At 63.7% G+C, this 57219-nt stretch carries 49 protein-coding genes and 3 pseudogenes (1 of these 52 only partly in view); 18 read left to right on the top strand and 34 right to left on the bottom strand.

Features of this window, described 5'->3' with window-relative positions:
* The first annotated feature begins 147 nt into the window (after window positions 1-147).
* Window positions 148-1152, top strand: coding sequence for a DUF481 domain-containing protein (locus RT582_RS10565; protein ID WP_090522249.1), 1005 nt, complete (start codon window positions 148-150; stop codon window positions 1150-1152).
* A gap of 76 nt (window positions 1153-1228) precedes the next feature.
* Here RT582_RS10565 and RT582_RS10570 read toward each other — a convergent pair whose 3' ends face one another.
* A complete protein-coding gene (locus RT582_RS10570; RefSeq protein ID WP_090522248.1) occupies window positions 1229-1987 on the bottom strand; it encodes an SDR family oxidoreductase in 759 nt (252 codons plus the stop codon).
* 100 nt (window positions 1988-2087) lie between these two features.
* Between RT582_RS10570 and RT582_RS10575 the strand changes: the two genes are divergently transcribed.
* The 5 genes from RT582_RS10575 to RT582_RS10595 all read left to right on the top strand — a co-directional run bounded on the left by RT582_RS10575 (window position 2088) and on the right by RT582_RS10595 (window position 6013).
* Window positions 2088-2795: a HugZ family pyridoxamine 5'-phosphate oxidase gene (locus RT582_RS10575; RefSeq protein ID WP_125862882.1), complete on the top strand. Its 708-nt coding sequence runs from the start codon at window positions 2088-2090 to the stop codon at window positions 2793-2795.
* 130 nt (window positions 2796-2925) lie between these two features.
* Window positions 2926-3384, top strand: coding sequence for an FxsA family protein (locus RT582_RS10580; RefSeq protein WP_014819374.1), 459 nt, complete (start codon window positions 2926-2928; stop codon window positions 3382-3384).
* 247 nt (window positions 3385-3631) lie between these two features.
* Window positions 3632-3925 carry a co-chaperone GroES gene (locus RT582_RS10585; RefSeq protein WP_003294630.1) on the top strand — a complete coding sequence of 98 codons (294 nt, stop codon included), beginning with the start codon at window positions 3632-3634 and terminating at the stop codon, window positions 3923-3925.
* A gap of 49 nt (window positions 3926-3974) precedes the next feature.
* Window positions 3975-5624: a chaperonin GroEL gene (gene groL, locus RT582_RS10590; RefSeq protein WP_125862881.1), complete on the top strand. Its 1650-nt coding sequence runs from the start codon at window positions 3975-3977 to the stop codon at window positions 5622-5624.
* Window positions 5625-5791: 167 nt separating this feature from the next.
* Window positions 5792-6013 carry a hypothetical protein gene (locus tag RT582_RS10595; RefSeq protein WP_313477326.1) on the top strand — a complete coding sequence of 74 codons (222 nt, stop codon included), beginning with the start codon at window positions 5792-5794 and terminating at the stop codon, window positions 6011-6013.
* A gap of 32 nt (window positions 6014-6045) precedes the next feature.
* On the opposite strand, the pseudogene RT582_RS10600 reads toward RT582_RS10595, so the two are convergent.
* The 7 genes and pseudogenes from RT582_RS10600 to RT582_RS10630 all read right to left on the bottom strand — a co-directional run bounded on the left by RT582_RS10600 (window position 6046) and on the right by RT582_RS10630 (window position 17400).
* Window positions 6046-9101 (bottom strand): annotated as a pseudogene (locus RT582_RS10600) (multidrug efflux RND transporter permease subunit).
* Window positions 9102-9169: 68 nt separating this feature from the next.
* Window positions 9170-10305: pseudogene (locus tag RT582_RS10605) on the bottom strand (efflux RND transporter periplasmic adaptor subunit).
* Between the two features lie 222 nt (window positions 10306-10527).
* Window positions 10528-12150: a methyl-accepting chemotaxis protein gene (locus tag RT582_RS10610; protein WP_313477328.1), complete on the bottom strand. Its 1623-nt coding sequence runs from the start codon at window positions 12148-12150 to the stop codon at window positions 10528-10530.
* 85 nt (window positions 12151-12235) lie between these two features.
* On the bottom strand, window positions 12236-13330 hold the full coding sequence (locus RT582_RS10615; protein ID WP_313477330.1) for a DUF1513 domain-containing protein: 1095 nt from the start codon (window positions 13328-13330) through the stop codon (window positions 12236-12238).
* A 2-nt stretch (window positions 13331-13332) separates the two neighbouring features.
* Window positions 13333-14409 carry an imelysin family protein gene (locus tag RT582_RS10620; protein ID WP_313477331.1) on the bottom strand — a complete coding sequence of 359 codons (1077 nt, stop codon included), beginning with the start codon at window positions 14407-14409 and terminating at the stop codon, window positions 13333-13335.
* Between the two features lie 69 nt (window positions 14410-14478).
* The gene (locus tag RT582_RS10625) at window positions 14479-15897 is read right to left on the bottom strand and encodes a di-heme oxidoreductase family protein (RefSeq protein ID WP_313477333.1); all 1419 of its coding nucleotides are present in this window, start codon (window positions 15895-15897) and stop codon (window positions 14479-14481) included.
* Window positions 15898-16065: 168 nt separating this feature from the next.
* Complete coding sequence (locus RT582_RS10630; protein WP_104096967.1) at window positions 16066-17400, bottom strand: imelysin family protein; 1335 nt, start codon at window positions 17398-17400, stop codon at window positions 16066-16068.
* Window positions 17401-17572: 172 nt separating this feature from the next.
* Between RT582_RS10630 and RT582_RS10635 the strand changes: the two genes are divergently transcribed.
* Window positions 17573-18145 carry a LemA family protein gene (locus tag RT582_RS10635; RefSeq protein WP_014819382.1) on the top strand — a complete coding sequence of 191 codons (573 nt, stop codon included), beginning with the start codon at window positions 17573-17575 and terminating at the stop codon, window positions 18143-18145.
* A 1-nt stretch (window position 18146) separates the two neighbouring features.
* A complete protein-coding gene (locus RT582_RS10640; RefSeq protein ID WP_104096968.1) occupies window positions 18147-19040 on the top strand; it encodes a GIDE domain-containing protein in 894 nt (297 codons plus the stop codon).
* A gap of 10 nt (window positions 19041-19050) precedes the next feature.
* Here the strand turns inward: RT582_RS10640 and RT582_RS10645 are convergent, their stop codons facing one another.
* From RT582_RS10645 to RT582_RS10660, 4 genes are all read right to left on the bottom strand, one after another.
* Window positions 19051-19734, bottom strand: coding sequence for a spermidine synthase (locus RT582_RS10645; RefSeq protein ID WP_104096969.1), 684 nt, complete (start codon window positions 19732-19734; stop codon window positions 19051-19053).
* A 132-nt stretch (window positions 19735-19866) separates the two neighbouring features.
* On the bottom strand, window positions 19867-21927 hold the full coding sequence (locus tag RT582_RS10650; protein ID WP_104096970.1) for a putative bifunctional diguanylate cyclase/phosphodiesterase: 2061 nt from the start codon (window positions 21925-21927) through the stop codon (window positions 19867-19869).
* 284 nt (window positions 21928-22211) lie between these two features.
* A complete protein-coding gene (locus RT582_RS10655; protein ID WP_003294652.1) occupies window positions 22212-22793 on the bottom strand; it encodes a superoxide dismutase in 582 nt (193 codons plus the stop codon).
* A 400-nt stretch (window positions 22794-23193) separates the two neighbouring features.
* Window positions 23194-23802: a LysE/ArgO family amino acid transporter gene (locus tag RT582_RS10660; protein WP_014819387.1), complete on the bottom strand. Its 609-nt coding sequence runs from the start codon at window positions 23800-23802 to the stop codon at window positions 23194-23196.
* 90 nt (window positions 23803-23892) lie between these two features.
* Here RT582_RS10660 and RT582_RS10665 point away from each other — a divergent pair, with 90 nt between their 5' ends.
* Window positions 23893-24783, top strand: coding sequence for a LysR family transcriptional regulator ArgP (locus tag RT582_RS10665; RefSeq protein ID WP_014819388.1), 891 nt, complete (start codon window positions 23893-23895; stop codon window positions 24781-24783).
* Window positions 24784-24787: 4 nt separating this feature from the next.
* Here RT582_RS10665 and RT582_RS10670 read toward each other — a convergent pair whose 3' ends face one another.
* Window positions 24788-25054, bottom strand: coding sequence for a hypothetical protein (locus RT582_RS10670; protein WP_023444113.1), 267 nt, complete (start codon window positions 25052-25054; stop codon window positions 24788-24790).
* Window positions 25055-25413: 359 nt separating this feature from the next.
* Here RT582_RS10670 and RT582_RS10675 point away from each other — a divergent pair, with 359 nt between their 5' ends.
* Window positions 25414-26319, top strand: coding sequence for an ATPase (locus RT582_RS10675; RefSeq protein ID WP_125862660.1), 906 nt, complete (start codon window positions 25414-25416; stop codon window positions 26317-26319).
* Window positions 26320-26374: 55 nt separating this feature from the next.
* Here the strand turns inward: RT582_RS10675 and RT582_RS10680 are convergent, their stop codons facing one another.
* Window positions 26375-28297 (bottom strand): autotransporter domain-containing protein, encoded by a 1923-nt coding sequence (locus RT582_RS10680; protein ID WP_313477339.1) that lies wholly within the window; start codon window positions 28295-28297, stop codon window positions 26375-26377.
* A gap of 340 nt (window positions 28298-28637) precedes the next feature.
* On the opposite strand from RT582_RS10680, the gene RT582_RS10685 reads away from it, so the two are divergent.
* Window positions 28638-29834, top strand: a complete 1197-nt coding sequence (locus tag RT582_RS10685) for a GGDEF domain-containing protein (protein ID WP_046621008.1) — start codon at window positions 28638-28640, stop codon at window positions 29832-29834.
* Window positions 29835-29837: 3 nt separating this feature from the next.
* Here the strand turns inward: RT582_RS10685 and pncB are convergent, their stop codons facing one another.
* The 4 genes from pncB to hmpA form a co-directional block, all read right to left on the bottom strand.
* Window positions 29838-31040: a nicotinate phosphoribosyltransferase gene (gene pncB, locus RT582_RS10690; protein ID WP_014819393.1), complete on the bottom strand. Its 1203-nt coding sequence runs from the start codon at window positions 31038-31040 to the stop codon at window positions 29838-29840.
* A gap of 289 nt (window positions 31041-31329) precedes the next feature.
* Window positions 31330-31500 (bottom strand): general stress protein, encoded by a 171-nt coding sequence (locus tag RT582_RS10695; RefSeq protein WP_003299895.1) that lies wholly within the window; start codon window positions 31498-31500, stop codon window positions 31330-31332.
* A gap of 234 nt (window positions 31501-31734) precedes the next feature.
* On the bottom strand, window positions 31735-31968 hold the full coding sequence (locus RT582_RS10700; protein ID WP_014819394.1) for a hypothetical protein: 234 nt from the start codon (window positions 31966-31968) through the stop codon (window positions 31735-31737).
* A gap of 51 nt (window positions 31969-32019) precedes the next feature.
* Window positions 32020-33198, bottom strand: a complete 1179-nt coding sequence (hmpA, locus tag RT582_RS10705) for an NO-inducible flavohemoprotein (RefSeq protein ID WP_125862662.1) — start codon at window positions 33196-33198, stop codon at window positions 32020-32022.
* A 273-nt stretch (window positions 33199-33471) separates the two neighbouring features.
* Between hmpA and RT582_RS10710 the strand changes: the two genes are divergently transcribed.
* Window positions 33472-33696 carry a DUF2188 domain-containing protein gene (locus RT582_RS10710; RefSeq protein ID WP_125862663.1) on the top strand — a complete coding sequence of 75 codons (225 nt, stop codon included), beginning with the start codon at window positions 33472-33474 and terminating at the stop codon, window positions 33694-33696.
* A gap of 35 nt (window positions 33697-33731) precedes the next feature.
* Here RT582_RS10710 and pyk read toward each other — a convergent pair.
* From pyk to gcl, 5 genes and pseudogenes are all read right to left on the bottom strand, one after another.
* Window positions 33732-35148: pseudogene (pyk, locus tag RT582_RS10715) on the bottom strand (pyruvate kinase).
* Between the two features lie 32 nt (window positions 35149-35180).
* Window positions 35181-36446 (bottom strand): glycerate kinase type-2 family protein, encoded by a 1266-nt coding sequence (locus RT582_RS10720; protein ID WP_125862664.1) that lies wholly within the window; start codon window positions 36444-36446, stop codon window positions 35181-35183.
* A 326-nt stretch (window positions 36447-36772) separates the two neighbouring features.
* A complete protein-coding gene (locus tag RT582_RS10725; protein ID WP_125862665.1) occupies window positions 36773-37663 on the bottom strand; it encodes a 2-hydroxy-3-oxopropionate reductase in 891 nt (296 codons plus the stop codon).
* A gap of 28 nt (window positions 37664-37691) precedes the next feature.
* The gene (gene hyi, locus RT582_RS10730) at window positions 37692-38474 is read right to left on the bottom strand and encodes a hydroxypyruvate isomerase (RefSeq protein WP_125862666.1); all 783 of its coding nucleotides are present in this window, start codon (window positions 38472-38474) and stop codon (window positions 37692-37694) included.
* 169 nt (window positions 38475-38643) lie between these two features.
* Entirely contained in the window at window positions 38644-40425 is a 1782-nt protein-coding gene (gene gcl, locus RT582_RS10735; RefSeq protein WP_125862667.1) for a glyoxylate carboligase, read from the bottom strand.
* Window positions 40426-40534: 109 nt separating this feature from the next.
* On the opposite strand from gcl, the gene RT582_RS10740 reads away from it, so the two are divergent.
* Window positions 40535-41443 (top strand): LysR family transcriptional regulator, encoded by a 909-nt coding sequence (locus RT582_RS10740; protein WP_102856830.1) that lies wholly within the window; start codon window positions 40535-40537, stop codon window positions 41441-41443.
* 5 nt (window positions 41444-41448) lie between these two features.
* Here RT582_RS10740 and uraH read toward each other — a convergent pair whose 3' ends face one another.
* A complete protein-coding gene (gene uraH / locus RT582_RS10745) occupies window positions 41449-41859 on the bottom strand; it encodes a hydroxyisourate hydrolase (RefSeq protein ID WP_125862668.1) in 411 nt (136 codons plus the stop codon).
* 16 nt (window positions 41860-41875) lie between these two features.
* Window positions 41876-42379 (bottom strand): GlcG/HbpS family heme-binding protein, encoded by a 504-nt coding sequence (locus RT582_RS10750; RefSeq protein ID WP_125862669.1) that lies wholly within the window; start codon window positions 42377-42379, stop codon window positions 41876-41878.
* Between the two features lie 142 nt (window positions 42380-42521).
* On the opposite strand from RT582_RS10750, the gene RT582_RS10755 reads away from it, so the two are divergent.
* The 5 genes from RT582_RS10755 to RT582_RS10775 all read left to right on the top strand — a co-directional run bounded on the left by RT582_RS10755 (window position 42522) and on the right by RT582_RS10775 (window position 47558).
* Window positions 42522-43196 (top strand): heavy metal response regulator transcription factor, encoded by a 675-nt coding sequence (locus RT582_RS10755; protein WP_125862670.1) that lies wholly within the window; start codon window positions 42522-42524, stop codon window positions 43194-43196.
* Window positions 43193-44551 (top strand): heavy metal sensor histidine kinase, encoded by a 1359-nt coding sequence (locus tag RT582_RS10760; protein WP_125862671.1) that lies wholly within the window; start codon window positions 43193-43195, stop codon window positions 44549-44551. Before RT582_RS10755 ends, RT582_RS10760 begins: the two co-directional genes overlap by 4 nt.
* A gap of 83 nt (window positions 44552-44634) precedes the next feature.
* Window positions 44635-45480: an exodeoxyribonuclease III gene (gene xth / locus RT582_RS10765; RefSeq protein WP_125862672.1), complete on the top strand. Its 846-nt coding sequence runs from the start codon at window positions 44635-44637 to the stop codon at window positions 45478-45480.
* A 218-nt stretch (window positions 45481-45698) separates the two neighbouring features.
* Entirely contained in the window at window positions 45699-46967 is a 1269-nt protein-coding gene (locus RT582_RS10770; protein WP_125862673.1) for a sensor domain-containing phosphodiesterase, read from the top strand.
* Window positions 46968-47105: 138 nt separating this feature from the next.
* Complete coding sequence (locus tag RT582_RS10775) at window positions 47106-47558, top strand: PA2169 family four-helix-bundle protein (RefSeq protein ID WP_014819409.1); 453 nt, start codon at window positions 47106-47108, stop codon at window positions 47556-47558.
* Between the two features lie 65 nt (window positions 47559-47623).
* Here the strand turns inward: RT582_RS10775 and RT582_RS10780 are convergent, their stop codons facing one another.
* The 9 genes from RT582_RS10780 to puuE all read right to left on the bottom strand — a co-directional run.
* Window positions 47624-48247 carry a TetR/AcrR family transcriptional regulator gene (locus tag RT582_RS10780; protein WP_014819410.1) on the bottom strand — a complete coding sequence of 208 codons (624 nt, stop codon included), beginning with the start codon at window positions 48245-48247 and terminating at the stop codon, window positions 47624-47626.
* 125 nt (window positions 48248-48372) lie between these two features.
* On the bottom strand, window positions 48373-49170 hold the full coding sequence (locus RT582_RS10785) for an outer membrane protein OmpK (protein ID WP_125862674.1): 798 nt from the start codon (window positions 49168-49170) through the stop codon (window positions 48373-48375).
* A gap of 95 nt (window positions 49171-49265) precedes the next feature.
* On the bottom strand, window positions 49266-50759 hold the full coding sequence (locus RT582_RS10790) for a uracil-xanthine permease family protein (RefSeq protein WP_185743999.1): 1494 nt from the start codon (window positions 50757-50759) through the stop codon (window positions 49266-49268).
* 209 nt (window positions 50760-50968) lie between these two features.
* Entirely contained in the window at window positions 50969-52519 is a 1551-nt protein-coding gene (locus RT582_RS10795) for a cation:proton antiporter family protein (protein ID WP_103457727.1), read from the bottom strand.
* A 249-nt stretch (window positions 52520-52768) separates the two neighbouring features.
* The gene (locus RT582_RS10800) at window positions 52769-53998 is read right to left on the bottom strand and encodes a urate hydroxylase PuuD (RefSeq protein ID WP_125862676.1); all 1230 of its coding nucleotides are present in this window, start codon (window positions 53996-53998) and stop codon (window positions 52769-52771) included.
* Window positions 53999-54111: 113 nt separating this feature from the next.
* Entirely contained in the window at window positions 54112-54624 is a 513-nt protein-coding gene (locus tag RT582_RS10805) for an ureidoglycolate lyase (RefSeq protein ID WP_125862677.1), read from the bottom strand.
* 162 nt (window positions 54625-54786) lie between these two features.
* Window positions 54787-55782 carry an allantoicase gene (alc, locus tag RT582_RS10810; RefSeq protein WP_003284733.1) on the bottom strand — a complete coding sequence of 332 codons (996 nt, stop codon included), beginning with the start codon at window positions 55780-55782 and terminating at the stop codon, window positions 54787-54789.
* Window positions 55783-55847: 65 nt separating this feature from the next.
* Window positions 55848-56363: a 2-oxo-4-hydroxy-4-carboxy-5-ureidoimidazoline decarboxylase gene (gene uraD, locus RT582_RS10815; RefSeq protein ID WP_014819417.1), complete on the bottom strand. Its 516-nt coding sequence runs from the start codon at window positions 56361-56363 to the stop codon at window positions 55848-55850.
* Window positions 56363-57219 carry the 3' portion of an allantoinase PuuE gene (puuE, locus tag RT582_RS10820; RefSeq protein WP_125862678.1) on the bottom strand. It continues 73 nt past the right edge of the window, so only the last 857 of its 930 coding nucleotides appear in the window; the start codon falls outside the window, past its right edge; its stop codon occupies window positions 56363-56365. Before puuE ends, uraD begins: the two co-directional genes overlap by 1 nt.

A 57219-nucleotide genomic window follows, 5' to 3' on the forward strand; every position in this document is an offset into this window, starting at 1 on the left:
GCGCCAGTATATCGATATGTTGTTAAATAAACGAACTACCCGCTCGGGACACTAGCGCTCCATTCGGCGGTCTTTGCTTGCTGTAGTTAAACGCATAGGGATAATGCCAGCCTTTCAACCGCCTTCGACCAGATTTTCAGCACATATATGTTTTCCAGAACCCTGCTTTGCGTGACCCTTTCCGCCATTGCCCTGCCTTCGTTCGCCGACACCGTGTGGTTGAAGAATGGTGATCGTCTGACCGGCAAGATCAGTGTGCTCGACGGCGGCAAGCTGCTCATCGAAACCGAATACGGCGGCTCGATTCCGCTGAAGTGGAGCAAGATCGCCACGCTGGAAAGCGACCAGAAGCTGCTGATCAAGCAGAACGACGTGACCGGCGAGGTCGCGCAGTCGCTGCAGGCAGCCGACGAGGGCAAGGTTGTCATCGCCAATGGTGCCGCGCCGCGCACGGTGGAATTGGCGAGCATCACGCAGATCATCCATCCCAAGCCGTTGATCCAGGATTTCACCTGGAGTGGCAACGTGGACGTGGCGATGGATTACAAGCGTGCCGAAACCGACACCGATGACTACAACGTTTCCTTCGACACCAAGGCGCGCCATGGGCTCTGGCGCCACAACGGCACCGGTAACTACAACCGTGAGTATCGTGACGGTGTGACGGTCACCGACAACTGGGATGCCGAATATGCGCTGGACCGCTTCCTCGACGAACACTGGTTCTGGCAAGGGCGTCTGAGCTTCAAGCGCGACCAGATCGAAGATGTCCGTCGTCAGCGCACCATCGGTACCGGTCCGGGTTATCAGTTCTGGGACAACGAGCTTGGCGCGTTCTCGTTGGCGGCGCTGATCAACCGCAGCGACTACGAGTTCGCCGACGGCGACAAGGAGGACTTCTACCTGGCGGCGATGAAGTGGGACTACAACCGCTACCTGGTGGGCAAGACCTTCGAACTGTTCAGTACTGGCGAGCTCGGCAAGCCGCTGGAAAATGTCGCCGACTATGCCCTGGATGCCGAGGTTGGCCTGCGTTACAAGGTCACCGACTGGGCGTCGCTGAACATGAAGGCAGAGAAGGACATCATCAGCGGTGCCGACAACGACCTCGACGAGACCCGCTACAGCATCGGGTTCGGTGTGGGCTGGTAAGCGAATTCCGTCCGTTGCGCATATAAAAGAAAGGCAGCCAGATGGCTGCCTTTTCTTTTTGGCGCTGACGACACGCTCAGAGGCGCAGGCCGCCGTCGAGTTCGAGAATGCGTCCGGTGTAATAGTCATTCTCGAAGATGTAGGCCACCGAGTGGGCGATCTCGGCCGGCTTGCCCATGCGCCTGAGCGGGATGCCGGAGGTCATCTTTTCCAGCGCTTCGGGTTTCATGCTGGCAACCATCTCCGTCTCGATGAAGCCCGGCGCCACGCCCGCAACGCGGATGCCGTAACGCGCCAGCTCCTTGGCCCAGACCACGGTGGCCGAGGCCACGCCGGCCTTGGCGGCGGAGTAGTTGGTCTGACCCATGTTGCCGGCGCGGGAGATCGAGGAGATGTTGATGATCGCGCCCTCGCTCTTCAGTTCGACCATCTTCGCCGCGACTTCGCGGGTGCAGAGGAACACCCCGGTCAGGTTGACGTCGATCACCGCCTGCCACTGCGCCAGGCTCATCTTGCTGATCTCGCCGTCCTTGACCTTGAGCAGCAGACCGTCGCGCAGGATGCCGGCATTGTTCACCAGGCCATGCAGGTCGCCGAAGTCCTCGGCCACGCGCGCAACCATATCGCTGACCTGCTCTTCATTGGCGACGTTGCACAGGTAGGCGCGGGCGTCACCGCCAGCGGCCTTGCAGGCCGCGACTGCCTCATCCAGACGCTCCTGATTCAGGTCCACCAGTGCCAGCCGCGCACCCTTGCTCGCCAGGTACTCGCCCATGGCGCGGCCGAGGCCCTGGCCGCCGCCGGTGACGATGATGACTTTGTCTTGAAGCTGCATGCCTATCTCCATGTGGTCGTTCTGCTGGGGGAACGACGCCCGCCGGGGAAACCGTTATGCTGAGCGCCCGTCGATCCGGACCCGTCTCGAGGAGCCTCAGGTGAGCGCCGAAGCCAGCAAGCATGCCCGACAACTCCTGCTCAAGGAATACCGTGGCGTGCTCTCCACCCATTCCCAGGCCATGCCCGGCTTTCCGTTCGGCTCGGTAGTGCCTTACTGCCTGGACGCCAATGGCTGGCCGCTGATCCTGATCAGCCGCATCGCCCAGCACACGCGCAATCTGAAAGCCGATGGGCGGTGCTCGCTGCTGGTCGGCGAACGCGCCGCCGAGGATGTGCAGGCGGCCAGTCGACTCACGCTGCTTGCCGAAGCCCGTCAGCTCGCCGAGCCCGCGGCAATCGAGTCGGCGGCACAGCGCTACTACCGCTACTTTCCCGAGTCGCGCGACTACCATCGTGTGCATGACTTCGATTTCTGGGTGCTGGAGCCGGTGCGCTGGCGCTACATCGGCGGCTTCGGCGTCATTCACTGGCTGGACCACCTCGCGCTGGCCAATCCCTTCGCGGTCGAGAGCGGCGAGGTGGAGCAGAGCATGGTCGAGCACATGAACGATGACCACGCCGCTGCCATCGCCCGCTATGTCGAACAGGCGGGGCTGCCGCAGAGCGCGCCAGCGCAAATGGTCGGGATCGATAGCGAGGGCTTCCATCTGCGTATCGGCCAGGCACTGCATTGGCTGGCGTTTCCGGAGCCATGCGAAACGCCAATGGCCGTGCGCCAGGCGCTGGTTGCCATGGCGCGAGGCTGAGGGATTCAGTTTCGCTTCAGCCGTGTCGCGCATAATCCGGTTACAGGCCGATTGTCACCCGGGTTGAATTAGACCCCTCCTGCCGCCATCTACAGAGGACTGGAAGCTGATCTTCCGTCAAGGACCATCGATGCGAATCTTCTTTGTACTGTTTCTGTTGTTTCCGCTGGCCGAGCTGTATGTGCTGATCAAGGTCGGCGGCTCCATTGGCGCGCTGGCGACCATCCTGCTGCTGGTGCTCAGTGGCATCGCCGGCATTCTGCTGCTGCGCCTGGCGGGTTTCGCTACCGCCTGGCGCGCCCGCGAACGTCTGGCCCGCGGTGAACTGCCCGAGCGCGAGATGCTGCAGGGGCTGATGATGGCCATTGGCGGTGGCTTGCTGTTCCTGCCCGGTTTCATCAGCGATGTGCTGGCGCTGGTTGTGCTTTTCCCACCGACACGCAACTTCCTGTTCCGCCAGATCAATCGGCGGATCGAGGCGCAGGTGCGCCGCCAGCGTGCTTTTGCCGACGATCTGCAGGCGCGCTCCAACCCGCAACGGCCGAATGTGATCGAAGGCGAGTGGGAGCGCAATGACCGCGACCGCTAAGCTGCTCAGCCGACAATCCGGCATGCCATCAGGCATGCCGGTTTCGTTTGTGGCCATGAAAATTTCATCTGCGCCCCTTGAAATGCACTTGAACGCCCGCATGTAGCGGACACCGCAAGGTCGCTGTCGTGTTCGACAGTCCGTCTTCTGCGGCTCGCATTGCGGGCCGCAACCGGCACAGCCGGATTTGCCCAACCCGCCGATGAAGGTCATCGGCATGGAACAACTCTACTAGGAGAGATCGACAATGAAGCTTCGTCCTCTGCATGACCGCGTCGTGATTCGTCGCAGCGAAGAAGAAACCAAGACCGCAGGCGGCATCGTCCTGCCGGGCTCCGCTGCCGAGAAGCCGAACCGTGGCGAAGTCGTTGCTGTGGGTACCGGCCGCGTGCTGGACAACGGCGAAGTACGCGCCCTGGCCGTGAAGGTCGGCGACAAGGTGGTGTTCGGCCCTTATTCGGGTAGCAACACCGTCAAGGTTGACGGCGAAGACCTGCTGGTGATGAGCGAGAACGAAATTCTCGCTGTCGTCGAAGCCTGATCGCCCCGCGAATCTCCGTAAATAATTCACGAATTGAGGATCAATCAACATGGCTGCTAAAGAAGTCAAATTCGGCGACTCCGCACGCAAGAAGATGCTGGTCGGTGTAAACGTCCTGGCTGACGCCGTTAAAGCGACCCTCGGCCCGAAAGGCCGCAACGTGGTGCTGGAGAAGAGCTTCGGTGCTCCGACCATCACCAAGGACGGCGTTTCCGTCGCCAAGGAAATCGAGCTGAAGGACCGCTTCGAGAACATGGGCGCCCAGCTGGTCAAGGACGTAGCGTCCAAGGCCAACGACGAAGCCGGTGACGGCACCACCACCGCTACCGTTCTGGCCCAGGCCATCGTCAACGAAGGCCTGAAGGCCGTTGCCGCTGGCATGAATCCGATGGATCTGAAGCGCGGCATCGACAAGGCCACCATCGCCATCGTCGCCGAGCTGAAGAACCTGGCCAAGCCGTGCACCGACTCCAAGGCCATCGCCCAGGTCGGCACCATCTCCGCCAACTCCGACTCCTCCATCGGTGACATCATTGCCGAAGCTATGGAGCGCGTAGGCAAGGAAGGCGTCATCACCGTCGAGGAAGGCTCGGGTCTGGAGAACGAGCTGTCCGTCGTCGAAGGCATGCAGTTCGACCGTGGCTACCTGTCGCCGTACTTCATCAACAAGCCGGACACCATGGTTGCCGAGCTGGACAGCCCGCTGCTGCTGCTGGTCGACAAGAAGATCTCCAACATCCGCGAACTGCTGCCGGTGCTGGAAGCCGTTGCCAAGGCCGGTCGTCCGCTGCTGATCGTTGCCGAAGACGTTGAAGGCGAAGCCCTGGCGACTCTGGTGGTCAACAACATGCGCGGCATCGTCAAGGTCGCTGCGGTCAAGGCCCCGGGCTTTGGCGATCGCCGCAAGGCCATGCTGCAGGACATCGCCATCCTGACTGGCGGCACCGTGATTTCCGAAGAAGTCGGCCTGAGCCTGGAAACCGCTACCCTGGAGCACCTGGGTAACGCCAAGCGCGTCGTGCTGAACAAGGAAAACACCACCATCATCGACGGCGCTGGCGCCCAGGCTGATATCGAAGCCCGCGTTGCCCAGATCCGCAAGCAGGTCGAAGACACCACTTCCGACTACGACAAAGAGAAGCTGCAAGAGCGTCTGGCCAAGCTGGCTGGCGGTGTTGCCGTGATCAAGGTCGGTGCCGGTACCGAAGTCGAGATGAAAGAGAAGAAGGCCCGCGTTGAAGACGCCCTGCACGCGACCCGTGCTGCCGTCGAAGAAGGCGTGGTTCCTGGCGGTGGTGTTGCCCTGGTGCGTGCTCTGCAGGCCATTTCCGAGCTGAAGGGCGAGAACGAAGACCAGAACGTCGGTATCGCATTGCTGCGTCGCGCTGTCGAAGCGCCGCTGCGCCAGATCGTCTCCAACGCCGGCGGCGAGCCGAGCGTGGTGGTCGACAAGGTCAAGCAGGGTGAAGGCAACTACGGCTTCAACGCTGCTTCCGACACCTACGGCGACATGATCGAGATGGGTATTCTCGACCCGGCCAAGGTGACCCGTTCGGCTCTGCAAGCTGCAGCGTCCATCGGCAGCCTGATGATCACCACCGAAGCGATGATCGCCGAAGTGGCTGAAGACAAGGCCGCAGGCGGCATGCCGGACATGGGTGGCATGGGCGGTATGGGTGGCATGGGCGGCATGATGTAAGCCGACCGGCCCTTAGCTACAAAAAGAACCCCGCCTTGTGCGGGGTTTTTTTATGCCTGCTGAACAGTGACGTCACAGGCTGTACATACCGTTCGTCCAAAATTGCACAGGAATTAAACAACTGAACTACGGTCAGTTAACTACTCGCTTAATCAAGGGGTTACGCCATGAAGCTGGAAATAGCTCGAGGATTGTTCCTGGTTGGCGCTATGGGAGTGACCACGCTGTGCGTGGCGGCCTGGAATGAGCCCGGAGCGACGCTGGTGCAAAGCAGCGAAAGCCGCAGCTATTGCCCAGTGCCGCCTGGTGGGCGCCCGCAGCTCGAGGCGATGCGGCCTGATCAGGATTTGCTGTTGTTGCTGTATGGCCTGTCCCAGGGCATGCGCTGAGCTGGAGGCTATCCTCGCAGCCCACACCGCACTCAGCCGGCGCTCGGTACGGCCGCTGCGGACGGGCTTTGGTCGGGCTTGGCCAGCAGGTCATAGACCGCCGGTAGCACGAACAGGGTGAACAGCGTACCCACCGACATGCCGGTGGCAATCACCAAGCCGATGTCGAACCGGCTGACCGCGCCGGCCCCACTGGCGATGATCAGCGGCACCATGCCGAACACCGTCGCCGCTGTGGTCATCAGCACCGGCCGCAGGCGAATCGCCGCCGCTTCTTCCACCGCTTCGCGTCGACTCAGGCCCTGTTCGCGGCGCAGCTGATTGGCGAACTCGACGATCATGATGCCGTGCTTGCTGATCAGTCCGATCAGCGTCACCAGGCCCACCTGGGTATAGATGTTCATGCTCGACAGGCCAAGGAACAGCGGCACCAGCGCGCCGCAGACCGACAGCGGCACGGTGACCAGGATCACCATAGGATCGCGGAAGCTCTCGAACTGCGCGGCCAGGACCAGGAAGATCACCGCCAATGCCAACGCGAAGGTCAGGTACAGCGCGTTGCCTTCCTGGATGTACTGGCGCGAGGCGCCGGCGTAATCGAAGCTGAAACCTTCGGGCGCTTCTTCGCGGGCGATGGTCTGCAGCGTTTCGATCGCCTCGCCCATGCTGACGATCGGAAAGCCCTGGATCATCGCGGCGTTGAGTTGCTGGAACTGCTTGAGCTGAGTCGGTCGGGCGCGATCGTGCACCTGGATCAGCGTCGACAGCGGCAGCATCTGGCCTTGCCCATTGCGCACGTAGTAGTTGCTCAGCCAGTCCGGGTTGTCGCGGTAGGCGCGCTCGACCTGGGCGATGACCTTGTAGCTGCGGCCTTCGATGGTGAACCGGTTGATCTCGCCTTCGCCGAGCAGGGTGCTCAGGGTCAGGCCGAGGTCTTCCATGGAGACGCCCATCTGCGCGGCCTTCTCGCGGTCGATCTCGACCACGATCTCCGGCTTGTCGAAGGCCAGGTCCACGTCGAGGAAGGCGAACTTGCCGGACTCCTCGGCGCGCTTGCGGATGCGCTCGGTCACCTGCAGCAGCGTCTCGTAGTCGTTGGCGGTGTTGATCACGAACTGGAAGGGCAGGCCTTCGCCAGTGCCCGGCAGCGAAGGCAGGTTGAAACCGAAGATCTGCAGGCCCGGCAGGCGATCGAGCTTGGCCTGTACCTCGGGAAGGATCTCCATCTGCGAGCGCTCGCGCTCGTCCCAGGGCTTGAGCAGGAAGCCGCCGATGCCGCTCTGCACGCCGTCGAAGCCGTTGATCTGGAACCAGGAGTAGTACTCCGGAAAGCTCTTGAAGATCTCCAGGAACTGGTCGGTGTAGGCGTTCAGGTAGTCCAGGTTGGCGGTCTTCGGTGCGCTGGCCATCATGAAGACGATGCCCTGATCCTCCTCCGGTGCCAGTTCGCTCTCGGTGAACATCAGCAGCACCGGATCAGCGCCAGCACGAGCACGGCGAACACCAGTACCACCGGCCGGGTATTCAGCGTGCCGTGCAATGACCGTTGATAGCGCTGCTTGAGCCGCTCGAACAGCTCGTCCAGGCGATGGGCGAAGCCACTCGGATTTTCTTCGTGACGCAAGAGTTTCGAACACATCATCGGCGATAGCGTCAGCGCCACCACGCCTGAGATCAGTACCGCCCCGGCCAGGGTCAGGGCGAACTCCTGAAACAGTGCCCCGGTCAGCCCTTGCAGGAATCCGATGGGCGCATAGACAGCTGCGAGCGTGATGGTCATCGTTACCACCGGCATGGCGATTTCCCGTGCGCCGTCGATGGCCGCCTGAAACGGTGACTTGCCTTGCTCGATATGCCGGTGGATGTTCTCCACCACGACGATGGCGTCGTCCACCACCAGGCCGATCGCCAGCACCATGGCCAGTAGCGTCAGCAGATTGATCGAGTAGCCCATCGCCTGCATGAAGAACAGCACGCCAATCATCGACAGCGGAATGGTCACCACCGGGATCAGCACGGTACGCAACGAGCCGAGGAAGAGGAACACCACGACGATGACGATCACTGCGGCTTCGGCCAGGGTCTTCACCACCTCGTCGATGGAGGCCTGGATGAACTCGGTGGCGTCGTAGGCGATGGTCGCCTTCAGGCCCGGCGGCAACTGTGCCTCGATCTGCGGCATGATCGCGCGCACTTCCTTGATCACGTCCAGCGGGTTGGCGCTGGGTGTGCCCTTGATGCCGATATAGACCGAGGGGATACCGTCGAACGAGCTGATCGAGTTGTAGCTTTCGGCACCCATCTCCACCCGCGCCACATCACCCAGCAGCACGCGACTGTCGCCCTGCGTGCGCAGCGGGATGGCGGCGAACGCTTCCGGCGTCTTCAGCTCGGTGTCGGCGTTGATGCTGGTGACCACGTACTGGCCCTTCACTTCGCCGGCCGCCGAGAGGAAGTTGTACTTGCGCACCGCCTCGTTCACGTCGCTGGCGGAAACCCCATAGGCCGCGAGCTTCACCGGGTCCAGCCAGAGGCGCATGGCGAACACCTGGTTGCCGAGAATTTCCGCTTCGGCCATGCCCGGCAGCGTTGCCAGCTTGGGCTGGATGACCCGCGACAAGTAGTCGGTGATCTGCGGATTGCTCAGCTGGTCGCTGTAGAAGCTGATGTACATCAGCGCGGTGGAGTCGGCCGCCTGCTTGTTCAGCACCGGGTCCTCGGCATCCTGCGGCAGCTGGTTCTTCACCGAGTTGGCCTGGCTCAGCAGCTCGGTGTAGAGGCGATCGGTGTCGGCACCGATGCGCGCATAGACCGAGATCACCGAGGCGTTCTGCTGGCTGACCGAGGTCATGTAGTCGACGCCTTCGGCGCTGGCCAGACTCTGCTGCAACGGCTGGGTGATGTAGCCCTGGATGGGCTCGGCGTTGGCGCCGGGGTAGGCGGTGGTCACCGTGATCAGCGCACTTTCCATCTGCGGGTACTGACGGATGGTCAGGCTGTTGAAGGCCTGGATGCCGAGCAGCACGATCAGCAGGCTGATGACGCTCGCCAGCACGGGGCGGCGGATGAAGGGGTCGGTGAACGCCATGGGAAGTCCCTGGAACCTTGTCTGAGTCTGCTGTGCGTCGGGCCTGCCGCGTGAGGAACAGGCTTTTTCTATTCGGTCGCCGGCTGCTGAGAGCCTTCCAGCTTGAGCGTGCGGCTTTCGGCGATGGCGACATGGGTGCCGCTGTCCAGCTTGAGCTGGCCGGCGGTGATCACCTGTTCGCCGCCCTCCAGGCCGTCGAGGACGACCGTCAGTCCGTCGCGCCGCTCGCCGGTGGTGACGAAGCGGCGCTCAACCACCAGGTAGGGCTCGTCGCTGCTGACGCCTTCCGGCGGCGTGCCCTCGGTCACCAGCAGCACCGAGTTGCCATACAGGGTGTAGGTGATGGCGGTTTCCGGGACCACCACCTGGGCGGTCTCGGTCGGCAGCAGCACCTGCAGGTCGGCAAACATGCCGGGCAGCAGACGTCCGTCCGGATTGCCCAGTTCGGCGCGCACCTGAACGTTGCGGGTAGTGGTTTCCACCTTCGGGTTCAGCGCGCTGATCACGCCTTCGAAGCGTTCGCCGGGATAAGCGGCGACCTTTAGCTGCACTCGCTGGCCGAGCTTCAGCAGCGGCACATGCTGCTCGGCCAGGAAGAAGTCGACGTACAGCGTGGACAGGTCCTGAAGGGTCGCGATCGGCGTGCCGGCGGCGATGTAGTCGCCGACATCCACCTGACGGATGCCGATGGTGCCGGAGAAAGGCGCCAGGATGCGCTTCTTCGACAGACTGGCGCGCAGCTGCGCGACGCTGGCCGCAGCCTTCTGCGATTCGGCATTGAGCCGGTCGTACTCGCTGCGCGAAATGGCCTGGCGATCCAACAGGCTACGCGCGCGCTGGAACTCCAGGCGCGACAGGTTGAGGTCGGCTTCGGCGCTGGCCAGGCTGGCCTGCTCCATCTCGCTGTCGAGCAGCACGATGGCCTGGCCCTTGCTGACCTTCTCGCCGGACTGGAACTGCACGTCGGTGATGGTGCCGGCGATCTCTACGCTGAGATCGATGCCCTGCGACGCCTTGAGCGTGCCGATGGCTGGCAGGCGGCTTTGCCAGTCCATGCGCCGGGCTAGCTCGGTTTCGACGTCGATCGCAGGCTTGGGGGCCTGGAACTGTTGAATCTGCTGATAGATCGAGTTGAATTTGAGCGCGGCAAGATCGCAACGACGACGACCACCGCGCCCAGCATGAACAGCATGCGGCGCAACATTTTCCGATTTCCTTGGAGATGTGAGCCGGCTGTCTACTGCCGTGATCGAGGCAGCCGTTCGAACGGTCCGGCCGCCAGCTTCGGCGACCTGCTGGCACCTGACTCAGCAGGACCGGAGAGCGAGGAACTTAGCCCCGAAACGAGGCCAAGTAAAGGGGGAGGGGGGCGGAAAGCAGCGCAGGTGCGGGGCGGGCGACAGACTGTCGGCCCGCCCGCAGATCATCAGCCGGCGAGGCGCTGGGTGACTTCGGTAAGTTGCGCCGACAGCCCATGCAGGTTCTGGCTGGCGGTTTCGGTGCGCTCGACGTTCTGCTGGTTGATGGTGGCGATCGAGGTGATCTCGGTGATGTTGCGCGAAATGTCTTCGGCCACCGCGGTCTGCTCCTCTGCGGCCGTGGCGATCTGGCGGTTCATGTCGCGGATCGCCTCGACCGCTTCGGTGATGCGCTGCAGCATCTGACCGGCCTCGGTCACCTGGCCGACGCCCTGTTCGCTGCGCGCCTGACCGCTCTCGATGGCGCGTACGGCATTGCTCGCGCCGGTCTGCACGGTGTCGATGATCTGGTGAATCTCGGCGGTGGACTCAGCGGTGCGCTGGGCCAGGGTGCGCACCTCGTCGGCGACCACGGCAAAGCCGCGGCCGGCGTCACCTGCTCGAGCTGCCTCGATGGCGGCATTGAGCGCGAGCAGGTTGGTCTGGTCGGCGATCCCACGGATCACCTCCAAGACCTTGCCGATGCGCCCGCTATCACCCTCCAGGCGGCGGATGACGTCTGCCGTGCTGGCGATCTCGTTGCTCATGTCGGTGATGGTGGCAATGGTGCCGCGCATCACCGCTTCGCCCTGCTGGGCGGAATGGTCGGCTGCGTCGGCGGCCTGCGCGGCTTCGGCGGCATGCCGCGAGACTTCCTGGGCGGTCGCGGACATCTCGTGCATCGCCGTGGCGACCTGATCGGTACGCGAGAACTGCTCGCGGGCGCCGTTGGCCATCAGCCTGGCGATGGCGTTCAGCTCGCCGCTGGCACTGTCCAGATTCGAGGTGCTCTGCTGCAGGCGGGTGAAGGTGTCGGCGAGGAAGTCGCGCAGCACGTTGGCGGCAGCGGCAAGGCGGCCCAGTTCGTCGCTGCGGCTGGCATCCACGCGGTCGGCGAACTTGCCCTGGCTGAGGCGGGCGATGTGCTCGACCAGGTTGCGAATCGGTTCGATGATCCGACGATTGACCAGCCACAGGCTGAACAGCGCCACTACCACACTGGCAAGGATCATGATGATCGGGCCGAAGGACGCGGTGCTCTGAGCGTCGGCACGGATGGTCTCCGAGCGCTGCGCGGCGGCGTCGCCCAGCTGTTTGACCAGCTCGCTCAGCTGAGCGCTGGTCGCCCGGTCGATACCGGCTACCGCGGCGTCCCCGGCGAGCGGGTCGCTGTCGGCGGCAATGTAGGCATCCAGGCCCTTGCGATAGGCAACGCCGAGAGTGCGGTGCTCGCTACGCAGGCTCTCGATCTGCTTGGCCAGCTCCGGTTCGTCGGCGGTCAGTACCAGTAGATCGCCCAGAATCTTCTGCACCTTCGCTTCCTGGGCCTCGAACTGGCTCCAGTAGCGGTTGCGAGAGTCCGGCTGTTTGCCACGCAGCAGCACGTTCTTCCATTCCTGGACCTGCACCTTGAACTCGAGGTTGGCCTCGTCGATCAGTTGCACTTCGGCCAGCGGGCCGTCGAGCAGCGCCTGGAAGTGGTCGATGTTGTTGCTGAGCAGGCGAATGCAGGCGAGGGCGATGAGCAGCGTCAGCAGCAGGCTGCCGCCGATCAGCGCGAGGATCTGCGCGCGCAAGGATTTCTGGAGCATGGGCAAAGTCTCGGCATTTGAGAAAACGTAAATGAGCATCCCTGCCGTTGCCCAGCATCATCGGCCGGGGGACGTTTTTCTTGAGCTAGACGATACGCAGATGGTTGTCCCAGAGCCCCGCCGGCAGGTCCAGCGGTGTGCTGGCGATACGTTCGCCACGGCAGTCGAACAGGCGGCAGCGGCCCTGCCCGGAGCTGACCACGAAGCCCTCGGCGACTGCCGCGACGCCCGCGCAATCGGGCACATGGGCTGCCTGCCGCAGCTCGGCACTGTCCAGGTCCCAGATGAACACCTTGTTGCCGCGCGGCGCGGTGACGGCCAACAACCGCAGCTCGTCGTGGATGGCGAGGCTGGCGGTGTACTGGTTCATGATCTGCCGCTGTGCCTCGCCCAGCGGAAAGTGCTGGAAGGCCTGCCCGGGCCGCTTGATCGCCAGCAACGGGATACGGTCCATGGCATCCCCTTCGTACTGCTGGCCGCTGACCACGGTACCGTCGGCGGCCACGGCGAGGTGACGCACGCTGTTCATCTGCTCCGGCAGCTGTTCCTTGCTGACCAGCGTACCGTCGCGGCGTAGCAGCACCAGGCTCGGCTCCATCGCATCGAGATTCATCATCTCGCGGCTGTCGGCTTCGGTGCGGATCCCACCATTGGCGATGACCAGGGTTTCGTTGTCCGGCATCCACAGCAGCTGGTGCGGGCCGATGCCATGGGTCGCGTGCTCGCCGACGCGCACCAGCTGTCGGCCTTCCAGTCGATAGACGCCGAGCACGCCACGGCCGGCATCGGCGGTGTCGTTTTCGGTGGTGTAGAACCACTCGCCGTCCTTGTGAAACACCCCGTGCCCGTAAAAGTGGCGGTCGGCCGGCGAGGCCATGACCTGCAGCAGACGCCCGTCACGCGCATCGACCAGGTAGCTCTCGCGGCTCGGGCGACGGCCGACGAACACCGCCAACGGCAGGTACGGGTGCGGGTAGACGTCATGGCAGCGCTCGGCGACCGGTGTGGCAAATACCTGGCTGCCATCGAGGCGGTAGCCGACGGCGTAGTGTTGCCCGTCGGCGCCATCACGTGCGGAGAGCAAAACCTGTTGCCCGTCGTGACGCGTCAGTGACCAGCCAGCGATGCCGCTGGCGGCAAGCATGGCGCCGGTCAGGCCAAGCAGGGTGCGGCGCTTCATGATCAGTCCCCGTCGTGCGCGTTGAAGCCGATCTGTACGCCGAGGGCGCGCGCCAGCTCGAGCTGGTGCAGGCGATGCAGTTGGTCGATCCGCTGGTACAGCGCATCGAGCTGGGCCCGACTCTCCTCGTTGGCGAGCATTTCGCCGAACGGCTCGGGCATGGCTTTCAATTGTTGCAGCAGATCGGCGTAACCGGCGTCGATGCGCTTGGCCAGATCGGCCTGCTCAGCGCCGAGCAGCGCGCGCAGACCGTCCTGGTCGGAACCCAGCCAGAGGCTTTCGGCGCCTTTGACAGTGGCAGCGATATTGCTCAGGGTCGTGTCGCTGCGCCAGCCGTCGGCCTGGAACGGCTGCGGATGGCCCTTGGTCTGGCGGCCGAGCGGCGCGCCGAGCTTCTTCTTCAGGCCGTCGAGGGCCGTGACCTGAACCCGCAGCAGTTCGGCGATGGCTTCGCTCGGTTCGGCATAACGCTCGTTGGGAAAGCTGCGCAGCTGATCGGCCATGCCGTCCTTGTCCTGCCATTGCTGCAGGACGCTGGCTGCAAGCTGCTGCTGGTGCTCGCCTATGGCCGTCAGCAAGGGGCAGTAGCGCGTCCTGGTGGCGGGGTCGGCGAGGTCGATGCTGCTGTCGAAAAGGACGTACTCGTAGGCGCTCAGGCCCTGCACCACGACGCTGGCGTTATCCAGATCGGCCTGGGTCAGCTCGGGCTTGGTCTTGAGCAGTGCCGTGACCTGGCGTGCAACGAGGTTCTTCTTGTCCGGCCAGAACTGGACCTGCCAGGCCAGATTGCCTTCGCCCATTGGGCCGATCAGCAGCGGCTGCAGGCCGGCCCAGGCGGTTTGCGCATGCACGAAGGCAGCATGCGCTTCGTCCAGGGTCTGGTTGTCGGCACAGAAGGCGATCGCACTGGCCGCCAGGCGGCGGTCGGCTTCCGACCACTGAGTGTAGGTCGGCAGCAATACACCATCGGCCAAGGCTTTGCTGGTCTCGGCCTGCGGGTCGGCGGGCGTGCAGGCGCTCAGCAACAAGGCGGTGAGCAGAGCGCCGCTGGCGATGCGCAGGGTGTTCGAACGGATCATGGTGTCCTCATCGGCAAGGCCGGTTGCAGCGCTTTCGCGCCGGGAAAGCATGGTGAATAGCATGGGTATTCAGAGCGACTCGAGGAAGCTCAGCAGCGCGGTACGTTCGTTCTGGTCGTAGCCGAGCACGATCTGGCGCGCCTTCTCGGCCTCGCCGCCGTGCCAGAGTATGGCTTCGAGCAGGTTGCGGGCGCGGCCGTCGTGCAGGAACTGGGTATGCCCGCTGACTGCCTGGGTCAGGCCAATGCCCCACAGCGGTGGCGTGCGCCATTCCCGGCCGCTGGCCTCGAACTCGGCGCGGTCATCCGCGAGGCCTTCGCCCATGTCATGCAGCAGCAGATCGGTGTAGGGGCGAATCAGCTGATTGGCCAACTCCGGTTCCGCGGCGTCGGCAGCGGTGGTGAACTGTGGCACGTGGCAGCTCTGGCAGCCGGCGCGGTGAAATAGCGTCTTGCCGGCGAGTACCTGTGGGGCGTCGACGTTCCGTCGCGCGGGTACGCCGAGATTGCGGGTGTAGAACAGCACCTGGGCGAGGATGTCGTCGCTGACTTCCGGCTCGCCACCGTCCGGCATCGCGCGACACTCGGTCTGCCGGTCGGTGCAGCTGCTGCCACTGAGCAGACTGGTGGACAGGCCCATATCGTTGAAGAAGGCGTCGGCGTTCTGCTGGTTGAGGCCCGGCTGTCCGGCCTTCCAGCCGAAGCGGCCAATCACGGTCTGCCGGCTGGTCTGGTCGAAGACCCGGTTCGGGCGGCCGGAGATGCCGTCGCCGTTGCGGTCATCGGGGTCGGCATTGGCCAGCAGCGCTTCTTCGGGAATGGCTTCGAGCAGGCCCAGGCCGATCATCGGTGGCGCGATGCGCAGCGACATCCGGGTATCCGGATGCATGTCACCATAGGCCAGGTCGTTCAGTTCGATTTCCGGCCTGCGCAGCTCGACTTCGGTGCCATCGGCGAAGCGCACCTGCTCGGTCGAATAGCGCAGCCGTACCTTGCCTTCCGGGGCGACGCCGGGAATCGCCATGTCCTGCAGCTGGCCGCCGTAGCTTGGCTCCGGTGCGATGCCACGTTCTCGGACGACTTCGGCATGCTCGGGCCCGGCTGGAATGGACAGCCGTACCAGCATCGACACGGCGCTGGTCGCATCGGGTGCCGGCGGATGGCCGCGGCCGTCCTTGATATGGCAGTTCTGGCAGGCGTTGGTATTCAGCAGCGGGCCAAGACCATCGCGAGCGGTGGTGGATGCCGGGGCGATGACCCAGGGATTTCGGAAGAAGCTGTTGCCGACGCTGAAGTCGAGTCGACGCATCGGTGCCAGATTGGCCGAAGGCATGGAGTAGGCGTTCTGGTCGAACTTCATCACCGTGGTGCTGCCGCCGGAGAGCGCCTCACCAGGTTCGGGCTGGGAGAAAGTCGGTGTTTCAACGTTATCGCAGGCGACCAGGGCCAGAGCCAGCAGCGGGAAGAGGCGGCGAAACAGCGGGCGCATCGGAAGTACCTGCGGGGCGGTGAATTAAGCCGCGCAATCTTAGCAGGCTAATCGTAATGGAATAAGAGGGATTTGCATTTGCGTGCGAGGAGCGCGCGCTCTGGGCCAGGCAGGGGAACAGCGAAAAGCCCGACACGGGCGCAACAGCTGCGCCCGTGTCGGCGCTGATCAGAACTCGTGATCGGCGGTGTCAGGGTTGAGGTCGCTGATGCCGAGGGCACCGGCCGCCTGCTCGATCGCGGCGGTCTGCTTGACCAGTGCGCCGATGGCATCGCGTACTTTCTGCTGGCCTTCGGTGTTGTCCGAGGCGATCAGCTGATCGAACGCTTCGCCGTTCTCAGCACTTTCCACCAGAACCTGCAGCTTGGCTTCGGTAGTTTCCAGGTCGGTCTTCAGCGTGCTGTCCACCTCCGGGCTGACGCCCTGAACCAGCGATGCCAGGCTTGGACCGGTCAACGTAGTGCCGTCGACGCGCTTGTACTCGCCGAGATAGACGTTGCGAACGCCACGGGCATTGAAGAAGTGCGAGTTGTGGGTGTTGTCGCTGAAGCAGTCGTGCTCGTCTTCGGTGGAGTTGGCTTCCAGAGCGACTTTCATGCGCTCGCCAGCCAGTTCGCCGAGGGACAGGCTGCCCATGCCGAAGAACATCTTGCGCAGGCCGTTTTCCGCGGTATCGGCTTCGAGGCTGGCGCGGTAGTTCTCGGCATTCGGCTGCCACTGCTCGACCATTTCCTGCAGGTCGCTGACCAGCAGTTCGGTCGCGACTTTCAGGTAGGTACGGCGGCGGTCGCAGTTGTCGCCGGTGCAGCCTTCGCCTTCCACGTAGTCGGTGTAGGGCCGCTCGCCGGCACCTGGGCCTGTGCCATTGAGGTCCTGGCCCCAGAGCAGGAACTCGATCGCGTGGTAGCCAGTGGCGACGTTCGCTTCGGAGCCGGCCAGTTCGTTGAGGCTGGCCAGCAGCTCGGCGTTGATTTCGCTGGTGTCGACCTTGTCTTCGCCAATCTGCAGTTCGCTGTTGGCGATGATATTGGCTGTGGCGCCCGGGTTGCCGAGGGCGTGCTGGTAGTCGCCCTCGATGTAATCGATCAGGCCCTCATCGAGCGGCCAGGCATTGAGCTGACCTTCCCAGTCATCCACCACGGCGTTGCCGAAGCGGAAGACCTCGGTCTGCATGTAGGGAACGCGGGCCGCCAGCCAGGCCTGACGCGCGGCCTGCAGGGTCTCTTCGCTGGGGTTGGCGAGGAGGGCGTCGACCGCTTCCTGCAGTTTCACGCCGGTGGCGTGGGCATCGCTGAATACCGCCAGCGCCAGATCGGCATAGTGGCTGACGACTGCCTTGGCCGCTTTCTCATCGGGCGCCTGCGCCTTTTCGGCTGGCACGCTTTCGGTAGTGCTTTGCGGGGCGGCAGTCTGGTTCGCGGGGGTCTTGTCCTCACCGCAACCGGCGAGTGAGATGGCCACAGCGAGGAGGCTGGCGGTTGCCCAGATGGGGGTGCGTAGCATGTGCGGGTTCCTTTGCGTGCGAGTGAACGAAGCCGAGGGCTGCTCGGAAGCCGTCAATAATGCGAAAGATTTTCATTTTGTGCAAAGCCAATGCGTGCACAGGCTCTCTCTTCCGTTTAGGTGCAGCCGGTAGAATGGCGGCGTTCTGACGGCCTTTGTCCCTGGAGATGCTATGAGCCTGAGCGCTGTGGTTGTGCTGGTTGTGCTGTTTCTCGTCGCCGCTTACGCGGTGATTCTCTACAACGGGCTGGTGCGTCTGAAGCATGGCGTCGGCAAGGCCTGGGCCAATATCGACGTGCTGCTGCGTCAGCGCCATGAAGAGTTGCCCAAGCTAGTGGAGACCTGCCGGCAGTACATGCAGCATGAACGCAATACGCTGGAGCAGGTGATCAGTGCGCGCAATGCCGTGTCCAGCGCGCGGGAGCAGGGCGATGTGAGTGCGCTGGGGCAAGCCGAAACCGGTCTGCGTGCCGGCCTCGGGCGGCTGTTCGCGCTGGCCGAGAACTACCCCGAGCTCAAGGCCAACGAGAGTTTCCGCCATCTGCAGCAGCGCATCAGCGGACTGGAAAGCGGAATCGCCGATCGCCGTGAGCTGTACAACGAGGCGGTCAACCTGAACAACGTGCGCATCGAGCAATTCCCCGATGTACTGCTGGCGCGGACGTTCGGTTTCAAGGAGGCTGCCCTGCTGCAGTTCAGCGAGGCGGAGAAGGCCGACGTCGATCTCAAGGCGCTGTTCGGCTGAAATGCATCCGGGCCAGGTTTTCACACTCATTCTCGCCGCCGCGCTTAGCGTCGGCGGGGCGTGGATCTGCATCGGTCGCTGGTCGCGTGCCCGTCATTTGCTCGATACCCCGACTTCTCGCATTCGCTCGGCAGCCCAGGGGTATGTCGAGCTGGTTGGTGTGCTACGCGAGCTGATGGTGCCGCAACCGATGGCGCCGCTGACCGGCGAGCGCTGCCTGTGGTGGCGCTACCGTATCGAGGAGTACCGTTCCAACGGCAAGCGCAGCAGCTGGAGTGTGGTCGAACGCGGCGTCAGTGAAGCCTGGCTGCGCCTGGCCGATGCCACCGGCGAATGCCTGATCGACCCGCGTGGCGCGGAGGTCCACCCCGCCTTCCGCAAGGTATGGACCGGCGATCTGCGCCACCCGCGTGGTGTCGCTCCGAGTGGCTGGCTCGGCGTGTTCAGCATCGGCAAGCGTTATCGCTACACCGAGGAACGTCTGCACGAGGGTGAACCGCTTTACGCACTCGGTGATTTCCGCACGAGCGGCGGCGGGCGACAGGGCCTCGACCTGCAATCCGCCAAGCGCGACGTGATCCGTCAGTGGAAGGGGGATTTCGCCGGCCTGCTGCAGCGTTTCGACAGCAACGCCGACGGTCAGCTCGACGAGCAGGAGTGGAGTCGCGTACGCCTGGCGGCGCGCCTCGAGGCGGAAGATCGGCATCGCGAGAGCAGCGCCGCGCCGGCATTGCACCAGCTGGGGCAGCCAAGCGAGGCGCTGCCTTTCGTACTGTCCAGCCACGGTGAGGAAGTGCTCACGCAGCGCTTCTACTGGCAGGCCGCCGGTGGTGCACTGATGTGCCTGGCTGGCGCCGTCTGGCTGGCGTCGCAGCTGGGTGTGACGGCCTGGTAAACCAGCCGGCTCAGCGCTTGCGTTTTTCGGCGATCCAGATGGTATGCCGGGTGCCGCGATTGCCGTGGGCGAACACCTGCACTTCTTCGGCCTTGAAGCCGGCCTTGGCGAGCTTGTCGGAAAAGGCGCGGTCGGCGCTGGCCGACCAGACCGCGAGGATGCCGGACGGGCGCAACGCGCGGGCGCAGGCGTTGAGGCCGTCAGCCGAGTACAGCCAATTGTTGCTCTTCTGCGTGAGTCCCTCGGGACCGTTGTCGACGTCCAGCATGATCGCATCGAAGCCCTGGGCTTGATCCCGCAGTAACTCGGCGACGTCCTGGTTCAGCACCCGGGCGCGGGCATCGCGCACCGGATTGCCGGACTTCTCGCCGAGTGCACCGCGGTTCCACTCGATCACCCCTGGCACCAGTTCGGCGACCAGCACCTCGGCGTCCGGCCCGAGATGGCGCAACGCAGAAGCGAGGGTAAAGCCCATCCCCAACCCACCGATCAGCACGCGGGCCTGCGACCGTGCGGCGATCCGTTTGCAGGGAATCTCCGCCAGCGCGTCCTCTGAGCCATGGGTGCGGGTGTTCATCAGCTGATTGCCGTTTCCGCCCTGGATCTTGATGACGAAGTCATCGCCATATTCGAACAGGCACAAGGCGCCGCCAGTGGGAATGGCGGCGGTATCCAGGAGTACGAAGCGTTTCATCGGGGACTCGTTGTAGGCGCGGGCGATAAAAGGCTGGAAGTGTGGCCCATGTGCTCATGACTGGCCAGCGCCAGGGGGCAAGTGCGGGTGGCGATTCGAGGCGGCGATGCGCGCCAGCGGCGCGCTGTCGGGCTAGCGCAGCTCGGAATTGACTGCCCGATCGAATGGTGTCGACTGGCGCAGCAGCAGGTCGAGATCGCGGGCGGGCAGCGGCTTGCTGTAATAGTAGCCCTGGCCTTCCTGGCAACCTTCGGCGATCAGATAGGCTTCCTGCTCCGGTGTTTCGACGCCCTCGGCGATCACCGTCATGCCGAGGCTTTTGCCCAGCTGGATGACCGCGCGCACGATGGTCGCGCCCTCGTCCTGGCCGATGTCCTGGACGAAGCTCTTGTCGATCTTGATCTTGTCCAGCGGCAGGCTCTTGAGATAACTCAGCGAGGAGTAACCGGTACCGAAATCGTCGATCGCGATCAGCGCGCCGGAGCGCCGCAGGCTGTGCAGGTTGTGCGCTGCCGCGTCGATGTCTTCCATCAGCCCCGTCTCGGTCACCTCCAGTTCGAGGGTTTCGGCTGGCAACTGGTGCTTCTGCAGCAGCTCGCCGATCATCTGCGGTAGCTGCGGGTGGCGCAGTTGTACGGTGGAAAGATTCACCGCAACGCGCAGTCCGGTGTAGCCCTCGGCATGCCACTGCCGCAGCTGGCTGCAGGCCTGATCAAGCACCCATTTGCCGATCTCGATGATGCTGCCGTTCTGCTCCGCCAGCGGGATGAACAGATCCGGTGGGACCAGCTTGCCCTGGGGGTGTTTCCAGCGGATCAGTGCCTCGACGCCGGTGATGCGGTTCTGGCGGTAGTCGACCTGGGGCTGGTAGACCAGATGGAACTCGTTGCGCTTGAGCGCTTCGCTGAGATCCTTTTCCAGCTCCCGACGGGCGCGCATCTCGCTATCGATGCTGGCGACATAGAACTGGTAGCGGTTGCGCGAGCGGCTCTTTGCCAGCGTCATGGTCTGCTCGGCCTTTTGCAGCAGCTTTTCGGTATTGTCGCCATCTTCTGGGTACAGCGTGATGCCGATGGTGGCGCGCAACCGAATCGGGTCGCCGTCGAGCTCGATCGGGGTTTCCAGATCGTCCAGCAGCGCCTGGGCCAACTCGGCGGCATCGTAGGGCTGCTCGATGCCGCTGAGTACGAGGACGAACTGATCGCCGCCCAGTCGTGCCAGCGCACCGAGACGGCCAGCGGAGCCGCGCAGGCGGTCTGCCAGGGCCTTGAGCAGGCAGTCGCCGGCCTGATAGCTGTACTGCTCGTTTACACCCTTGAAGTCGTCAAGCCCCAGACAAAGCACTGCGACGCGCCGCTGCATGCGTCGAGCCTCGTCGAGAATGTGGTCGAGCTGACTTTGCAGCTGCTGCCGGTTCGGCAGACCGGTCAGGGAGTCGTACTGGGTCATGCGATACAGGCTGCTTTCAGCCTCCTGACGCAGGTGCATGTTGTGCTCGATAGAGGCGAGCAAGCCGTTGGCCGTTTCCACCCACAGGCCTAGCTCGTTGCGCTCATGCCCACGGATCATCGGCAACTTGTGCTCGCCGGGCCGGTCGGGGTTGATCCGCGCCAGATGCTCGATGAGCTTGGTCAACGGACGGGTCAGCAGCCACTGGTAGATCAGGAAGAGCACGAAGCCCAGCGTCAGCGCACGCAGGATGCCGACGATGAAGATCACGATGGAGTCGTTGATGAATTCCTGGCCGTATTTGGCGGTGTCCAGGGTTATGCGCAGCTCGCCGTAATATTCGTTGTAAGGCGGTTTGCCGATCAGCGGAATCGAGAACTGTCGGTCGCGGTGGAGAATCGGATCGGTCAGCCAGCGTGTCGGCAGGTCGATAGGTGGTCTGATCTTCAGCGCCAGCATGCCTTCGTCCGGATGGCCGATGGATGCCATGCGAATCGATTCGTGCTGGAAGAGCCCCTCCATAACCTGGGCGCCCATCTCGCGGTCGAGGCTGTAGATCGCCTGAGTGGATGGGTCGCGGGTCATGCGCAGGATGCGTTGGGCATCGGCTTCGATCAACTGGCGTGTCTTGTAGGCACCGAAGATGATCTGTGCGCAGCTGAGCACCAGCCCTACCGCAAGCGCCGATAGCAGGACTACACGCAGGAGCTTACGCGACAGGCTATTGCGCATTTCCAGCTTCAAATGAAGGTCCTTTTCCGTGCCGACGCTCGGTTGCGGAAGTATTGTTAGTCATTCGGCAATCGTCAAAGGCAATTAAACCAGTAAGTCAGCAAGCTCCGACTGTGCCGGCAGTACGTCTTAGGATGCAAGCCCAAAGGCGTAATCCTAAGGAAACATTGCGCGTCGATTACCGATACCGTAAGGCGACTTTTTTCCGGGCTGCAAATGTATAGCGGCAGGCGACACCGAACCCTTAAATGAAAATGCCCGCAACAAGTGCGGGCATTTCGTTAGCGCTGGGTGGCTCAGCCGGCGAAGTTCTTCGCGACGAAGTCCCAGTTGACCAGGTTCCAGAATGCTTCGACGAACTTCGGACGAGCGTTGCGGTAGTCGATGTAGTAGGCGTGTTCCCAGACGTCACAGGTCAGCAGTGGCTTGTCACCTGCAGTCATCGGGTTGCCGGCACCGATGGTGCTTGCCAGGCCGAGGCTGCCGTCGGACTTCTTCACCAGCCAGGCCCAGCCGGAGCCGAAGGTGCCGATGGCGGTCTTGGTGAACTCTTCCTTGAACTTGTCGAACGAGCCGAAGGATGCGTTGATGGCATCGGCCAGCGCGCCAGTCGGCTGACCACCGGCGTTCGGCGCCAGGCAGTTCCAGAAGAAGGTGTGGTTCCAGACCTGAGCGGCATTGTTGAAGATGCCACCGGAAGAGGTCTTGATGATGCTTTCCAGATCCTTGCCTTCGAACTCGGTGCCCGGGATCAGGTTGTTCAGATTGGTCACGTAAGCAGCGTGGTGCTTGTCGTGGTGAAACTCGAGCGTCTCGGCGGACATGTGCGGCTCGAGAGCGTTCTTTTCGTACGGCAGCGGCGGCAATTCGAAAGCCATGATGTATCTCCTACTCAGGTGTCGAGGGTTGATGCGGCCAGCTGGAAGGAGCGTGCGAGGCGTGCCGGCGATACCGGTGAGCAGGAGCGAATGTGCGTCCCACCCTGACCTCTGTCGTTCCCTTCGCTCGCTACATGCTTGCGCAATCTCTGGCCGTTCACGGTCGGCCGAACAGACAGACTGAAGCCTTCCGCTCCATGTCTGCGAGCCAGCGATCATAGCACCCGACCTGCGGCAAAACCACGCGGCAACTGTATGGAATATAGGTTCCAGAGGGGTTGGCGAGGCGAAGCAGCGGATGCAAACAACTGGCTGCGCCTTGCGTGGACCGCGCCGTCGGGCCGGGCGTTCCTTGCGACCTGCAAAAATGGCGCGCGGCCGGTTGTCGTGCGCCAGGGCGTCAGCTGGCGAATGCGAGCTGTGCGGCAATCGCGAACATCATGGCGGCGACGCCGAGGTCGATCAGACGCCAAGTCAGCGGGCGGGCCAGCCAGGGTGCAAGCCAGGCGCCACCGAGCGCAAGGGTCATGAACCACAGTGTCGATGCACTGGCAGCGCCCAGTGTGTAGGCGCCTGGCTCGGGCTGCTGTGCGCCGAGTGAGCCGATCAGTACCACTGTATCGAGATAGACGTGCGGATTGAGCAACGTCACCGCCAGCGCGGCCAACAGCACCGCCCGCAGCGGTCGCGGCTGCGCATCAGCGCTGCGCAGGCTCTGTGGCTTGAACGCGCGACGCAGCGCCAGGGTGCCGTACCAGAGCAGGAACGCAACGCCGCCCCAGCGCGTGATCTCCAGCAGTAGCGGGTTGTCCGCCAGCACCGCTGCCAGTCCGAATACACCGACGCTGACCAACAGTACGTCACAGAGGATGCATAGCGCCGCTACTGGCAGATGGTGCTCCCGGCGCAGGCTTTGCGCGAGCACGAACGCATTCTGCGCGCCGATCGCCATGATCAGCCCCGCCGCGACCAGAAGGCCGTTGATATAGCTTTGCCAGATTGCATTCATGCCGCACGCCTCGTCCGATTTACTGGCGAGTCTGGGCAGTGGAGCGTTATAAGAGAAACAAGTTCTCTTCAGGGTGCATTAGGAATACTGATGTTCGATTACAAATTACTCGCGGCGCTTGCGGCAGTTGTCGAGCAGGCGGGTTTCGAACGAGCCGCGCAGGCGTTGGGGCTTTCGCAATCGGCCATATCCCAGCGGATCAAATTACTCGAGGCGCGCGTCGGCCAGCCGGTGCTGCTGCGCGATACGCCGCCCCGGCCGACCGAGCTGGGTCAACGATTGCTCAACCATGTGCAGCAGGTGCGCTTGCTCGAGCGGGACCTGCAAGGGCAGGTCCCGGCGCTGGACGAAAATCGCCTGCCCGAGCGATTGCGTATTGCCCTGAATGCCGACAGCCTGGCGACCTGGTGGGCCGGCGCGGTGGCGTCGTTCTGCGCCGAGCATCGGGTGCTGCTCGATCATGTGGTGGAAGACCAGGCGGTCGGGCTCAAGCGCATGCGCGCTGGCGAGGTCGCAGCCTGCGTGTGCGCGGCGGAACGGCCGCTGGCAGGCGCGCGCAGTCAGTTTCTTGGTGCGATGCGCTATCGCGCGCTGGCCAGTCCGGTCTTTGTCAGTCGGCATTTCCAGCGACCGGCAGCCGCTGCGGATCTGGCTCGGGTGCCTGCCGTGGTCTTCGGCCCGGATGACCAGCTGCAACACCGCTACATGGCGGCAGTCGGCGGGGGAGAGGCGTTCGTCCATCACCTCTGCCCGTCGTCCGAAGGTTTCGTACGCCTGCTGCAGAGCGGGCTTGGCTGGGGGTTGGTGCCGGAGTTACAGGTGCGCGGCGAACTTGCGCGCGGCGAATTGGTCGATGTGCTGTCCGGACCGCCGATCGACGTGCCTTTGTATTGGCATCACTGGCGTAATGGCGGGCAATTGCTCGACGAGCTGACCCGGCATCTGGTGCGTTGCGCCAGCGACTGGTTACTGGTTGATTGAGCGCTCAGGCGAGTACGCGCTGGCCTCGGTAAATGCGTACCGTGGCGCCGCTGCTGGCCGCGCGTGGTGGAGGTGGTGCCGGCAACCGATCACTGAACGCGGCGAGCTGGCGTCCGAGTTCGCGGGTCAGCTCATCGTTGGAGTTCATGCACCCGGCAAGCATTGCCGTAACCGCATCCGGTTGGTCGAGATGGATGTCGAGTTGCTGCTCATCGCGAAGTCTGCGTCGCAGGCTGCGCATGCAGTCGATAACCGCCTTGTTCAGCTCCATGCTGTGTTCCTCGTGAATTGCCCTAAGGCCCAACATCCCTGTCGGAAGTGTCTATCCGCTGGCAAGAGAGACAGAGCAAGTGGCGTACCAATTTCCGGTGTTGCTGCGCGGTTTTTGCATCTGGCAGGCGAAGCGCCCGGCTGGCGAGGCCTGCAGACTGCCCGTAGGCGATGGTCACCGCTGTGGTGCCTGTTCGCGGGGCTGCCGAGCGCGCCATTCGATGCACCGTGATGCGTATCACAAGCGGCGCACTGCTCTACCACGGTGCATCTGCTCCACCGGCGCGCCGTCACTGATGGGCACGCCCTGAATCGTTATACTGCGCGCTGTATTTCGCACCGCGCCATTGAAGGTACCCCATGCGCAACGATGCTCACGACGAACTGGACAACATTCCCAGCCTGACCGCAGGCCGTGACCGCGTGGAGCCCTATCCGGCGCCGGATCTCGAGCCGATCCGCAGAACCGCCGATGAGCCTGTGGATGACGGGCGCTCCCGCCAGAAACGTCGCCCTGCAAGCACTGCTGGCAAGGTGAGCACGGCGCCGCTGTGGGTCATGGTGCTGGCCTTGCTCCTCAGCCTTGGCGCTCTCGGGTGGTGGAGTTATCAGAAGATCGCCATGCTGGAAATGCAGCTGGTCGCCACCCAGGAAAGCTTCGCGCGTATCAGTGAGGATGCGGCGGGACGACTGCAGGACATCAGCGGGAAAGTCGTTGCGACCGAGTCCAATGTGACTACGGAAAGCGAGGCGGTGAAACTGCGCATCAAGCAGCTTGAGCAACAGGCCATCGATCTTGACCGCAAGCAGCAGGCCTTTGCTACCGAACAGCAGAGTCTGACTGGCAAACAGGGCAATCAGGATCGGCGCATGGACGAGCAGGGCAAGCGCCTCGAGCAGTTGGGTGCCGACCTGCAGGCTCAGCAGGGGAGTACTGCGACACTGGCAGAGAGCGTCAAGGCGTTGAGCAGCGAGCAGGCGTCACTCAAAACGACCCTGGACGAGCAGGGCAAGCTGGCCGGACGGGTCGACAGCCTGAGCAAGGACATCGCGGCGCTGAAGCAGGGCGGTAACCAGAGTCAGGCGATCAGCCGGCTGGAGCAGGACATCCTGGTGCTGCGCAGTGAGCTGGACAATCGGCCGGCGCCCGCGCCAAACGCGATCAACACCGCCGAGTTCGACTCCTTCCGGGCTCAGGTCACCCGCACCATCAATTCCATGCAGGGGCAGATCGCCAATCTGCAAGGTCAGCTCGACGGACGTTAACCGCGTAAGAGCCGCCGCGCGTATTCGCGACGGCGGCCTTTGCGCCCTTCGAGCCTTACAGGTCCCAGGCCAGTGACAGCCCCACTCCGTGGTCGCGGTTATCGTTGCCGCGGTAATGGTAGTTGGCGCGCAGCGCCAGACCGGGCGTCAGGCGGTGCGTCAGGCCCACGCTGAAGCGCGTCTGGTCGCCGGTCGGTACCGCGCCCGGCAGTTCGAAGCTGTTGCCCGACACACTGTTCAGCGACATGCGCAGGTCACGCCGATCCTCGTCCTCGCGCTCCACCTCCCGCGCCACCTCGCCGAATAGCCGCGTGCGTTCGCTCAGCGCATAGTCGCCGAACAGGCCGAGTGAGAGGCGCAGCGAATCCAACTCCTGATCGTCATAGCTCAATGCAGTGGAGCGCTCGCCCTGCTCGCTGTAACCGTCGACTTCGACCTTCTGATAGCTGGCACCGACGAATGGGCCGAACTGGAGTTGATCGCCTGGCTGCATCAGGTTGAAGCCAGCCTTCGCCGCTGCGCCCCATAGCGTGCCTTCGGTGTCACCCTTTTCCGTGCGCTCGCTGATGCCAAGGGCGAACGTACGCTTGAGGTCGTGGTAGTCCAGATACCCGGCGCTGAGGCTGAAGTCGGCGAACAGACGCTGGTGTTCGTAACGGGCGAAGGCCGTGGCCAGGTAGCTGCGCATGTCGTACTCGGAGTCGTTTCTGCCCAGTTCCAGCGAGTTTTCCGCCAGGCCCAGGCTGACGCCGGCCAGCCACGTCTCACTCAAACGCTGGGTAACACCAAGCGACAGGCTCAGACCGCTACCGTCACCGCCACCGTAACCGTCGTACTCAGGCCGGTTGTAACCACCCTGGACGAAGGTGCGCCAGGCGCCGACCGCCTGCCAGTCGCCGCGCCGCGCAGACAGTTCGTTGTCCAGTTGCTGCAGGTGAGCGCGCAGTGCCGAGCGGCCCATTTCCGGTAGCAGGGATACTTCCCAGGGCGCGGAAATGATCGAGTACAGGTAGTCGGCGCTGATCTGATGAACAGCGGTGGTTGGATGGACGGCGTCGTTGAACAGCAGGCGGCTAGGATCAGGTGCTGTGCCGCCGAGGCTGTAGGTCGGATCCGGCTGGCAAGGCGACGTTGACGATGAAGGGTCGAAGCATACTGCCGTCTGCGCCACGTTCGGGTCGAAGCCAAAGGCGGCCAGGTCTGCACGTACCTCGGCCAGCAATAGCCGGTTGTTGACCAGCACATAGTTGCCACCCTGGGCTTGCAGCTGTTCTGCCAGCGCTGCGTTGAACTGGTCGCTCAGAAAGTTGAGTGTGGCAGCTCCGCCCGGACCAGCGGTGGCACCTAGTGGCGTGATGCCGACGTCCGGCAGATCGGAGACGATGATGTAGCGCGCGCCCGCGGCCTGTAGTGCAGCGACGCCAGCCAACAGATTGCCGGCGGCGTCAGCCATCGTGACCGGGTTGGTGCCGAGCTGGAAGATGTCGTTACCGCCGCCGTTCAGGTAGTAGAGAGCATTGCTGTCGACGCGCGGGTTCTCGACCAGATAGCCGGGCCGGGTCCGGGTAGAGCCGCCCGCGGAAACGGTCGAGTCGAGGGTGATCGAATCGAGAATCTGGTCGGTGCGGTAACCGCCGACGGCATAGTTGGTGCCGTCCGGATTGCCTGTAAGGACTGCCGGTAACAGCGGCGTGGAGGGTAACGATTGAAGGCCCAGCATGCTCGCCAGGCGTTGCGTGCCGACCTCGCCGATATATTCGCCGGCACCGTAGGTAGGGCCGGTGCGGTTGGTGAAGCGCAAGCCTCCGGTAGGGTTGCCCCCGAGTGTCGGGCTTTGCAGGTCGGGAAAGTTGCCAGCATCGCTCAGCGAGTCGCCGAACACGACGAACTGACTGAACGGGCCGTCATCGGCGATGGCCGCGTCTGTCGCGCAGGTGAGTAGAACGGCTGCCGCAAGCGGTTTGAGGGCGCTCTGCACGGGTAACTCCTTATTGTTCTTTTTGTATGGATGCATCGCTCGCACATGCGCGGGCGATCCGGCCACGCTATTGGGAGCCGCCAGCGGGTATAAGCGCCCGAAAGGGCGATTTTTCCGAACGGTAGATCGTTCTTAGGAGTTAATTGCAGCTTTGATTTCATTGTCCTGGCTCAAGGGTTTTTGATGGCCAACTGATACCATTCGCCGCGCTTGCGCTTCTGTGGACGTCCAATGCGCCGCCGAACGGTGATGCGTTGAGACGGATATTGAAAAGCAGCGAGCGGCAACCGGAGCCGTCCGCTGTGTAAAGAACCTTCCCTGCCTGGGAGCACAATAATAAATGCCATCGATTCTCGACCTGCTGCGCAGTCGCCTGAGCTCGTTGCTGCCCAGCGAGCTCAAGCCCAGTGAGCTTCGCCATCTGCTGAGCCCGCGACGCCATCCACTGCTGCTCTGCCAGCGCCGCGCGACCCTGATCGTCAACCGCGTTCGCCTGTTCGCCTTCCTGTTCGCAGTGCTCACCCCGCTGTGGAGTCTGATCGATCTGATGGTGTTCGAGCCCAAGCTGTGGGCGGCGCTGGCCGGTTTTCGGATGATGGCGTGCCTGGCGTTCACCTGCCTGCTGCTGTTCTACCGTCCAAGCGGCAATCTGCTCGATGCCTATCGGGCGATCGCGATCCTGTTCGCCATTCCGACCATCTTCTATATCGCCTCGCACACCTTGCTCGGGAGTTACCAACTGGCGCAGTTCTCCGCGGTGGTCGGCGCCGGTTACGCCTTTCTGCCGTTCGTGCTGATGGCCGGGCTGACCATTTTCCCGCTGACCCTGGTGGAGAATCTGGTGCTGTCCAGCCTGTTGCTGCTGGCGCAGGCGCTGGCCGGCTATCTCAGCTGGGCGACGCTGAACTGGCCGTCGTTCGCCGGTGCCTTCTGGCTGCTGATCCTGATCGCCGGCGTCGCCAGCCTGGCCAGCATGAGCCAGCTGGCGTTCATGTTCGCGCTGGTGCGCCAGGCCATCCGCGACCCGCTCACCGGGGTCTTCTCTCGCGGCAGCGGCGAGGAGATCCTTCGGCTGCAGTGGGACAGCGCACAGCGCAAGGATGGTCCGCTGGCGCTGGCATTCATCGACCTTGACCACTTCAAGTCGATCAACGACAACCATGGCCACGAATCCGGCGATCAGGTCCTGCGCGAGGCGGCCAGGCGTCTGGTTGCGACGCTGCGAGGCTCCGACAGCCTGCTGCGCTGGGGCGGCGAAGAGTTCCTGCTGATCATGCCGGAGACCGACATGCAGCAGGCGCACATGGCGCTCGAGCGCATCGTTGGCCAGGGCCTCGGCGTGCGGCCGGACGGTGCGCCGCTGACGGCGAGTATCGGGTTGGCCGAGCGCCGTTGCGATCAGGTGGCGGACTACCGGGATCTGCTGGAGCTGGCGGATAAGCGCATGTACTACGCCAAGGCGAGCGGGCGTAATCGCCTCTGCGCTATGGAACCGGAGGCTGTGCAGCCGCCGCAGGCATTTGCCGTGGGTGGCTAGCCGTCAGCCATTGGCCAGGCCGAAGACGTGCCGCATGTAGCTGACGAATGCCTCGTCGCGGCACATGGTCTTGCCCGGTGAGTCGGAGATCTTCGCCACTGGCTGACCATTGCAGGCGGTCATCTTGATGACCATGTTGGTCGGCTCCACGCCCGGGATGTCGCAGGTCAGTCCGGTGCCGATGCCGAAACTCGGATTGCTGCGCCCGATCAACGCGCGATGGAGTTCCAGCGCTCTGGCCAGGTCTAGGCCATCGGAGAAGATCAGCTGGCGGGTTTTCGGATCGATACCCAGGCGCTGGTAATGCGCGATGGCCTTCTCTGCCCACAGCAGAGGGTCGCCAGAGTCATGACGCAGGCCGTCGAACAGCTTGGCGAAGTACAGATCGAAATCGCGCAGGAAAGCATCCATGGTGATGCAGTCGGTGAGCGCGATGCCCAATGCCCCACGATATTCGCGAACCCAGCAGTCCAGCGCCGCAACCTGGCTGTCGATCAGCCGCGGGCCGAGTTGCTGGTGCGCCATGATCCACTCATGGGCCATGGTGCCCATCGGCTTCACATTCCGCGTGCGTGCCAGATGCACATTGCTGGTGCCGGCGAACCGGCCGGGAAAATCGCATTGCAGTCGGTCCACCACCATCGCCTGCACGGCAAAGGAGAAACGACGGCGTGTGCCGAAATCCGCCAGGGTGAAGCTGGCCAGTTCGTCGCTGCTGGCCTGGCTGCGTAGCCAGTGCAGCTTCTCATCCAGCCGGTCGCGCGCCTGGCCCAGCGTCACCGCCGGGTAGCGCGCGCGGTTGCGCACCTCGCTGACGATGGCGAGCAGCGGCACTTCGAACAGGATCACATGGAGCCAGGGGCCGCGCAGGTGCATCACCAGCTCGCCGTCCTCGATGCTCACCTGCAGATAACGCAGATCGAAACGGAACAAACCGAGGAAGCGGATGAAGTCGGGCTGCATGTAGGGGATGCGCTCGAGGTAGGCCAGCTCCTCGGTTGTCATCTGCAGCTCGGCAAGCGCCTCGATCTGCTGGCGGATCTCGTCGAGGTAGGGCGTCAGGTCCTCACCGGAGCGGCTGCGGAATGCCCACTCCACCTCCGCGTTCGGATAGTGATGCAGCACCGCCTGCATCATGGTGAGCTTGTAGAAATCGGTATCCAGCAGGCTCTGGACGATTCGTTCGGAAAAGGCGCTGCTGTTCATCGACCGCTCCAGCTTGAAATGCCTGTCGATGATATCGACAAACGGCAAGGGATGCAGGTCATCGTTATAAGTTAGGAGTGAATAAAATAACGGCAGATATCAGCTTCTGCCTGGCCGTCACTTTGCGCAAGCGGGTTATAAATATAATTCTGCCGGCTATATATCGATCGGATAGCAATATCGCATTACTTTGCAATTTCGTTTTTTGAATATTCGCTTAACGGATTGAATGAAGAAATGAAGAAGGGCAGGGCCGTACGGCGCCTGCCCTTCTTCATTTCGTCAGCTTTTAGCTGCTGCGGCCACCGCCGTGGCTGTTCTGGCCACCCTTGCGGCCGGCCTCGGAGGCCTTCTCGCGGTCGTTGGCGAAGTTGCCGCCGCTGTTGTGACCACCCTTGCGGCCGGCCTCGGAAGCTTTCTCTCGATCGTTGGCGAAGTTGCCAGGATTACTATTTGCCATGTGTTTTTCTCCTCAATTGGATAGACACGTTCACAAACGGCTGAAAGAGAGAGATCGATCAGCCTCACTGTGTCAGAGGAAGACTTCAGACAAGAGTTTCGGTGAATTCAAAAGTGTAGACGAATGGTTTTCCCCATGTTGCGTATGACTATGGCGGACTGAAATTACAGGCGAAGCGGCAAAGTTGCAGGAACGAATTATGATTATCCGAGCGCGGACTTATCCAGCCTCGCCTCAGGCCGCAAGTTTCGTCTTGCGCTCGGCCAGAAGGCGCATCACGTAGCCGATCTTCAGCGCCGTGGGGCCGAGGATGACCAGCGCATGGGCCGCGATGATGCTGCCCATCGCCAGATGTCGATCGAACAGGTAGGCGCCGCTGATGCCCAGCAGCAGGAGCAGTATGCCTGCGACCATCAGCGCATTTGCGGCGCCCATCAGGCGTTGTGGAGAAGCTGAGTGATAAAGCATGACTGAATCTCCTTCGGGGAGAGGCTCGCGCCGGGCGAGCCTCCGAATGGATCAATCGAGTGCCGAAGCGGGTCCGAAGAACTCGTAGCGGGTTTGCTGTTCCGGCACACCGAGTGACTTCAGCTGGCGGCGGACGGCAGCCATGAAGGGTTTCGGCCCGAGGAAATAGGCGTCTACGTCGCGGTCTTCCGGTAGCCACCTGCCAAGCTGTTGCTCGGTCAGGCGGCCAACGGCATCCGGCGCGGCATCTGCGCCGTCGTGCTCCTCATAGCAGTAGAAACGCTTGAGCTGGGCGTGACGCTCGGCCAGCGCGTCCACGCTGCGGCGGAACGCATGCACGCCGGCATTGCGCGCGCAGTGGATGAAGTGCACCGGTCGTGCGCTGGCCAGAGCCTGTTCCAGCATCGCCAGGGTAGGCGTGATACCGACGCCGCCGCTGATCAGCACCAGGGGCTTGTCGCCCGGTTCGAGGGTGAACTCGCCAGCCGGCGCGAACAGCTCCAGCACGGCACCTTCGGGCATGGCATGCAGCGCGTTCGAGGCGACGCCGCCGGGCTCGCGCTTGACGCTGATGCGGTATTCGCTGCCATTGCTGGCGGCGGACAGCGAGTAGTTGCGGCGCACCTCCTGGCCGTCGACCTCCAGGCGCAGGCCGATGTACTGGCCGGGCAGAAAGTCCATCAACGCGCCGCCATCTTCCGGCTGCAGGTGAAAGGAGGTGATCTCTGCGCTTTCGACGGTCTTGCGCGCAATGCGAAAACGCCGCGCCCCCCGCCAGCCACCATCCGCGTCGGCCTTGATCTGGTAGAGATTCTCCTCCTGACCGATAAGGATGTTGGCGAGTTGCTGGTAGGCGGCGCCCCAGGCGTCGATCACGGCGTCGGTAGCGATCTCGTCGCCGAGCACTTCGCGGATCGCCCGCAGCAGGCAGGAGCCAACCAGCGGGTAATGCTCGGGCAGCACCTGCAGCGCGACATGCTTATTGATGATCTGAGCGACCAGCGGACCGAGGGCGTCGAGCCGGTCGATGTGTTTGGCATACATCAGCACGCCGTTGGCCAGTGCACGCGGCTGTTCACCGCTGGCCTGGTGGGCCTGATTGAACAGCGGGCGCACTTCGGGATGTTCACTGAGCAGCAGGTTGTAGAAATGGGTGGTCAAGGCCTCGCCGCCGCTTTCCAGCAGCGGCACGGTGGCTTTGATAAGGGCAGTCTGTTCAGCGCAAAGCATTGCTAACTCCTCTGATGGGAAAGTCGTCCTGTATTCGCGGGGCGAACACGAAACGTTCTGCCATAGAGGCTTTCAACAATCGTTCCAGGTCGAAAATTGACTTGAATCAAGGTTTGCAGGATGTGCGAGGTAAAAAGAACCTTGGCTTTCCATGGTGATATGGACCTTAAAGGGTCGAAATCACCTTGGCGGTGACGATCGAACCTCGCCCGCTGGCAGCTTTCTTACCAGGGGCAATCCGCGATATTTCATTCAACAGCAGGAGAGAAGGCCATGGAGATCTACCACATCACCCACGAAGATGACCGCTGGGTGCTACGCGAAGAAGGCGATCAGCGCGCGTTGCTCGAAGCCGGGAATCGACAGGACATTCTCGATGAGACGCGCGACTACATGAAGCTGCGTACTGCGCTGGTGAACGTCCACGGCGACGACGGCAGCATCGAGGAGGAGCATCGCTACCCTCAGGAGCTGAACCCGCTGGAGACCAAGGGCTGACCGCTTGGCCATTGTGCGCTGGGTGGGCTGCCAACCTAGTCGAGGACTTCGATACGCAGCGTGTTGGTGGTGCCAGGTTGGCCGAGCGGCACGCCGGCGGTGATCAGCACCGTGTCGCCGCTTTCGGCCATGCCCTGCGCCTGTGCCAGCTCGACGGCGTGGCTGCTGACCTGCTCCATGTCGCGCATCGGCGCATCCACCACCGAATACACGCCCCAGGCCACCGTCAGCTTGCGTGCGGTGGCGGTGCTCGGCGTCAGGCTGAGGATCGGCGTGGCCGGCCGCTCGCGCGAGGCGCGCAGGCTGGAACGGCCGGACTCGGTGTAGTTGACCAGCACCGCCACCGGCAGGATGCCGCTGATGCGGCGGATCGCGCAGCTGATGGCATCCGGCAGCGTCGCCTCGGCGTTGGGTCGGTGCACGTCGAGCTGCGCCTGGAAGTCCGGACCGCTTTCCACCTGGCGGATGATCTTGCTCATCATGCTTACCGCTTCCAGCGGGTAGTCGCCGGAGGCGGTTTCCGCCGACAGCATCACCGCATCGGCGCCTTCGGCCACCGCGTTGGCCACGTCGGTGACCTCGGCGCGGGTCGGGGCCGGCGCGAAGCGCATGGATTCGAGCATCTGCGTCGCCACTACCACCGGGCGGCCGAGCTGGCGGCAGATGCGCACGATGTCCTTCTGGATGCGCGGCACGTTCTCCGGCGGCACCTCCACGCCCAGGTCGCCGCGCGCCACCATGATCGCGTCGGACAGCCGGGCGATCTCGCGCAGGTGCTGCACCGCCGAGGGCTTCTCGATCTTCGCCATGAGGAAGGCCCGCTCGCCGATCAGCTTGCGCGCCTCCTGGATGTCCTGCGGGCGTTGCACGAACGACAGCGCCACCCAATCCACGCCCAGCTCGAGGCCGAAGGTCAGGTCCTGGCGGTCCTTCGCCGTCAGCGGCGAGAGCTCCAGCACCGCCTCCGGCACGTTCACGCCCTTGCGGTCGGACAGCTCGCCACCGGCCACCACGCGGGTCTCGATGGCGTCGGCATGGCGCTCGGTGACTGTCAGGCGCAGACGGCCATCATCGATCAGCAGCTGCATGCCCGGCTCCAGCGCGGCGATGATCTCCGGATGCGGCAGATTCACGCGGCGGCTGTCGCCCGGTGTCGGGTCCAGATCCAGGCGAAAGGCCTGGTCGCGCTCCAGGCGGACCTTGCCTTCGGCAAAGCGGCCGACCCTGAGTTTGGGCCCCTGCAGGTCCATGAGGATGCCGATCGGCTGGTTCAGCTCGCGTTCGACCTGGCGAATCCAGGCGAAGCGCTCGGCGTGGTCGGCGTGCTCGCCATGGCTGAAGTTCAGGCGGAACAGGTTGACCCCCTGCCGCGACCAGCGCCCGTACATCATCGATGCTGCGGGTGGTGGGGCCGAGGGTGGCAAGTATCTTGACCTTCTTGTCGGGTTTCATGGCGGGCTCGCTGGCAGGTGAGCGTCCTCGGTCTAGGTCGAGGGCGGCAGAATCAGGATGGCGCGGAAATCGTTGACGTTGGTACGCGTCGGGCCTGTAACGATCAGGCTGTCCAGCGCGGCGAAGTAGCCATAGCCGTCGTTGTTGGCCAGCGCATCGGCGGCACGCCGGCCCTGTGCTTCGGCGCGGGCGAAGCTGTCTGGGGTCATCAGTGCGCCGGCGTTGTCCTCGGAACCGTCGATGCCATCGGTGTCGCCGGCCAGCGCGTAGACGCCGGGCAGGCCTTGCAGGCTTTCGGTGAGGGCAAGCAGGAATTCGGCGTTGCGTCCGCCACGGCCGTTGCCGCGCACAGTCACCGTGGTTTCGCCGCCGGAGAGAATTACGCAGGGCGCGGCGATCGGCTGGCCGTGCAGCACCACCTGGCGGGCAATGCCGGCATGCACCTTGGCCACCTCACGCGCTTCGCCTTCCAGGTCGCCGAGGATCAACGGGGTGATACCGGCGGAACGGGCCACCTCGGCACCGGCGTCGAGCGACTGCTGCGGCGTGGCGATCAGCTGGAAGTGGCTGCGCGAGAGCATCGGGTCGCCCGGCTTGAGGGTTTCCGAGCGCGGGTCTTCGAGCCAGGCGCGCACGTTGGCCGGCACCTCGATGTGGTAGCGCTCGAGGATCTCCAGTGCCTGCGCCGATGTGGTCGGATCGGCGACGGTCGGGCCGGAGGCGATCACCGTGGCTTCGTCGCCGGGCACGTCGGAAATCGCATAGGTGTATACGCTCGCCGGCCAGCAGGCCCTGGCCAGGCGGCCGCCCTTGATCGCCGAGAGATGCTTGCGCACGCAGTTCATCTCGCCGATGTGCGCGCCGGAACGCAGCAGCGCCTTGTTGATCGCCTGCTTGTCGGCCAGCGAGATGCCCTCGGCTGGCAGTGCCAACAGCGAGGAGCCGCCGCCGGAAAGCAGGAAGATCACCCGGTCGCTTTCCTCGAGGTTGCTGACCAGCTCCAGTACGCGGCGGGCGACGCGCTCGCCGGCATCGTCCGGCACCGGGTGCGCGGCCTCCACCACCTCGATGCGGCGGCAGTAGGCGTGATGTTCGTAGCGGGTCACCACCAGGCCGGACAGCTCGCCTTCCCAGACCTGCTCAATGGCTTCGGCCATGGCCGCAGCCGCCTTGCCGGCGCCGATGACGATGGCTCGGCCGCTGCGGTCTTCGGGCAGATGGTCGGCGAGCACATGGCGCGGATGGGCGGCCTCGATGGCGCTGTCGAACAGCTGGCGCAGCAGGGCTTGGGGGGGCATCTCTGGCTCCTTGGGTCTTGTTGCAGAGGCCGATTGCAGACCTTAGGGCTCGGCAATGCAAGCGCTAAGGGTTGAAATCGACCCGCCCGGCAGTCGGGCCGTGACTCCTTGTGCCGGGCGAATCGAAAAGGTGCCGTCCGCAGACGGCGGTTGGTGTGCAGGCGCGCGGGGCCCTGGTCGTGGGGAGACGCGATGATTCCGACCCCGCGTACCTGCACACCAACCCTTTGAGCATCACTGGTGCCGAGCGTTGCGCTGACCCCACCACCTGGTCTGTCTGTCCCTGAAGGTGGGGGCGCAGGCCCGACTCAGTGCGCTCGAAGGCTTTACTCCTTGCGGATCGAGAAATTGGCCATGTGCTCCAGGCCCTTGATCAGTGCCGAGTGGTCCCAGCCGCTGCCGCCGATGGCTGCGCAGGTGCTGAACACCTGCTGGGCGTTGGCGGTGTTGGGCAGGTTGAGGCCCAGCTCGCGGGCACCGGCCAGGGCGAGGTTGAGGTCCTTCTGGTGCAGGCTGATGCGGAAGCCCGGATCGAAGGTGCCCTTGATCATGCGCTCGCCGTGCACCTCGAGGATTTTCGAACCGGCGAAACCTCCCATCAGCGCCTCGCGCACCTTGGCCGGGTCGGCACCGTTGCGTGCGGCGAACAGCAGGGCTTCGGCGACCGCCTGGATGTTCAATGCGACGATGATCTGGTTGGCAACCTTGGCCGTCTGGCCGTCGCCACTTTCGCCGACGCGGGTGATGTTCTTGCCCATTGCCTGGAACAGCGGCAATGCACGTTCGAAGGCTGCTTCGCTACCACCGACCATGATCGACAGGGTGGCCGCCTTGGCACCCACCTCGCCACCGGATACCGGGGCGTCGAGGTATTCAGCGCCGGTGGCCTTGATTTTCTCGGCGAACTGCTTGGTGGCGGTGGGGGAGATCGAGCTCATGTCGATCACTACCTTGCCGGCACCGACGCCGGCAGCAACGCCGTCGGCGCGGAACAGCACGTCCTCGACCTGCGGGGTGTCCGGCACCATGACGATGATGAACTCGGCTTCCTGGGCGACCTCCTGCGGGTTGGCCAGGCCGATGGCGCCGGCCTCGGTCAGTTCTGCCGGGGCCTGATCGTGGTGTTGGGACAGAAAGATCTGGTGACCGGCTTTCTGCAGATTGATTGCCATGGGCTTGCCCATGATGCCGGTGCCGATAAATCCGATCTTAGCCATGGTCGTTTCTCCTCAAATTCTGTTCGGGTCAGATGGCGTTGTGTGTCTTCAGCCAGGCGAGGCCTTCGGCGGTGCTGGCGGCCGGCTTGTACTCGCAGCCGACCCAGCCCTGGTAGCCGATGCGGTCCAGGTGCTCGAACAGGAAGCGGTAATTGATCTCGCCGGTGCCTGGCTCGTTGCGCCCGGGGTTGTCCGCCAGCTGGATGTGGTTGATCGCCGCCAGGTTGGTCTCGATGGTGCGCGCCAGGTCTCCCTCCATGATCTGCATGTGGTAGATGTCGTACTGCAGGAACAGGTTGGGGTGGCCGACCTTGCCGCGGATCTCCTGCGCCTGGGAGGTGTTGTTGAGGAAGAAACGCGGGATGTCGCGGGTGTTGATCATCTCCATCACCAGGCGGATCCCGGCTTCCTCAAGCTTCTGCGCGGCGTAGCGCAGGTTCTCGATAAAGGTGATTTCCAGCTGGCCGAGATCGGCGCCACGCGGGGCGATGCCGGCCAGGCAGTTGACCTGGGTGTTGCCCAGCACCTTGGCGTAGGCGATGGCCTTGTCCACGCCGGCGCGGAACTCCTCGACCCGCTCCGGCAGGATGGCGATGCCACGCTCGCCGCCGGCCCAGTCACCGGCCGGCAGGTTGAACAGCACCTGGGTCAGCTTGTTGGCCTCCAGCTGAGCCTTGATCTGCTCAGCAGGGAAGTCATAGGGGAACAGGTACTCGACACCGGAAAAGCCGGCCTGGGCGGCAGCGGCGAAGCGGTCCATGAAGTCCTGCTCGGTGAACAGCATCGACAGGTTGGCGGCAAAGCGGGGCATGGTTTTCTCCTGATCTGTAGGGATCGCATTCGGTTTCGCATTGCGGTGGTGTGGTGGCCACCCTGGGTGTTGCGTTTGCGGTGGATATGCTTCGCGATATCCACCCTACGTAACCGTTCGTAGGGTGGAAGACCGCGAAGCGTCTTCCACGCGTCTGGTTACGGTTGAATCAGTCCAGCAATCCAACCGCGGTCGGCGCATCTTCCCGGCCTGCGGCCAGCGCCTCGAACTCGTTGATCGCGTCGATCTCGGTGCCCATGGCGATGTTGGTCACGCGCTCGAGGATCACCTCGATCACCACCGGCACCTGGTGTTCGGCCATCCAGGCCTGGGCCTGCTCGATGGCCGGGCGCAGGTCTTCCTGCTTGAACACGCGCAGCGCCTTGCAGCCCAGGCCCTCGACCACCGCGACGTGATCGACGCCGTAACCTTCCATGCCGCTCTGGTCGGCATTGATGTTCTCGAAGCCGAGCTGCACGCAGTAATCCATCTCGAAGCCGCGCTGCGCCTGGCGGATCAGCCCGAGGTAGGCGTTGTTCACCAGGATGTGCAGGTAGGGCAGCTTGAACTGCGCACCGACGGCCAGTTCCTCGATCATGAACTGGAAGTCGTAGTCGCCGGACAGCGCCACCACCTTGCGCGCCGGGTCCGCGGCAACCACACCGAGCGCCGCCGGAATGGTCCAGCCGAGCGGGCCGGCCTGGCCGCAGTTGATCCAGTTGCGCGGCTGGTAGACATGCAGGAACTGCGCGGCGGCGATCTGCGACAGGCCGATGGTGCTGACGTAGCAGGTGTCCTTGCCGAAGGCGTTGTTCATGCACTGGTACACGCGCTGCGGCTTCATCGGCACGCTGTCGAAGTTGGTCTTGCGCAACATCGTGCGCTTGCGTTCCAGGCAGTCGGCGGCCCAGGCGCGGCGATCCGGCAGACGGCCTTCGGCCTTGCGTGCCTTGGCCACGTCGACGAACAGCTCCAGCGCGGCGCGGGCATCGGAGACGATGCCGTAGTCCGGCGCGAACACCCGGCCGATCTGGGTCGGCTCGATGTCGACGTGGACGAAGGTGCGGCCCTTGGTATAGGTCTCCACGGAGCCGGTGTGGCGGTTGGCCCAACGGTTGCCGATGCCGAGCACGAAGTCAGATTCGAGCATCGTCGCGTTGCCGTAGCGGTGGCTGGTCTGCAGCCCGCACATGCCGGCCATCAGCGGATGGTCGTCGGGGATCGAGCCCCAGCCCATCAGCGTCGGGATCACCGGCACGCCCACGGTCTCGGCGAATTCCACCAGCAAGGCCTCGGCCGCGGCGTTGTAGATGCCGCCACCGGCGACGATCAGCGGGCGCTCGGCGGCGCAGAGCATGTCGATGGCCTTCTCGATCTGCTTGCGGGTTGCCGCCGGCTTATAGACTGGAAGCGGCTCGTAGGTGCCGACGTCGAATTCGATTTCGCCCATCTGCACATCGAACGGCAGGTCGATCAGCACCGGTCCGGGACGCCCCGAGCGCATCACATGGAAGGCCTGCTGGAACACGCGTGGCACCAGCGCCGGCTCACGTACGGTCACGGCCCACTTGGTTACCGGTTTGGCGATGGACTCGATATCCACGGCCTGGAAATCTTCTTTATAGAGGCGAGCACGCGGCGCCTGGCCGGTGATGCAGAGAATCGGGATCGAGTCGGCCGAAGCGGAATACAGGCCAGTGATCATGTCGGTGCCGGCCGGGCCCGAGGTGCCGATGCACACGCCGATGTTGCCCGGCTTGGCACGGGTATAGCCCTCGGCCATGTGCGAGGCACCCTCGACGTGGCGGGCGAGGATGTGGCGGATGCTGCCGTCGGCCCGCAGTGCAGAATACAGCGGGTTGATCGCGGCACCGGGAATGCCGAAGGCGGTGTCGATGCCTTCCTTGCGCAATACCGCGACGGCGGCGTCGATTGCTCTCATGCGGGCCATGGACCACTCCTCTTATTCGATAGTTTTTCTACGTGGCTCAAGCATGCCGCCCTGGATTCGCTGGCGGAATTGGTCGAGACTTCAGTTCTGTCGATATCAGGAGTATCGAATGGATCGTTACACGACCTTGCGCAGTTTCGTGCTGGTGGCCGACAGCGGCAGCTTCGCCGCCGCCGCGCACAAGGAGAACGTCACCCCCGTAGTGATGGGCCGGCGGCTGGATGCGCTGGAGCGGCATCTGGGCGTGAAGCTGATGCACCGCTCGACGCGCGGGCTGTCATTGACCGATCTGGGCGAGCAGTATCTGGAGCGCGCCCGTGGGCTGCTGAAGGATTTCGACGAGGTGGACGCCAGCATCAGCCATGACCGCACTTCGGTGCGTGGCCATCTGGTGGTGTCGGCGCCGGCGGCATTCGGGCGTCGGCATATCGGCCCGCACGCACCGGCGTTCCAGGCGCGCTATCCGGACCTGCAGCTGTCGTTCAACTTCACCGACAGCGTGGTCGACCTGGTGCGCCACGGTTACGACATGGGCATTCGCATCGGCGAGGTGACCGACCCCAACTATGTGGCGGTGCGGCTGTTTCCGAACAGGCGGGTGGTCTGCGGTTCGCCGGAGTACTTCGCCCGCCACGGTACGCCGACGGCATTGGAAGAGCTGACCGAGCACAACTGCCTGGCCTTCAACCTGCAGGGCGGGCAGCAACGCGGCTGGACCTTTCTGCGCGATGGCAGGCAGGTGGCCATCCGCGTGGCCGGCAATCTGGACTGCAACGACGGTGAACTGCTGTTCGACTGGGTCAAGCAGGGCCTGGGCATCGGCTGGCGCTCGACCTGGGAGATCCAGGCCGAGCTCAAGCGCGGCGAGCTGGTCACGGTACTCGACGAGTACGCGCTGCCGGCCTACGACATCCAGGCGGTGTACCCGCAGCAGCGCTACCTGCCAGCCAAGGTGCGTTTCTTCATCGACTACCTGAAGGACATCTACAACGCACCGGGCTATTGGGAAGTGCGCTGAGCGGCTCAGTTGCCGCGGTAGGTGGAGAAGCCATAGGGGCTCAGCAGCAGCGGGATGTGGTAGTGCTCGACGCTGCCATCGGCTTCGAAGATCACCGGAACTTCGGGGAAAAAGGTGCTGGCCTTGTGCGCGGCGAACCAGTCGCCGGTCATGAAGGTGACGCGGTAGGTGCCCTTTTCCAGCGCCTTGCCTTCTGGGTAGAGCGCGGTGATGCGGCCTTGGGCGTTGGTCTCGCCACTATTGAGTGATTTCCAGGTGTCACCCTGACGTTGTTCCAGGGTGACGCGCACGTCCGGTGACGGCAGGCCGTTCTCCAGATTCAGCACATGCACGCTGAGCGGGTTGCCGGCGGCCAGGGTGAGACCGGACAGGCCGCTGAGCATCAAGCCGGCGGCGATTGAACGTAGTGCTTTCATGGGGTTTTCCTTTTCTTCAGTGGGAGGAGGGCAGCAGTTTTTCGATGGCGGCCATGGCGCAGGCCTCGTCGTTCTTGGCACCGCCGGCACCGGCCACGCCGATGGCACCAATCACCTCGTCGCCGACCTTCAGCGGCACGCCACCGCCGAGCAGCAACAGCTCATCCAGCGTGGTGAGGTTGGCGGCGTCCGGCGTAGCGGCGGCGCGCTCGGCGAACAGACGGGTCGGGGTCTTGCTCGACAGCGCGGTGTAGGCCTTGCGCTGCGCGGCGAGGGTGTTGTGCGGGCCGACGTTGTCGTCCCGGCGCAGGGCAACCAGGTTGCCGCCGCGATCGACCACCGCGACCACCGCCGTGCGGTTTTCCGCGTGGCACTGGTCCAGCGTGGCCTGGATCAGGCCATCGGCCAGGGCCAGCGAGACGTTCTGTTGGGTGATCGGTGCCGGCGTGGCGGCGTTGGCGCTTAGGGCCGGGGTAAGTAATGCCAGGGTCAGCAATGACAGTGTGGCTGCGATACGCATATCGGTTTCCTTGGGTGGCTGAGCTTCGGGGCGCATGGTGCCGATGCCTGCCCGTCAGAACCGTTGCCTGCGCATTACGCTTTTGTAATGGCTCGCAGTGCGGCGACTCCCATAACCTATGCGCCATCAGCGAGGTGATCCGATGCGAATTCTGGTGGTGGAGGACGAGGTCAAGACGGCCGACTACCTCAAGCGTGGGTTGGAGGAGTCCGGCTACCGTGTGGAGGTCGCGCGCAACGGCGTCGACGGCAAACATCTGATCGAGGAGGAGCCGTTCGACCTGGTGATCCTCGACGTCATGCTGCCGGGGCTCGACGGCTGGGAGCTGGTACAGGTGGTGCGCAGGCGCTCGGCGCATACGCCGGTGCTGTTCCTCACCGCGCGCGATGCGGTGGAAGACCGTGTGCGCGGGTTGGAGCTGGGCGCAGACGACTATCTGGTCAAGCCGTTCTCCTACGCCGAGCTGCTGGCGCGGGTACGCACCCTGCTGCGCCGCGGCCCGCCGCGTGAGGTCGAACGTTTCCACGTCGCCGATCTGGAGCTGGACCTGCTGCGCCGCCGCGTCACCCGCCAGGGCGAGCGCATCAGCCTGACCAACAAGGAGTTCGCCTTGCTACACCTGTTGCTCAGTCGCCAGGGCGAGGTGCTGTCCCGCGCGCAGATCGCCTCGCAGGTCTGGCAGATGAATTTCGACAGCGACACCAACGTGGTCGACGTGGCGATCCGCCGCCTGCGCGCAAAGGTCGACGATCCCTATCCGCTCAAGCTCATCCACACCGTGCGCGGTATGGGTTACGTGCTGGAGACAGCATCGTGAGGCTGTTGCCGCGCTCGCTCAGCCTGCGCCTGGCCATCGCTTTCGCCCTGGTGGCGGTGGTGCTGCTCGGTGCCATCGGCCTCTATCTGTACCGCTCGCTGGACCGGGAAATCAGTTGGCGTGACGATCAGGCACTGCTCGGTCGGCTGGAGCGCATGCAGGCCCTGCTCGAGGACAGCGCCAGCGTCGAGGCGCTTCGGCAGCGTCCCCAGCTTTACGAAAACATGCTGGGTAATCGCGACAGCCTGCTCTGGCTGCTCGATGCTCAGGGGCGCGCGCTGATCGAGATCAACCCGGCGCGGCTGTCCATTCCGACATTGCCGGCCAGCGCTGCAGCGGAGCTGACCGATACAGATGGAGCGCGGCTGGCCTGGCGGCGCCTGCCGGGCGAGGCGGGGCTGACGCTGGTCGCCGGGCGCATGCTCGCTGAGCGTGAGCAGATGCTCGCCGCCTACCGTGTAAAACTGTGGTGGGCGTTGAGCCTCGGCGCGCTGCTGGCGTCAGTGCTTGGCTGGCTGATCAGTCGGCGCGCCTTGCGTCCGGTGCGTCACCTGACCCGACAGGCCTTGGCGATCGACGTGCAGCACCCGCACCTGCGCCTAGACGAATCGGCGATGCCCAGCGAACTGGAGCCGCTGCGTGCCGCGCTGAACCAGATGCTCAATCGCTTGGAACAGGGCTTCGCGCGCCTGTCGCGCTTCAGCGAAGACCTTGCCCACGAGATGCGCACACCACTGGGCAATCTCATGGGGCAGACCCAGCAGCTGTTGCACAAGGACCGCGATTCCGAGGCCTATCACGCGCTGCTGGTGTCGAATCAGGAGGAGTACGAGCGCCTGGCGCGAATGATCGACAGCATGTTGTTCCTCGCCCGTGCCGAGCAGCCGTCTGCGGCCATCGAGCGGCAGCGCTTTGCACTGCCGGCACTGGTCGAGCAACTGTGCGACTACTTCGAAGGCGTCGCCGAAGAGCGCGGTATTCAGCTGCTCGACGAAACCGAGGGTGAGCTGTTCGGTGACCCTGAGATGATCCGCCGGGCGCTGGCGAACCTGCTGGCCAATGCGTTGCGCTACGGCGTCAGTGACAGCACGGTGCGTATCGTCAGTTGCTCAGGAGTAGGTTGGCGGTCGGTCAGCGTGATCAATCTGGGACCTCCGATCCCGCCCGAGCATCTGCCGCGGCTGTTCGATCGCTTCTACCGCTGCGACCCATCGCGCGCCGAGCCGGGCGATACCGGCGGCCTGGGGTTGGCCATCGTGCGCTCGATCATGCAGCTGCATGGCGGCGAGGTGAGTGTTCGCAGCGACGCCGGGGTGACCGAATTCACCCTGCGTTTCGCCGAAACGCCGGCCTGATTCCGATCATTGGCACCGGATCGGGACGCCGCACTGCGCTGTCACAGCTAAGGTGGATATAACCGCCTGTGAGAGACGCGCTTGTGGATAGTCTGAAAATCGCTACCTACAACATCAATGGCATCCGTGCACGTCGGGCCAATCTGCTCGAATGGCTGACGCGCGAGCAGCCGGACGTGGTCTGCCTGCAGGAACTCAAGGCGCAGGATGCCGATTTCCCCATCGACGATATCCGTGCGGCCGGCTACGGCGCGATCTGGCATGGGCAGAAGTCCTGGAACGGGGTGGCGATTCTGGCCCGCGATTGCGAGCCGCTGGAGATCCGCCGCGGGCTGCCGGGCGATCCCGATGACAGCCACAGCCGCTATCTGGAAGCGGCCGTGCAGGGTGTGATCGTCGCCTGCCTCTACCTGCCCAACGGCAACCCGCAGCCGGGGCCGAAATTCGATTACAAGCTGAGCTGGTTCGAGCGCTTCATCGAGCATGCCGCCGGCCTGCTCGCCAGCGGCCACCCGGTGGTGCTGGCCGGCGACTACAACGTGGTGCCCACCGACGAAGATATCTACAACCCGCGCTCCTGGAAGAAGGACGCGCTGCTGCAGCCGGAAAGCCGCGAATGTTTCGAGCGCCTGCTGGCGCAGGGCTGGACCGACGCGTTGCGCGCCAGGTACCCCGACGAGCGCATCTACACCTTCTGGGACTACTTTCGCCAGCACTGGCAGAAGAACTCCGGGCTGCGCATCGACCATCTGCTGCTCAGCCCGGACCTTGCGCCGCGGCTGCAGGATGCCGGCGTCGATCGCTGGGTACGCGACCAGGAGCATGCCAGTGACCATGCGCCTACCTGGATAACCCTGAAAGGTGGCGCGGGCGCGGCGGCCGAGCCGGCGAAGTCGAGCAAGCGTGGCAAGACCGGGGCGAGCAGCTAGAGGCCGGCGGTGCGAGGCGGGGCTCGAACGATGCGGCAACGTGCGACGCGGCCGGTTCTGCAAGGCCTTGTGCCAATCGTCGCTGAGACATCGGCAGATCGACGGTCGCGACTAGTATCCGGGCAACTGGTCGGCAAACGACATCGCCGGCTCCAGCGGCTCGCTGTCGACGGTATTCATACGGCAGCAATGGCAGCCAGCAAACGGGGAGGGACTCCATGTCTGATGACATACAGCAGGATCAGGTCGATCGATTCGGGGTGGCCGATGATCCGCTCTCCATTCTGCGTCGCCTGGAGAGCGCCAACCTTTCATTGAGCGAGATGCTCGTCGAAACCCTGCATGCCGTGCGCACGCATCTGGGGATGGATGTCGCGTTCATCAGCGAGTTTCGTGGCGGAAGCCGGATTTTTCGCTACCTGGACGGCAATTTCGTACCCCTGCAGCTCGAGGTCGGGGCGTGCGATCCTCTGGACGACAGTTACTGTCAACGCGTGCTCGACGGGCGCTTGCCCGAGCTGATTCAGGACGCGGCGACTCTACCGGAGGCTTTGGCCATGCCGGTGACCAAAGCCTTGCCGGTAGGTGCGCACCTCAGTGTTCCGCTGCGCTTCAGCGATGGCCGGCTCTACGGCACCTTCTGTTGCTTCAGCACCACGCCGGACAACAGCCTCAACGAGCGAGATCTGAATACGCTGCGGCTGTTCGCCGACTTCGCCGGCAGATTGCTGGAACGCCATGCGCTCAATGAGATTCGCTATGCCGAGACGCTCACGCGCATTCGCTCGGTGCTCGAGCAACGCGCGTATTCGGTGGTGTATCAGCCCATCGTGCATCTGGTGGAAAACCGCATCGTTGGCCACGAGGCGCTGGCTCGATTCAGCGCGCAGCCGCAGCGAACACCGGACAAGTGGTTCGCCGAGGCCGGGCTGGTCGGCTTGCAGCAGGAGCTGGAGGTCGCCCTGATCGAGGCGGCCCTGCACGACTTCGATCAGCTGCCGGCAGACAGCTACCTGTCGCTCAATGTTTCGCCAGAAACCATCCTCGCCGGCGCGCTTGACACGGTGCTCGCCGATCAACCGCTGGCGCGGCTGATGCTCGAGGTGACCGAACACGCATCGGTACAGGACTACTCGCAGCTGGCCGAGGCACTCGAACCACTGCGCAGCAAGGGGCTACGGCTGGCGGTTGACGATGCTGGCGCCGGTTACGCGAGTTTCCGCCATATCCTCAAACTCAAGCCGGACGTGATCAAGCTCGACAGCAGCCTGATCCGCAATGTCGACAGCGACACCGGCTGCCGCGCGCTGGCCGCCGCGTTGATCCGCTTCGCCGAGGAAACCGGCTGCAAGGTCGTCGCCGAAGGGGTTGAGACCCAGGAGGAACTGGCCATGTTGCGGCGGCTTGAAGTGAACAAGGCGCAGGGCTACCTGCTCGGTCGGCCGATGCCATTGCATCACGGGCTCGCCATGAGCCGACAGGCATAGCCGGCGTAGGCGGGTGATGAGCCAAGAGAGTGCCTTCGGGCGGTTTCGCTGAACCTTTGTGGTGCGTGGGCAGTCGACTTTATAACGCGGGCGGCAGCGATGTGGCCCTTTCCGAGTCGACTTGTCAGGAGGTACAAGATGGATACGAAAGACACGATTTCAGTGCTCAACGACCTGATTGAAACCAGCAAGGATGGCGAAAAGGGCTTCCTCGAATGCGCCGAAGACCTGCGCGATCCGCAGCTCAAGAGCACCATGAATCAGCGTTCGCGCGACTGCGCCACGGCCGCCGCCGAGCTGCAGCAACTGGTCCGCTCCATGGGCGGCGATCCGGAGACCAGCACCAGTGTGGCTGCCGACATGCACCGTCGCTGGGTAGACCTCAAGTCGATGATCACCGGCAAGGACGACGAGGCCATTCTCAACGAGTGTGAGCGTGGTGAGGATGTCGCTGTTAAGAGCTACCGCAAGGCGCTGGAAAAAGACCTGCCTGCCGAAGTGCGGATCGTGGTCGAACGTCAGTACCAGGGCGTACAACGCAACCATGATCAGGTGAAGGCTTTACGCGACGCGGCTCGCGCCCGGAGCTGATGCTTCGCCAGCCGGTCAGGGTTTGAAGAACGCCAGCGCATGCTGGCGTTTTTCGTTTCCGCCGGTCAGTCGACCTGAGCCGGCTCGGCGATTTCGCAACCCTTGAGTACCAGGCGAATGATGGTGTCTGCCGCCGCATCGTAGTCGGCGTCGTCGAGGCGGTTCTTGCCGGTGACGGTGCTGATCTGCCAGTCGAAATCGGCGTAGGTCTGGGTCGCCGCCCAGATGCTGAACAGCAGGTGATTGGCATCGACCTTCGCCATCAGGCCGTCGTCGATCCAACGCTGGATGCAGGCGATGTTGTGTGCCGCCTGGGCGTTGAGTTGTGCAGTGCGTTCCGGTGACAGGTGCGGAGCGCCGTGCATGATCTCGTTGGCGAACACCTTCGAGGCGCAGGCGTGGTCGCGGGAAATCCTGATCTTGGTGCGGATATAGGCGCGCAGGACCTCGGCCGGATGGCCTGGCTGGTTGAACGGCGCCGAGGCTTCGAGCAAGGGTTCGACGATGCTCTCCAGCACCTCGCGGTAGAGGTTTTCCTTGGACTTGAAGTAGTAGTAGACGTTGGGCTTGGGCAGCCCGGCGCGGGCGGCGATGTCACTGGTCTTGGTCGCGGCGAAGCCCTTTTCGGCGAATTCTTCGCTGGCGGCTTTGAGGATCAGCTCTTTGTTGCGCTCACGGATACTGGACATGGGGGCCTTTCGCTGGCTGCCGGCGATACGAACAAGCGCCCGCATGCTAGCACCCTGGTCGCAAGCCCCTCAACCGAAGCGCCGGAGGAGAGGCGAAGGGGCGAGGAGCCCCTTCGCGACAGCACTCAGAAGTGCGCTTTGACGATAGCGCTGAAGGTGTTCTGGTCGGTTTTGAACGGTAGCGAACCGTCTTCCAGGCCGTACTTGTTCGACCAATAGTCGTACTCGATACCGACGTAGAGCTGCTTCTCGCCCCAGTTCATCGCCTTGCCTAGGTCGTACTTGATCTGCGGGTTGATGTGCAGGTTGGCGTGATATTCCTCACCGCGGGAGTTGCTGTCGTTGTCGACCACCCAGTCGATGAAGCCGTCGATGAGGATGTCGGAGTTGCCCACCGGCAGGGTGTAGCCCCACACCGGGGTGACCTGCCAGGTGCCGTCGCCTACGCGGTCACCGTCAGTGTCGCGGTGGTAGACGTTCACCGAGACATAGTCGAAGCCGGGCACGTCCAGATCGAAGCCCGGGCCGATCATGTAGGTTTCCACATCGCCTTCGCCGAACTCGTAGGTCATTGCGACCAGCACATCCTTGATCGGGCCGAAGCTCAGGTCGCGCTGGAAGATCTTGCCGAACGACAGGCGCGGTGAGAATTCGCCGTAGAAGGTACTGTCGTCGTTGCCGTTGTCGTTACCCTTGCCGTTGAAGTGGATCGAGTCGAGAAACAGGAACGTGTCGCCGTACTTCCAGCCGTTGACGTGCTCGAAGGTGACAGTCTGCTGGATCGGCGCATCGATCTTGTAATCCTTGCCGTACAGGTAGGTCAGGCTGTTGCTGTGCCAGTGGAGCAGGCCTTCGGCCATCGCCGGGGCGGTCAGCAGGCTGCCGGCGAGCGCGACGGCGAGGGGAGCGGTCTTCAGTTGCATGTGGATTTCCTTGAAGTGGGTGACGGCTTTTTTTGGGCGCCATTGTCTTTCAAGACTGGCGTGGCGAGAAGCGCACGATGGCGTGATTCTGACCATCAGACGGATCGCCCCGCACAGGGAGTCGTGGCGTTATCCCTGCGCGCCGAATAGTCAGGAATATTCACCGACAGCGTATTGGTGCCGACGGCATCCTCGACCAGTTCCTCGGGGTCGAATACATCGACTTCGCTCGGTTCGCGCGGCAGGAACAGGTTGAGCAGGATGGCGCTGAAGGCGCCGATGGTGATCGGCGAGCCGAAGATGTTCTTCAGCACCTCGGGCATCGCGCTCAGCACCTCCGGCACGCCGGCGACACCCAGTCCAAGACCCAGGGAAATCGACACGATGAGCATGTTGCGGCGATGCAGGCCGGCTTCGGCGAGGATCTTGATGCCGGCGATGGCCACCGTGCCGAACATGATCAGTGTGGCGCCGCCGAGCACCGGCTTGGGCATCAGCTGCAGCACACCGCCGACGAAGGGGAACAGACCCAGCAGTACCAGGACCGCGGCGATGTAGTAGCCAACGTAGCGGCTGGCGACGCCGGTGAGCTGGATGACGCCGTTGTTCTGGCTGAAAGTGGTCATCGGCAGGCTGTTGAACACCGCGGCGACCGCAGAGCTGCAGCCATTGGCGAGGATTCCCGACTTGATCCGCCGCAGATACACCGGCCCGCGCACCGGCTGACGCGAGATCATCGAGTTGGCGGTGAGGTCGCCGGCGGTTTCCAGCGGTGTGATGAGGAAGATCACCGCGATCGGGATGAAGGCCATCCAGTCGAAGGCGAAACCGAAACGGAACGGTTGCGGCACGCTGAGCAGCGGCAGTTCGCCCAGCTCGGCGAAGTCCACCTTGCCCATGGACCAGGCCACCAGATAGCCCGCGGTCAGCGCGATGATCACCGCCGACAGCCGCAGGATCGCCCAGGGAAAGCGGTTGAGCACCACGATGATGCCGATCACCAGGCCGGCCAGCGTCAGATTGGGCAGGGCGCCGAGATCATCGGCGCCGTAGCCGCCGGCGATATCGGTCATCGCCACCTTGATCAGCGAAAGGCCCATCAGGCAGATGATGGTGCCGGTGACCACCGGGGTGATCACCCGGCGCAGCTTGTTGATGCACTGACTGAAGGCGATCTCGACGAACGCGGCGCAGAAACTCACGCCGAACAGCGTGGCCAGGATCTCCTCCGGCGTGCCGCCCCGCGCCTTGACGATGAAGCCGGCGCTGAGGATGGCGCTGAGAAAGCCGAAGCTGGTGCCCTGCAGGCACAGCAGTCCGGAGCCGATGGGGCCGAAGCGCCGGGCCTGGGCGAAGGTGCCGAGACCGGAGACGAACAGCGCCATGCTGACGAGGTAGGGGACGTATTGATCGAGGCCAAGCGCGCTGCCGACGATCAGGGTGGGGGTGATGATACCGACGAAGCTGGCCAGCACGTGCTGCAAGGCGGCGAAGGTCGCGGGTAGCGGGCCGGGGCGATCATCGAGCTGATAGATGAGGTCCTGGTTCGCCTGCGGAGCGGTGCCGCTCCTGTTTTCGGTTGCGGTCATTGTTAAGCCTGCCATTTGTTGTTTTACGGTCATGGGCTTGCGAGGCTTCACGGCACCTCTATCGCTGTCCGTCGAAAGCTGTTCGATCGGTCAGGACGCCTGGACTATAGCAACCTGTAGACAGACTGATAAACAATAAATCAGAAAATTGTGCACAATTGGATCGGCGGCAGTTGGCCCAGATCGCGCGAACGCGTCTGGACCGGGCTTCAGCGCGGTGCCTGCAATTCCCGCGAGACATTTTCCGCAAGGCCCGCGCCGGCCTCGCTCATGGTCAGGTAGGTGCGGTCGGCGCCGGCTTCCTGGATGCGCTGGGCGATATCCTCGTACATTGCGTGGGACACGATCAGCCCGCCGAAGCCGCTTTCACGCAGCTTGCGGGTGGAGATGATCTTGGCTTCGGGATCGTTCATCGCCAGGATCACCGCTTCGACCTCGTTCATCTCCAGGCTCTGCCAGAACATCTGGTCCTCGGCATCGGCAAAGAGGATGTGCCGGCCCTCGGCGGTGTTCTTTTCCACCATGACCGGGTCGGAATCGAGGCTGACCAGGGCGAAACCCTTCTCCGCCAGGTAGTCGTAGGCGGCGCGCCCGGTACGGCCCATGCCCATAATCAGAATGCGCGCATCGCCCAGGGACACCGGTTGTTCGTCGGGGTGGCGGATGTTGCGCTCGTAGCGGAGCAGGCGCGGCGCCAGACGTTCGTACAGCGGATGGGCGAAACGGTTGATCTGCGCCGAAACGATGAACGAAAACGCCACGGTGATCGCCAGCGGCATCAGCCACTGCGGCAGCACCACGCTGACGACGATCAGGCCGAACTCGCTGTAGTTGGTCAGGCTGGCGGCACTGAGAAAGGCGCTGCGGGCGCGCAGGCGGAAGGCGACGAACAGGCCGAAGAACAGCACCGCCTTGAGCGGCAGCAGCAGCGACATGGCGAAGGCGAACCAGAGGGCGTCGGCGTCTGGCAGCCCACCGATGCCGATCTTCAGGAAGAAGCCGACCAGGAACACTTCCTTGATTGCCCACAGCGAATTCGACAGCTCGCTGGCGCGCTTGTGTTTGGCGAGCATCGCGCCAAAGGCCAGCGCCCCCAGTTCGGAACTCAGGCCGACGTATTCGAAGCCGAGACCGCCGGCCACCAGCGCCAGCATCAGGCCCAACAGCACCATCAGCTCTTCGTGGCCGCTGTGGTCGAGCAGGCGGAACAGCACGGGGCGCAGCAGCGGCAGCAGGAACACCAGCAAGGCCCAGGCCGAGGGGACCTTGCCCGCGGCGAGGCTCATGACGACCAGAGCGATGAGGTCCTGGATGATCAGCACGCCGATGGCGACGCGGCCGTGAAAGGCGCGCAGCTCGCGCTTGCTTTCCAGCACCTTGGCCGCCAGCACGGTGCTGGAGAACGACAGCGCGATGGCCAGCAGCATGGCCTCACGCCAGCTGTTATCGAGGATCAGCATGATCGCCGGCATCACCAGCACGCTGGAGATGAAGAAGTGCAGCAGGCTGCCGCCGATGACTTCGCGGCGAACCAGATTGCCGAGCTTGAGCTTGAGCCCCACGGTGAACAGCAGCAGGAGCACGCCCAGATGCGACAGGTGATCGAGAATGATGCTGTCGTCACGGGTCACGCCCACGTAGTCGCCCGCCGCGGCCAGCGCGAAGCCGGCACCGAGGTAACCGATCAGCGGCGGCAGGCCGATGAAGCGGGCAAGCAGCCCGAGGGCGAAAGCGAAGGCAATCCAGCTGGCTTCAATCACGGGGCGGCGTCCGGCGTCGAGGGAGGGCGCGGCATTTTAACGGGGCGTCGGCGATTGGGTAGCGTCGGCAGCGATATTCCTTGCGGGAATCTGCTCGCCCGCCGCCGGCCTGGAGGCGGAAGTTGCCGTGATGCAGCGCAGCGTTGCCAACCTTGCCTAGGGAGCCGAGGAGGGATGTGGTGCGGCCAGTGCTCCAACTGGAACGGTACGTAGAGAGAACGCCGCGCGGGCTGCGCGCGGCGTCTTTGCTCAGTCGAGAGACGCGCCCTTGGCGATCCAGTCACCCAGCAGGTCACGCTCGTCCTGGGTCATCTGGGTAATGTTGCCCAGCGGCATGATCTGGCTGGCCACGGTCTGCGCATGGATCTTCGCCGCCTGCTCGCGTATCTGCTCGGCGGTATCGAACATCACGCCTGCCGGCGCTGCGCTGAACAGCGGGCTGCTCGGCTGCGCGGAGTGGCAGACGGTGCAACGCTCGTGAATCACTTCGCTGACCTGGGCGAACTGGCTGGCACTGGCGCCGCTCTGCTGTGCACTCGTACTGGCCTGCTCCGGCGAGGTCGCTGCCAGGTTTGGTGCCGGTTGGCGGTTCGGCGCCGTGACGTAGGCCAGGCAGATCATGCCCAGTGCCGCGGCCGGTAGCGCCCAGGCGAAGCGATTACTGTTGTGGCGGGTGTTGAAGTAGTGGCGCGCCAGCACCGACAGCGCGCCGAGCGCGGCGAGAATCAGCCAGTTGTATTCGCTGCCGTAAGTGCTCGGGAAGTGGTTGCTGATCATGATGAACAGCACCGGCAGGGTGAAATAGTTGTTGTGCCGCGAACGCAGCAGGCCCTTGGCCGGCAGCACCGGATCGGGCGTGCGGTTCTGTTCGATGGCGGCGACCAGCGCACGCTGGGCCGGCATGATGATGCGGAACACGTTGCCGACCATGATGGTGCCGATCAGCGCGCCGGTATGGATGTAGGCTGCGCGGCCGCTGAATACCTGCGAATAGCCCCAGCACGCAGCGATCACCAGCACGAACAGCACCAGGCCGAGCAGGGCGGGGGTCTTGCCCAGCGGCGAATCGCAGAGCAGGTCATAGACGAACCAGCCGACGATCAGCGAGCCGAAGCCGATGGCGATGGCCGCCGCAGGGGACAGTTCGCTGCCCGCTGCGATCAGGTACAGGCTGGGGTTGAGGTAGTACACCACCATCAGCAGCGCCACGCCCGATAGCCAGGTGGTGTAGGCCTCCCACTTGAACCAGTGCAGGTTTTCCGGCATCTGCGGCGGCGCCAGCTTGTATTTCTCCAGGTGGTAGATACCGCCACCGTGGATGGCCCAGAGATCGCCCGACAGGCCCTCACGCGGGTTGGCGCGGTTGAGGTTGTTCTCCAGCCAGACGAAATAGAAGGAAGCACCGATCCAGGCGACGCCAACGATCATGTGAATCCAGCGGATACTCAGGTTCAGCCATTCGGTCAGATGGGCGTCCATTTGTTATGCACCTCTTGCGGCCTGCAGGCGGCCGTATTTCTTCTTATTGGAATCGGCTTGAGCGCGGCGCGAACGCAGGCAAGGCAACGCCGAATGAGCCAGCGCAGTAGCGGTCATGTCGATTCCCGTTGGGGGTCGAGGAGGAGTTGCTGATCCTCCGTGAAGAAGTACTCGTCGCAGTTGTTGCCAGAACCGCTGCGATCGACCACCAGGAATTCATCCCGCTTTTCGATCGTCAGCACCGGGTGGTGCCAGACGCCGCGGTGGTAATTGACGCCCTGCCTGCCGTTGCTGCGGAAGGCGCGGGCGTGGCCCGGTACAGGTGCATCGCCAAGTGGCGCGACCACGACCAGAAAAGGGTTGCCGAGCAGCGGGATGAAGGCCTGGCTGCCCAGCGGATGACGTTCGAGCATGCGGATGACCAGCGGCATCTCCAGCGCCTCGGCGGCGAAGATGCTGATGATCGCCTGGTCCTCGGGCGCGGCGGTCTCGACCGTGGCCAGCTTGTGATAGCGACGGGTCGAGCCGTTGTTGATCATGAAGTAGTCGCTGCCTTCGGTCTCGATGACGTCGCCGAAGGGGGCGAAGGCTTCCTTGGTCAGTGGCTCGATGGTCAGGGTGCGCATGGTGTGCTCGTTCTTTGTTGAAGGATCGTTATTCACGTGGGGCTGCTCCCCCTCACCCTAACCCTCTCCCCGGAGGGGAGAGGGAACTGGCACGGAGAAACGGCTGACCTCGTTCCTCCCTCTCCCCCTCGGGAGAGGCCGGGGAGAGGGGAAAGGCGCTTCCTACTTCGCCACCTTGCCAAACAACCGCAGCCGGCTCACACCGCCATCCGGGAAGATGTTCAGACGCACGTGGGTGATAGGGCCGAGCTTGGCGATCTGCTCGCTGAACTCGTGTTCGGCGTGCATCGACAGCTTCTGGCTCGGCAGCAGCTCGCGCCAGAACAGGCTCTGGGTCTCGATCTGGCTGTCGGTGCCGCCTTTGACGTAAGCCGCCTGGATCGAGCAGCTGTCCGGGTAGTTGCCCTTGAAGTGCAGGGTATCGACGACGATGCGCTCGATCTCACCAGGGTGGCCCAGCGCGACGATGACCCAGTCATTGCCGGGCGTGCGACGGCGGGCGGTTTCCCAGCCGTCGCCCATGTTCTCGCCACGGTTCGGGTTGAGGATGTTGCTCATGCGGCCGAAATGCTCGTCCGAGCAGGCCAGCGCACGACCGCCATTCAGTGCGGCAGCCAGGTCGATCTGCTCGTTATCGCCGACGCTGCTCCAGTCGCGGAACGGGATGCCGTGCACGCGCAGACGCGCCACGCCGCCGTCCGGGTAGATGTTGAAGCGCAGGTGGCTGACCGGCTTGTCGAAGGCGATCTCGTGGTAGTGGTGGCTGTTGCCCTGGAGCTCGACCGCCGGGAGGATTTCCGTCCAGACGGTGTCGTCGCTCGGATCGCCGTCGGCGACGAAGCAGGCTTCCAGCGAGGCGGACGGCGGGTAGTTGCCGGTGAAGTGGCTGGTGTCGATATCCACGCCCTTGATCTGACCCGGCACGCCCAGGCGGATCACCGCATGGTCGTAACCTTCGAAACGCTTGCGGCGCGACTCCCAGCCGTCCATCCACTTGCCGTTGTCATCGAAAACGCCCTCCTTCCATACGGCCGGTGTTGGCTGGAACAACCGGTTGACGTCGGCGAACCAATCGTCGGTGACGGAGATGGCGCGGGTGCCCAGGCGGGCATCGGCCAGGTTGACGTATTTTTCGAAGGGTACGGCGTAAGCTTTCATGGACTCGTCTGCCTTGGATGAGAAGCGGTTTCTGTCATTACTGCCTTTGTTGCGGTTGGTGCTCGTTACATCGCCTGCAGGCGGAACAGGGCGATCTTGTTGATTTCCGCCAGCGCCCGGGCGAATTCCTGTTCGGGATCGTTGTGGATGCGTTCTTCGAATGCGGCGAGGATCTGGTGCCGGTTGCTGCCCTTGACCGCCATGATGAAGGGGAAGCCGAACTTGGCCTTGTAGGCCTCGTTGAGTTCGGTGAAGCGGGCGAACTCCTCCGGCGTGCATTCGTGGATGCCGGCGCCGGCCTGCTCCGAGGTGCTGGAGGCGGTCAGCTCGCCACGCACGGCGGCCTTGCCGGCCAGGTCGGGGTGAGCATTGACCAGTGCCAGCTGAGTGTCATGGTCGGCGGCGAGCATCGCCTGGGACAGGCGGGTATGCAGCACCTCGATGTCGTCCAGCGTCTCGTCGACGCCCGCCTGGTAGACGGTTTCGGCAACCCAGGGCGAGTGCTCGTAGACGTCGGCAAAGGCGGCGACGAAGGCGTCGCGATCCAGCGTCGAGGGTTTGATCGTCTTGAACGGGGTCATCAATTGCGCTCCGCGGTAAAAGGGTGGGTGGCGTGCCAGTGGCGGGCGATGTCGACACGACGGGTGCACCAGACCTTTTCATGACCCTTCACGTACTCGATGAAGCGGGCCAGCGATGCCAGGCGCGCCGGGCGCCCGAGCAGCCGGCAGTGCATGCCGATGGACAACATTTTCGGCGCGCCTTCGCAGCCTTCGGCGTAGAGCACGTCGAAGGCATCCTTCAGGTAGGTGAAGAAGTCATCGCCGCTGTTGAAGCCCTGCACCTGGGTGAAGCGCATGTCGTTGGTGTCCAGCGTGTAGGGGATCACCAGATGCGGCTTTTCCGGCGTCGACTCGGGGTCCCAGTAGGGCAGGTCGTCGTCGTAGGTGTCGGAGTCGTAGAGAAAGCCGCCTTCCTCGCGTACCAGGCGCCGGGTGTTCGGGCCGGTGCGGCCGGTGTACCAGCCCAGCGGGCGCTCGCCGGTGATCTCGCCGAGGATGCGGATGGCTTCCTGCATATGCTCGCGCTCCTGCGCCTCATCCATGTACTGGTAGTCGATCCAGCGGTAACCGTGGCTGCAGATTTCGTGTCCGGCGCCGGCCATCGCCTTGATCAGTTCGGGGTGACGCTGGACGGCCATGGCGACGGCGAAGATGGTCAGCGGGATGTCGTGCTTGTCGAACAGCTTGAGCAGGCGCCATACGCCAGCACGGCTGCCGTATTCGTAGAGCGACTCCATGCTCATGTGGCGCACGCCTTGCAACGGTTGCGCGGCGACCATCTCGGAGAGAAAGGCCTCGGATTCCTTGTCGCCGTGCAGCACGCAGCGTTCGCCACCTTCCTCGTAGTTCAGCACGAAGGACAACGCGATACGCG

It is taken from the genome of Stutzerimonas kunmingensis, from assembly GCF_032106285.1.
GTDB lineage: Bacteria > Pseudomonadota > Gammaproteobacteria > Pseudomonadales > Pseudomonadaceae > Stutzerimonas > Stutzerimonas kunmingensis_B.

Bases quoted from the DNA above. Each gene is read 5' to 3' on its own strand.
- RT582_RS10620 (WP_313477331.1), bottom strand. From the start codon at position 14,409: ATGATCCGTTCGAACACCCTGCGCATCGCCAGCGGCGCTCTGCTCACC.
- RT582_RS10800 (WP_125862676.1), bottom strand. From the start codon at position 53,998: ATGGACGCCCATCTGACCGAATGGCTGAACCTGAGTATCCGCTGGATT.
- RT582_RS10645 (WP_104096969.1), bottom strand. From the start codon at position 19,734: ATGAAACGCTTCGTACTCCTGGATACCGCCGCCATTCCCACTGGCGGC.
- RT582_RS10570 (WP_090522248.1), bottom strand. From the start codon at position 1,987: ATGCAGCTTCAAGACAAAGTCATCATCGTCACCGGCGGCGGCCAGGGC.
- RT582_RS10770 (WP_125862673.1), top strand. From the start codon at position 45,699: ATGTCTGATGACATACAGCAGGATCAGGTCGATCGATTCGGGGTGGCC.
- groL (WP_125862881.1), top strand. From the start codon at position 3,975: ATGGCTGCTAAAGAAGTCAAATTCGGCGACTCCGCACGCAAGAAGATG.
- uraD (WP_014819417.1), bottom strand. From the start codon at position 56,363: ATGACCCCGTTCAAGACGATCAAACCCTCGACGCTGGATCGCGACGCC.
- uraH (WP_125862668.1), bottom strand. From the start codon at position 41,859: ATGAAAGCACTACGTTCAATCGCCGCCGGCTTGATGCTCAGCGGCCTG.
- RT582_RS10700 (WP_014819394.1), bottom strand. From the start codon at position 31,968: ATGCTTTATCACTCAGCTTCTCCACAACGCCTGATGGGCGCCGCAAAT.
- RT582_RS10785 (WP_125862674.1), bottom strand. From the start codon at position 49,170: ATGCAACTGAAGACCGCTCCCCTCGCCGTCGCGCTCGCCGGCAGCCTG.
- alc (WP_003284733.1), bottom strand. From the start codon at position 55,782: ATGAAAGCTTACGCCGTACCCTTCGAAAAATACGTCAACCTGGCCGAT.
- RT582_RS10780 (WP_014819410.1), bottom strand. From the start codon at position 48,247: ATGTCCAGTATCCGTGAGCGCAACAAAGAGCTGATCCTCAAAGCCGCC.
- RT582_RS10740 (WP_102856830.1), top strand. From the start codon at position 40,535: ATGGATCGTTACACGACCTTGCGCAGTTTCGTGCTGGTGGCCGACAGC.
- RT582_RS10725 (WP_125862665.1), bottom strand. From the start codon at position 37,663: ATGGCTAAGATCGGATTTATCGGCACCGGCATCATGGGCAAGCCCATG.
- hyi (WP_125862666.1), bottom strand. From the start codon at position 38,474: ATGCCCCGCTTTGCCGCCAACCTGTCGATGCTGTTCACCGAGCAGGAC.
- RT582_RS10720 (WP_125862664.1), bottom strand. From the start codon at position 36,446: ATGCCCCCCCAAGCCCTGCTGCGCCAGCTGTTCGACAGCGCCATCGAG.
- RT582_RS10615 (WP_313477330.1), bottom strand. From the start codon at position 13,330: ATGAAGCGCCGCACCCTGCTTGGCCTGACCGGCGCCATGCTTGCCGCC.
- RT582_RS10585 (WP_003294630.1), top strand. From the start codon at position 3,632: ATGAAGCTTCGTCCTCTGCATGACCGCGTCGTGATTCGTCGCAGCGAA.
- RT582_RS10640 (WP_104096968.1), top strand. From the start codon at position 18,147: ATGCATCCGGGCCAGGTTTTCACACTCATTCTCGCCGCCGCGCTTAGC.
- RT582_RS10750 (WP_125862669.1), bottom strand. From the start codon at position 42,379: ATGCGTATCGCAGCCACACTGTCATTGCTGACCCTGGCATTACTTACC.
- RT582_RS10670 (WP_023444113.1), bottom strand. From the start codon at position 25,054: ATGGAGCTGAACAAGGCGGTTATCGACTGCATGCGCAGCCTGCGACGC.
- RT582_RS10610 (WP_313477328.1), bottom strand. From the start codon at position 12,150: ATGCTCCAGAAATCCTTGCGCGCGCAGATCCTCGCGCTGATCGGCGGC.
- RT582_RS10775 (WP_014819409.1), top strand. From the start codon at position 47,106: ATGGATACGAAAGACACGATTTCAGTGCTCAACGACCTGATTGAAACC.
- RT582_RS10635 (WP_014819382.1), top strand. From the start codon at position 17,573: ATGAGCCTGAGCGCTGTGGTTGTGCTGGTTGTGCTGTTTCTCGTCGCC.
- RT582_RS10580 (WP_014819374.1), top strand. From the start codon at position 2,926: ATGCGAATCTTCTTTGTACTGTTTCTGTTGTTTCCGCTGGCCGAGCTG.
- RT582_RS10660 (WP_014819387.1), bottom strand. From the start codon at position 23,802: ATGAATGCAATCTGGCAAAGCTATATCAACGGCCTTCTGGTCGCGGCG.
- RT582_RS10790 (WP_185743999.1), bottom strand. From the start codon at position 50,759: ATGACCGCAACCGAAAACAGGAGCGGCACCGCTCCGCAGGCGAACCAG.
- pncB (WP_014819393.1), bottom strand. From the start codon at position 31,040: ATGAACAGCAGCGCCTTTTCCGAACGAATCGTCCAGAGCCTGCTGGAT.
- hmpA (WP_125862662.1), bottom strand. From the start codon at position 33,198: ATGCTTTGCGCTGAACAGACTGCCCTTATCAAAGCCACCGTGCCGCTG.
- RT582_RS10665 (WP_014819388.1), top strand. From the start codon at position 23,893: ATGTTCGATTACAAATTACTCGCGGCGCTTGCGGCAGTTGTCGAGCAG.
- RT582_RS10595 (WP_313477326.1), top strand. From the start codon at position 5,792: ATGAAGCTGGAAATAGCTCGAGGATTGTTCCTGGTTGGCGCTATGGGA.
- RT582_RS10755 (WP_125862670.1), top strand. From the start codon at position 42,522: ATGCGAATTCTGGTGGTGGAGGACGAGGTCAAGACGGCCGACTACCTC.
- RT582_RS10675 (WP_125862660.1), top strand. From the start codon at position 25,414: ATGCGCAACGATGCTCACGACGAACTGGACAACATTCCCAGCCTGACC.
- RT582_RS10805 (WP_125862677.1), bottom strand. From the start codon at position 54,624: ATGCGCACCCTGACCATCGAGCCACTGACCAAGGAAGCCTTCGCCCCC.
- gcl (WP_125862667.1), bottom strand. From the start codon at position 40,425: ATGGCCCGCATGAGAGCAATCGACGCCGCCGTCGCGGTATTGCGCAAG.
- RT582_RS10625 (WP_313477333.1), bottom strand. From the start codon at position 15,897: ATGCGCCCGCTGTTTCGCCGCCTCTTCCCGCTGCTGGCTCTGGCCCTG.
- RT582_RS10655 (WP_003294652.1), bottom strand. From the start codon at position 22,793: ATGGCTTTCGAATTGCCGCCGCTGCCGTACGAAAAGAACGCTCTCGAG.
- RT582_RS10695 (WP_003299895.1), bottom strand. From the start codon at position 31,500: ATGGCAAATAGTAATCCTGGCAACTTCGCCAACGATCGAGAGAAAGCT.
- RT582_RS10565 (WP_090522249.1), top strand. From the start codon at position 148: ATGTTTTCCAGAACCCTGCTTTGCGTGACCCTTTCCGCCATTGCCCTG.
- RT582_RS10710 (WP_125862663.1), top strand. From the start codon at position 33,472: ATGGAGATCTACCACATCACCCACGAAGATGACCGCTGGGTGCTACGC.
- RT582_RS10630 (WP_104096967.1), bottom strand. From the start codon at position 17,400: ATGCTACGCACCCCCATCTGGGCAACCGCCAGCCTCCTCGCTGTGGCC.
- RT582_RS10685 (WP_046621008.1), top strand. From the start codon at position 28,638: ATGCCATCGATTCTCGACCTGCTGCGCAGTCGCCTGAGCTCGTTGCTG.